Below are 57,202 nucleotides of genomic sequence, written 5' to 3' on the forward strand. Positions count from 1 at the left end.
TTTAGAGCGTCAAGGTTGCACGGGCGTGATCGCATCCGGCAAACCGCGCCGTTTCGCTGGCGAAACCACCGGGAAAAACCCCAGCAAATCCAATATGTACAAACTCGAAAGACGCAAGAAAACGAACAGTTGTATATGCCGATAAAGCATTCGAAGGTCAAAGACGGCCGGGCAGATAGGGCAGGGGAGGCGGAAATCGTCGAGCAAATGCAGGAAAATGAAGCAAATCAGCCCTCAGCACGGCCACAGAACGAAATTCGCCCTGTAAGGCAGCCCGGCAGGTGAGTACCCGCATCTGGATCGTGGTTAAGAGAAGATTATCAGTCCATGATGCAGAAGTTATGTCCATAATAAATGCTTGGTAGTGAAAGAAACATAATAAAAACAATGTATACTAGCCCACCGATCATGCTTGCGTATCGCTTTTAACGGGGGAAACGGCGTCGCTGTGGCGTAGCGTTGACTGAACTAATGAAATCGGATGACCGAGATGGGGCCGTTAGCAGGCGTTGAAAGCTGCCCTTCGTTCATGGGCGAGGGCAAGGATGTCGACCATATCAGGATCGACGCCCGAGCGGCGAAGCATCTGGTCCTGCAACCGCCGAGAGGCAGGCGGCAATTCCACAAGCAGCGCACCATTCAGCCCTCCAAAACGTAGGTTGCGATCACCGTTCAGATCAACACGTGCCTATACCCGGCGATCGGTTCGCTCACTGCCGTACCCAAGGGCATGACTGAGAGCCTCACGCCCGGCTCCTGAAAGCCAGGACCGGAAAGAGAGAATCTCTGGATAGATCTTACGCACGAAGTTTAGATCCACATGATCTGCCAGTGGCCCATCTTCCAGGCTCGCGGAGATCGGTGCAAATCCGGGATTGGCGGCAAGATCGTCCTCGGAAAAGCGCGCATAGGCGATCGGACGGCCGACGACTTCGGAAAAAACGGTTTCGAGCTCGCGGCCCGTAACAGTATCACCTGCGATCCTGAACGTCTTGCCGCCGAAGCGCGTCCTGTTGGCGAAGATCGCTGCGACTACATTACCAATGTCTTCTATGGCGATAAGCTGGACCGACTGGTCCGGTCTGACGAAGAAGTTGAACCGACCCTTTTCCAACCCGAAGCCGGGTCTCGCCAGCATTTCCATAAAGATCACGGGCCTCACGATGGTAGCCGTGACAGGCAGTGTTCGAATATGCGCTTCGACGCGCCCCTTGGCATCGAAGCGCGCCACGCCAGTCGGTTCGTTCCCGACGCTGGCGCCCGAAGAATAGACCAGGTGCGCGACGCCGCTTTGGGACGCCAAATCTGCGATTTCACTCCCGACGCGCACTTCATCTTCAATGGCCAGGTTCCCCGGCAGCACACTGAAGACGCCGTAAGCATCTTTCATTGCTGCACGCATCACGTCGATGTCTGTGAATAATCCCTGCACGAGTTCGGCGCCTTCGTCGCGAAGCGCGATCGATTTTGCCGAGCTGAGATCGCGTACCATCGCGCGCACTGGCCAACCGGCCTTCAACAGTGCGGAAGCAACCGCTCCGCCTTGTTGGCCTGTTGCACCGAAGACCAGGATTGGACGTTTGTCATTTGTCATTTGAGAACCCTCGTGTTGAGTGAGGGCATCCATATATAATGATGGGAATGCTGTGGGAAGACAGCACATTATTCAGCCTCAGGCACAAGGATGATACGCTTGGAAGAACTTATCCATCGCAGGTCTGACGAGGAAGCGAAGAGCGATCCAGATTTCAGGCCGATCCCGTCGAACGGTATCTGCACGCGGCTCGGCGACAAATGGACTGTTCAAGTCATCTGGCGTCTGTCACTGGCGAGCGGGCATCGGCTTCGCTTTTCGGCACTCAAGATCGAGATCGACGGGATTACCCAGCGCATGCTGACGCTGACGCTTCGAAATCTGGAAAGGGACGGTCTGGTGGTGCGGCATTACTTTCCCGAGGTGCCGCCACGGGTCGAATATGAACTGACTGAGATGGGCGCTGGCGTTTTGCGTGCCCTTGAAGGAATCAACTCTTGGATTAGGAACAACTTGTCTCACATCGAGGTATGTCGTCGCGAATACGACGGGGCTGAACCTTGAGCCGATCGGTGATTTGAGAACTGTCCCGCTGCCAGAGCGCCACCACTGGGTCTTGCAACAACTACACTGTTGATTTCTGCTTCGAATTGACCCACCCGGGGTGCGGACGAAAACTTGGACGACCAAGGCGGGCACTTGGAGCGAGATTTCCAACGAGTCATGAATATGCATCATCTACCCGTCATTGTGGCAATTCAACTAATGCCATCAATGACCGCTTTGGGGCCGGTAACGGACTGGTAGTTCTTGGCAGGCGCACTGTCGATAGCAGACATTCGGGGTGTGACGTGCCGGTGGCCCACGTGGAGCCACAAGCGGGATACGGCGTATAGTGGCTGGTCGCCGATACTGGACCGGAAGCAGACCAGCCGCGAAAGCGATCGGTCAAGATAAGTCCAGAACTCTTGGTGTCGCAAGAGTTCTTAAAGCACCTGATTTGTAATCAGGGAGTCGCGGGTTCGAACCCTGCCGGGGCACCACCTAAGTCATCCGCTCCAGTGATCATTTGGTCATTGAAGCCAATTGCATTTTTCCGGGTTGGTTTACGATGTTGCACTGATTTATAAACGTCGTCCCCGCGTCGTTCTGCCTCGTGTTTCTGCAGAGATCGCGGATTGGATATCTGTAAACTTACATATTACGAATCCAACGACTGACACCGGAATCGTAATAAAAGCAAATGTCTGTCTCAGTGAGGGGGCTTCAGTGGATTATCAGTCCTATTCTATCCGTAAGATGCTGGATGCGGTCACCAGCGGCGAAATCAGAATACCTGCGTTCCAGCGTGGTTTTGTTTGGGAGATGGACCGGGTAGCCCATCTGCTCGACAGCATCTACAAGGGGTATCCATTCGGCTCCCTTCTCTTTTGGCGTACCAAGCAGCAATTAGCTGCTGAGCGTAGTCTGGGCACCTTTACCTTGCCTGACCCGCAGGCGGAGTATCCGATCGACTATGTGCTGGATGGGCAGCAGCGTCTGACATCTATCTTCACTGTGTTTCAGACCGAACTAAAGCCCGAGCTCAATCCTGAATGGACGGACATCTATTTCGACCTGTATGCAGGCGACAACCCTCAAGACAGTGCTTTTGTAGCACTGGAGAAAGTCGAGGATGGAGAGCGTCATCGGTATTTCCCTATGCGCGTCTTGTTTGATTCCGTTGGCTACCGAGCCAACACCGATCATTTGGACAAAACAAAGATCGCGGCCATCGATAAGCTGCAGGAGAAGTTCAAAGAGGTCACAATTCCGGTTCAAGTCCTGAAGAGTGAGGACCGCTCTATCGTCGCGATTGTATTCGAGAGGATCAATCATCTGGGGGTCGCGCTAGATACGCTGCAACTTCTGTCTGCGTGGACTTGGAGCGAGGACTTTGACCTTTTGGATAAGTTCCGCGACCTCCGGGACGAGTTGTCAGACTTCGGGTTCGCCGGCGTTGGAGACGACTCCGATCTTATTCTGAGTTGCGTTGCGGGGATTTTGGCGAAAGAGCCAGGCCCCGAAACCCTACTAAACCTAAACGGATCAGACGTCCGTGCGCAATTCCCTCGTGTCGAACAAGGCATTCGCGGCGCGATTGACTTTCTCAGAACTCAGCTGAAGGTAGTGCACTTAAAGCTCCTACCCTACCCGTCGATGCTTGTACCGCTGGCCGCGTTCTTTGCTGAGCCCGAGGGAAAGGATGTCGTCTATAATGCTGCAACCTATCAACGTTTGAGACGGTGGTTTTGGCGAACTTGCTTTTCTGCCAGATATTCCAGCCAAACGCGCAAGACGACTATCCATGATATCGAGCAGGCAGAGCTTTTGAAAAATGGCCAATCAAATACCTTTGGCGATATCGATTTGAAAATCGACGAAACATTCTTCAGGAATTCGTTTCGCGTTGGCGCCGCCGCCACAAAAACTTTCGTCTTGTTACTATCTAACAACTCGCCAAAAAGTCTGTTGTCCGGCAAAGAAATTGATCTAGACCGAGTGCTGCAGAGCTACAATCGGTCTGAATTTCATCACACTTATCCCCGAGCATTTTTGCGGGACAATGGATATGACGAAGCATCTATAAACATGCTGGCAAACTTCTGTTTCCTGAGTGCTGCGGAGAACAGAAACATTGGGAGAAAACGGCCCTCTGTTTACCTGAAGGATTTTGGGGGGGCGGAGCATAACATCGACGAGACACTCGCGTCAGCTTTCTGTAAAGCAGAGGAGTTCAACGATGACTATGACGCTTTCTTGAAGGGTCGGATGGCGCGGCTTGTGGCCTTCGCCGAAAAACTAGCAGCCTAATGTTGAGGTGGCGGGCGGCGTTTCCTCGATAGTGCCAACTCGACACCCTCCGAATGATCGCTTCCTGCTCCAAAACCTCGGCATTTCAGGCCTAGGCTCGAATTATCCGTTCTTGTCCTTCTTCCGGATCGGTGGATCGAGCCACTATGTTTCCCAGGACCAATCTTTGGTCCAGCCAGTAGCCCGCGTCAGCGTCGCTCAAATTGCTTGACCGGTAGGATCCCAATGTTCGGCTGGACTACGTCCAAGAATGGGCTGTGTTGCGCTGGTCGATGCGGCAATTTACACGTCCGCTTTTGGGAACTTCAGGATTGGGCTTGAATGACCTGAATGGCGGCGCTTAGCGGACGAAGGCCGAGGTCTGAAGTTTTCCAGATCGGAGCAGATATTGAAGGGCGTAAGCCACCGAGCGGGCATCGTCCAACGCATCATGCCCCTGTAAATCTGGGTGCTCGACTCCGTAGTAATCGGCCAATTTGTTGCTGGGCGTTCGTGCCAAGTCTTCTACAGGCATCCCAGCGGCAAGCAAAAGCTTGACGGCGTTGTCGAACCGGGTCGCGGGAATAGGTGGTTGAATGCCCTCGATGTAACAACTGATTGCAAGCATATTCAGTTCGTCTTTCCCCCATGACCAAAACGTTGCGCCATGGGAGAAGCGCTCAAGATCATCTAGCGCCGTTCGCAATGGCTTGCCCTCTCTGCTGATCCGTTCCTCGGTGATGCCTGTTAGCTCAGTGAAATAGGGGTCGAGCGCGTAACGATCACCGTGCCTGTCATGGGGCTCAACGTAAATTTTGAATGTCTCCAGAATTGGAAACTCATCTTCGAGCCCGATTTTCACCGCGCCGATTTGGGCAATCACTGGGTCGGGGTCGATAGCTGCGCACCAGAAACGGCTTTGGGAGCCTCGGATGCAAAGGAACTCGCAATCGAAGATAATAGCTGTTTTCATGCGCTTCTCCTCGCAAGATTATCCGTAGCAAGACTACTTGAGTTCGATGGGATGGCAATGACCGGTGTTGGCGCAAAGCAGTCGTTGTTCGTTTGACTGCCTTTATTCGTGTTTTTGCCAAGAGGCACGATACAACGGGTTTTTGATCGGGATTGTAGACTTTCGGGCTACAATGAAAATGTCTCAAACTCGCCTGTTTTCGGTTTTTTCAAAGGAAAATTTCCAAGGCGTCTGCAGAGCTATCAACTGATCTTTTTCTGTTAATTTTTGATATTGTACAACCGCGCGCCCCGCCAAACTTCAGATGGTCGAGCGCTACCCCTTTAAGAATGTCCGCCTCTTTCAGGCGGCGATCCTTTCGGCTGATTTCGGCGGATCTGGAATGCCGAAGCCGACGCTACGGATTCGGAACTCGTAGATGGCTGTTGATCCAGCCAAATGCCGCCCGTGCGTCGTTGAAGAGGCTGGCGAGATCAGAGTACGGTTGCGTACGGTGATCGAAAAAACGATCCCTACGACGCCCTGCACGGCCTCCTACTTCGAAGCAGTTGTAGCACCGACATCACGGGCAAGATTGCGGACAGTGTCTGGACCCGTCGAATTGGCAAGCGCGACCTCATGGCCGGCCACCAAGCTTTCGCACCAACCCGGCGTCAATATTTCCGGCGCCGATGATCCCGATCTTCAGGGATGTCGTTTCGCCAAACGTATCTGCTCCTGAAATGCGCTCACAACGCCTACCTTATCAGGATGTTGTCGATGTCGATGTCGGCAGCCCCAGCTGCTTTCGCAGGCTCTTGTCAAATGCGAATGCGGGGACGAAACGGCGCAGAAAACTGACCTGGCGTGCCTTTTTTCCGGCCGCATAGCGCCTCTTCGGAGCGGGATCTGTCGCAGCCGCCAAAATGGTCTTGGCTACTACTTCGCACGCGTCGCCTTTTTCCATCGATTTCCGAACGGTTATAGTCATACCAGCCCGCGCAGAGTTATAGATATCAAGCAACTGATCGGGGGCGGCGAGATTGGCCTCGAATGACGTACGGGTATAGGCAGGCTCCACTAACGAAACGCGAATGCCGAACGAGCGTAATTCGTGATCGAGCGATTCGGAATAACCCTCGATGGCATGTTTGGTCGATGAGTAAAGCGCGAAATACGGAGCAGGGATGAACCCCTGTACCGAACTCAAATTAACGATTCTGCCCTTTCTCTGGCGTCGCATTGCCGGCAACACCGCGTTGGTCACGCGGAAAACGCCGAAGACGTTCACGTCGAACAGGGCCTGGGCCTGGGCTATTGAGGATTCCTCCGCGCCACCAAGCAGACCCATGCCAGCATTATTGACAAGCAGATCAATGCGCCCGGCCTCGGCCAGCACGTCATCCACCAGTTTCGCCACGGATGCATCGTCGGCCACGTCGCAAGTCAGCATGGTAACGCCGTCGCTCCTCTGGGCGACAGCACGACGGCTGGTTCCGAACACACGAAAGCCCGCGTTCTGTAGGGCCGCGGCAGTTGCCTGCCCGATGCCGGTGGATGCCCCCGTCACGAGGGCGACGCCAAGATTGGTCTTGTTCATGGAAATTACTTCTTTCTTTATGCTGGATTGCGTTTCAAAATGTCGGTTGGCTTGCCGGCCGTGGTCAGGTGTTGGGAAAAACAGGAATGGTGAAAGACAGTCTTCAATCACCGGTTCGTCCGGTGCTCGCGCCGGTCAGTTCGTTCGCCCATCTGCATCGCTTGCAATGCGCCTGACTTCGCCAGTGGCTGCGTCGAGGATGCCTTGCGACAAATTCTCGTCCTGCATGATGCGTGATAGCGTGACGGCGCCCACCATCAGAGACAGTATCGCCATTGCCTTGCCGCTGGGATTGGAGCTCTTGGCATGGTTCATCAGCTCATCCAGCACCTCAAAGTGAGCGCAGATACCATCCTCAAATGGACGCCTGACCTCTTCGCTTTGCCGCGCCGCGTCGGCTCCCAACGCCACCAATGGGCAGCCGTCTGCCGTTTCCCCACGATGATCCGGGGAGAGGTAGAACTCCATCACTGCTTCGAGGGGATTGGAGCTTGTTGCTACAGCAGTCGACCATCTCCGTGTGGCGCTTTCCATCGCGCGCCTTGACGCAAGTGCGGCGAGGTCGTCCTTGGACGAGAACTGCTTATAGAACCCGCCTTGCGTTAGGCCAGCACCCTTCATCAGATCCTTCAGGCCGATACCATCGAAGCCATGCTCTCGAAAGAGACGGCTCGCAACATTGATTACAGTTTCCCGATTTTCTTCGGCCTGTGCGCGGCTCACTCTCATGTCAATCTCCGATTAGATTTCATTTGACATCTATAACATAAATAGATTTAGATCGCAATCTAATTTGTGCAGATCGCTCGTCAAGTAGAGAATGTTAAATGAAACGCAAATACGTCCTGACTTTTGTGGGTTTGCTGGGAGTGGCGGCCGCCGCCGGCTTTTACCTGGTTTCCGAAACCGCTGAATGGAAAGCCGAAGCCACAGATCCGAGGACGGTTACGCCGCTCGTAAGTGTGGCCGAGGCGAAAAAGGCTGGAACGGCCGAACGGTCGTTTACCGGAAATGTCGCTTCCCGTGTACAGAGCAATCTCGGGTTCCGGGTTCCGGGTAAGATCGTCCAGCGAATGGTCGATGTGGGTCAGCAGGTGAGACAAGGCCAGGTCCTGATGCGCATCGATGAAACCGACCTCCAACTCGCGCTTACAGCGAAGCGCAATACGGTCATTGCAGCACAGGCTGTCCTGATCCAGGTACAGGCAGATGAGAAACGCTATGCGGCGCTGGTGAAGAATGGATTGGCTGCCACCCCACAGCGTTATGAACAGGCGAAAGCGGCCCTCGACACGGCCTCGGCCCAGCTGGCCGCGGCTGAGGCTGACACGAAGGTCGCAGAAAATGCAGCCACCTATACGGTTCTTCTTGCAGATTCGGATGGAACAGTCGTCGCAACGCTTGGAGACCCCGGACAGGTCGTGGCAGCGGGCCAGACGGTTGTACAACTTGCAAAGGCAGGTCCTCGTGAAGCCGTTGTCTGGCTGCCTGAGACTTTGCGGCCCGACATAGGATCCGAAGCGCAGGCCAGTGTCTATGGTGACAGCGGGCTCAGCGGAAAAGCCAGGTTGAGACAGATATCCGATTCAGCGGACCCACAAACCCGAACCTACGAGGCTCGTTATGTCCTCGACGGCGATGCGGCCTCGGCGCCGCTTGGTTCGACTGTCACAATTAGAATCATGGATACGGATCGGAGGTCGGAAGTCGCTATACCCGTCGGCGCTATCCTGGATGACGGCAGCCGCACAGGCGTATGGGTGATCGATGGACAGTCCTCTGCCGTGAAATTCACACCGATTGAAGTGAAACGGATCGGCGAAGAAACCGCGTTTGTCACCGGCATAGATGTTGGCCAGCGAGTCGTCGCACTCGGCGCTCATCTCCTTGAGAATGGTGCTACCGTCAGGGTCGCCTCGCAGCAAGAGGTGACAAAGTGATGAACTTCAATCTTTCCGCCATCGCGGTTCGCGAACGCGCCGTTACCTTATTCTTTATCGTTCTGTTGGCGGCTGCAGGCGTATACGCCTTCGTCAAGCTGGGACGTGCCGAGGATCCTTCCTTCACCATCAAGACCCTGACGGTCACTTCAGTCTGGCCAGGTGCCACTGCGCGTGAAATGCAGGATCTTGTCGCTGAGCCCCTTGAGAAGCGCATTCAGGAACTCTCATGGTATGATCGTGTCGAAACGACAACGCGCCCTGGCTACGCCTTCCTCACCGTGACCTTGAAAGATAGCATGCCGCCCGCCGCCGTCGAAGACGAGTTCTATCAGGCTCGCAAGAAGCTTAGCGATGAAGCCCGAAATCTTCCTCCAGGCGTCATTGGTCCCTTCGTCAACGATGAATATTCCGATGTGAGCTTCGGTCTTTATGCACTGAAGGCAAAGGGGATGCCGATGCGCGACCTCGTGCGACAGGCGGAGGTCATCCGTCAGGATCTCCTGTATGTTCCGGGTGTGAAGAAAATCAACATCCTCGGAGAACGCCCCGAACAGATCTTCGTCGAGTTCTCCTACGCCAAGCTGGCGACGCTTGGAATATCGGCGCAGGATATCGCCGCAGCATTGCAAAGACAGAACACGGTTACACCTGCGGGCTCGATCGACACGCGTGGGCCACAGGTCTTCATCCGTTTCGACGGAGCCTATAACAACGTGCAGGCAATTGCCGACACGCCGATCGCCGCGGCTGGACGCACTCTAAAACTTTCCGACTTGGCGGATATTCGACGCGGGTATGAATATCCGGCGACCTACATCATCCGCCATGAGGGCGAGCCCACAATCATGCTTGGTGCCGTGATGCAACAGGGCTGGAATGGTCTTGAGCTCGGCAAGGCGCTTGAAGCGCGATCCACCGCAATCACGCAGACACTGCCGCTGGGCATGACGCTCACCAAAGTCAGCGATCAGGCTGTTAACATCGACGAGGCGGTTGGCGAATTCATGCTCAAGTTCGCAATGGCGCTTGGCGTCGTACTATTCGTGAGCCTGATTGCCCTCGGCTGGCGCGTCGGCATCGTTGTTGCGCTTGCTGTACCACTGACGCTCGCCGTCGTCTTCCTCATCATGCTGGAAACCGGCCGATTCTTCGATCGTATCACGCTCGGCGCGTTAATCCTTGCGCTTGGCCTTCTCGTGGACGACGCCATCATTGCCATTGAGGTGATGGTGGTGAAGATGGAGGAGGGCATGGACCGCATCAAGGCGGCCGCTTTTGCCTGGAGCCATACCGCAGCGCCGATGCTGTCCGGCACCCTCGTCACAATCATCGGGCTGATGCCCGTGGGCTTCGCAAGATCGACTGCCGGTGAATACGCCGGAAACATCTTCTGGGTCGTGGGCTTTGCGCTGATCGTTTCGTGGTTTGTCGCAGTCATCTTTACCCCTTACCTTGGCGTTAAGATGTTACCTGATATCAAACCGGTCGAAGGTGGACATCACGCCATCTATGATACGCCGAACTACCGTCGCCTTCGCTCCCTCATCGAGTTCGCGGTTCGGCATAAATTCATGACGTGTGCAGTGGTTGGCATCGCGATGGCTGTCTCAGTCGTCGGGATGGGAGGCGTAAAACAGCAGTTCTTTCCGACATCGGATCGGCCTGAAGTGCTGGTCGAAGTTCGCATGCCCGAAGGCACAAGCATCGAAACCACGACAGCCGCAGTGGAGAAAGTCGAGGACTGGCTGCAAGCTCAGCCGGAAGCAAAAATCGTCACCAGCTATGTAGGGCAGGGTGCGCCCCGCTTCTTCTTTGCCATGGCACCCGAATTGCCCGACCCTGCCTTCGCCAAGGTCGTTGTGCTCACCCCCGACGCGCACGCACGCGAGGCTTTGAAGCACCGCCTGCGAGCCGCCGTTTCGGACGGGCTTGTTCCTGAGGCATCTGTGCGCGTAACACAGCTTGTCTTTGGCCCCTACACGCCGTTTCCGGTCGAGTTTCGGATCATGGGACCGGATCCGGATGAACTTTACAAAATCTCCGAGCAGGCTCTTGCTATCATGAAAAGTGTTCCAGATGTCCGACAGCCCAACCGGGATTGGGGCAACCGAACTCCGGTCCTGCGGTTTGTCCCCGACCAGGATCGGCTCAATCTGATCGGTCTCTCACCCTCCGAGGCAGCCCAGCAGACGCAGCTGCTGCTCAGCGGCATCCCAGTTACCCAAGTGCGCGACAACATCCGCAATGTTCCTGTTGTCGCGCGTAGCGCAGGTGACAACCGGCTTGATCCTTCAAGGCTGGGCGATTTCTCGCTCATGAGCAGGGATGGCCATCAGGTCCCCCTTGATCAGATCGGCCATTCCGAGATCCGGTTTGAGGAGCCGATCCTGAAACGCCGCGACCGCACGCCGGTGATTACGGTACGCTCTGACATCAACGAGGCGACACAACCCCCGGAGGTCTCACAGCAGGTCATGAAGGCCCTTCAGCCACTGATCGCATCGCTTCCTGTCGGGTACCACATCGAAATGGGCGGTAACATCGAGGAATCCCTCAAAGCCAATGTCGCACTCGTCAAGATATTCCCGGCCATGATTGCAGCGATGTTGATCGTCATCATCCTCCAGGTTCGCAGCCTGTCAACGATGACGATGGTCATGTTGACTGCGCCACTCGGACTTGCCGGGGTGGTCCCGACGTTGCTTCTCTTCAATCAGCCTTTCGGCTTTAACGCCATTCTCGGGTTGATAGGATTGGCAGGTATCCTCATGCGCAACACGTTGATCTTGACAGAACAAATCAAGGAAAATCAAGCTGCCGGTCTCGATGACTATCACGCCGTTATTGAAGCGACGGTGCAGCGGACGCGCCCTGTCATCCTGACTGCACTGGCTGCCATTCTCGCCTTCATACCCTTAACTCATTCGGTGTTCTGGGGATCGATGGCCTATACGTTGATTGGCGGAACGGCGGCGGGTACCGTGATGATCCTGCTCTTCCTTCCAGCTCTGTACGCGGTGTGGTTCCGGATCAAGCCAACTAAAGATGACCACCACGGAAAAGCGAAAGAACTGGCGCAACTGACGGCACTGGCTGCTGAGTAGGGTACTTCGTATGCAAAAGATCTCTCCGGTTTTTAAGTGGTTTTCTCATGCCTGCCGGTGTGCGCAAGAGAAACGGAGCTCCAGCAAAATCGGAGGGGTCTAGGAAGTACCCGATCAATGATGGGATCATTGTGTGCTTGTGGTACCTCGTCATCGTTCAACGTGGCGATTGTATCATGCAAATGGCCTGTCCGGCGTGATCAAACTGGGATCAGGCATTGGGTTGCCCGGGCATTTACCCGAAAAGTTGGTTCCTCACCACCATGGCAGAAAACGCTATTTGCGTTCGCGAAAAGTGCTCGATATGATTTGATGAGGGTACTTTGGAGGCTAAATCGTGCGCGTCACTAATGTCGAGAGATGTAAAAATCGTCCAATTGGTCCCGATAGTTGACGAAACCTTTTTTCACGGCGATTTTCCGAAATCGTAGCATTTTGACGTGCCGGGTGCCGGAGTTTTCTCGCCGCCAGAATTAATTTACAAGTAATTTCAATTGGTTATATGGCGTTTGAACGGCGGGATGGGAAGAATTGCGGTTCCACTCCGTTCAAGGCGTGCATTTGAAGTGAGATTTCCAATGAGCCATGGATATGCATCATCTACCCGTCATTGCGGCAACTGAACTAATGCCATCAATGACGGAGATGGGCCGGAAGGAGAATGTCCGCTGCTGTCACGAGAGCCATGGAAGCGGACATCATGCTTTGAAATAGCGACCTACCTGCTAGCGAGACGGTCGTTACGCAACATTGACCACAACCTTCCCCTTGGCGCGTCCGGTCTCGACATAGGCCAACGCGTCCACCGTCTGCGCAAAGGGGAACACCTTGTCGACGACCGGACGGATGACGCCGGCGTCGATCAGCTTGGCGATCTGATCCAGTTGCTGACCTTCCGCATGCATGAACAGGAAGGAATAGTCGACACCTCGGCTCTTAGCTTTTTTCAGAGTTCCCCGGCTCAGCATCCGCATCACAAAGCGCAGGAAGAAATTCAGCCGCAGGGATTTGGCGAAGGCAACGTCCGGCGGACCGGAGATCGAGATCAGTTTTCCACCGGGCTTCAGCACGTTCAGTGACTTTGCGAGCGCCTTGGCATCCTGGCTGTTCAGTACCAGGTCGTAACCGGACAGCACCTGTTCGAAATCCTGCGTCTTGTAGTCGATGACCACATCCGCGCCGAGGCTTTTGACCAGTTCGGCATTCGCGGCACTCGTCGTGGTCGCCACGGTGGCGCCGAGATGCTTGGCGAGCTGGATGGCAAAGGTGCCGACACCGCCGGAACCAGCCTGAATGAACACTTTCTGGCCGGGCTTGACCTTGCCCTCCTCGACCAGTGCCTGCCAGGCGGTCAGTCCGACGAGCGGGATCGAGGCGGCTTGCTCCATCGAGAGGCTTTTCGGTTTCAGCGCAAGGTCTGCGGCATCAACCGCAATCATCTCTGCAAAGGTGCCAGCCCTATGATCGCGCGGACGGCCATAGACCTCGTCGCCTGCCTTGAATTGGCGCACATTGGCGCCAACGCGGATGACCGTTCCGGCCAGATCGTGACCCAGAATGAAAGGCGGGCGATAGGGCAGAAACAGCTTGAATTCGCCGTCGCGAACCTTGGAATCGAGAAGGTTGATCGCGGTCGCCTCGATGCGAACCAGAACATCATTGGCACCGATCTGCGGATCCGGCACGTCCGCCAGACGCAGCGAGCCCTTCTTCTTGTATTTGTCGACGACGAAGGCTTTCACGGGTTTTCTCCAGTGTGAAACGATGATCAGCTCAGGCAGCTAGGAAAGCCAGGGCTTTCGGTACGATCTCGGCATGGTATTGGAAGATCCCGCCATGGCCGGCATCCTCGTAGATCACCAGGTCGGCATTCGGAATGCGCCGGGCCAAATCCCGGCTGTGGGATGTGGGCACCATGATGTCACTATCGCCATTGACCACAAGAACAGGAATGCGGATGCGCCCAAGATCCTGCGGTGCCTGACGCCCCCAGGCTTTGATCGCTGAAAGCTGACGCAGGAAGGCACGGGGTGTCGAGCCTTTGTCGCGATCCAGCTTACGCTCTTTCAACCGCACTAGAAAGTCCTTGGCTGCGCGACGACCATTGGCGCTCGAGGTGAAGAACAGTTAAGTCTTCGGGTCGCGCAGCGTCAGCAGGCCCTTGATGATCAATGGCCAGGATACCGCCCCCACCCTCGTAATGCCCGCTCCACCCGCCGGGCCAGTGCCAGTCAAGATCAGCTTGCGCACCAGATTAGGGGCTTTCAGCGTGACATCCTGTGCCACGAAGCCGCCCAACGAGAAACCCATCAGATCAACCGTGGCAAAGCCCAGAGCGGTGATCATGCTGATCACGTCGCGGGCCATCCCGTCGACGATCCGCGGGTCGAAGTTGTCGAGCACTGCACCCCAGTAGTTCAGCAGCACTAATGGAATACCGCCGCGCGGACCCAGCTCCCGATAGGCAAGTCGTGTTTTCCCTGCGGTGATGAAGCGGTTGGGGGTGTCTGTGTAGCGGTCTGCGGCGGCTGCCGCCCTGAAAGCGTCTGTCATAATGGTCCTGCTCGCCGCGCGATCGCGGCCCATGGTTTTTGGCCTGTGATCTCAGGCGATGTTGAATTGCTTGCGCAAGATCCGGTCGAACAGCGCGCGCGGCAGGAAACGCCGGGCAAACGAGGTTTGCCGCGCAGACTTACCGGAGGGATAGCGCAGCTGCGGCACCCTCGCCTGCGCTGCCGCAACGATTGTAACCGCAACATCGTCCGTCGTGTCGCCGGCCGCCATGGCCGCATTGAATGCAGCCTGGTATCTGGCGAATGTCTCGCGATAGGCCGCAACGGGACGATCGCCTTGTGGTGAGTTGGCTTCGATGGAGGTCTTGGTGGCCCAAGGCTCGATGACGGCTACCCTGATGCCGAACGGCCGCACCTCATGGTCCAAGGATTCAGAATACCCCTCGATCGCGTGCTTGCTCGCGGTGTAGTAGGCGCCGAAGGGGCCGGGAATGAACCCCACAACCGAGCCGATATTCAGGATCCGTCCACAGGCCTGCTGACGCATGATCGGGAGGATCTCGTTCGTCACCCGAACGACGCCTAGGAAGTTGGTTTCGAACAGCGCACGAACCTGCTCGATCGAGCTTTCCTCGGCTGCCCCGGACACGGCGTAGCCAGCATTGTTGACCAGTAGGTCGATGCGGCCGAGTTCTGCATGTGCCAGCGCCACGGCGGCAGCAACGGAAGCGTCTGAGGTCACGTCGCAAGCGATGATCCGGATGCTGTCGCGGACCTCGCCGGGTGCCGCCTTGCGGCTGGTGCCAATCACCCGGTAACCCGCCCGGCTGAGCGCCAATGCCGCCGCCTTGCCGATACCGCTGGATGCCCCCGTCACGAATACAGTCTTCTGTCCTTTTGGTGCAAAGGTCGCCATAGCTTTCTTCTCGATCTGGCGCGCGACATCTGGCAGCGCAGCCTTGGGAGTTGTTAGAGATTGATCATGATCGGCATTACAGGGGGCCGCACCAAAGTACGGCCTCCAATGGCTCAACTGCCGGAAGCCTCGGTGAAGCGGGGATAATCGGTATAGCCCGCAGCGCCGCCGCCATAGAGCGTGGCCGGATTGATCTCAGCCAAGGGCGCACCGTTTTGCAACCGTTCCACGAGATCCGGATTGGCGATGAACGGGCGTCCGAAGGCGATCAGATCCGCCTTGCCATCGGCCAGATACGACGTCGCGAGGGCGAGATCATAGCCATTGTTGGCAATATAGGTTTTGCTGAAACGGCGGCGCAGCGAACCGTAATCGAAGGGTACTATGTCGCGCGGCCCGCCAGTCGAGCCTTCGACGACGTGAATGTAGGCGATACCGAGAGCATCGAGCTGGTCGACGATATAGTCGAACTGCGCCTGGGGATCACTGCAGGAAATGCCATTTGCAGGCGAGACCGGCGAAATCCGGATTCCTGTGCGTTCAGCGCCGATTTCCTGCGCCACCGCAGCGGTGACCTCGAGCATCAGACGCGCGCGGTTTTCCACGGAGCCGCCATAGGCGTCGGTTCGGACATTGGCGCCGTCCTTAGCGAACTGCTCGAGCAGATAGCCGTTAGCGCCGTGAACTTCCACCCCATCGAAACCAGCCTCGATCGCATTGGCTGCGGCCTGACGGAAGTCGTTGACGATCCCGGCGAGTTCCTCGATCTCCAGGGCGCGGGGTTCGGAAACATCGACGAAAGCGTTGTTGACAAAGGTCTTGGTCGCGGCGCGAATTGCCGACGGCGCGACCGGTTGACCGCCGTTGGGCTGCAGGTCGACATGGCTGATGCGACCGACATGCCAGAGTTGCAGGACGATGCGTCCGCCCTTTTTGTGAACGGCGGCAGTCACCTTGCGCCAGCCGTCGATCTGCGCCTGTGTGTAGATGCCGGGCGTGTCCTGATAGCCCTGACCCTGCTGTGAAATCTGGGTGGCCTCGGAAATGATCAGTCCGGCCGAAGCGCGCTGCGCATAATATTCGGTGGTCAGGTGGCCGGATACGAAGTCCGCACCGGCGCGATTGCGTGTGAGCGGCGCCATGACGATCCGGTTCGAAAGGGTGATGGCACCGAGGGTGTAGGGTTCGAAAATCGTGTTGTTGGTCATGATATACCTGTGGTGTTTCCTCTACAGCGGCGTTGTCTCGCCGACTGGGTGATGCTCAGGCGAGCGTACGATACCGTTCGGCGGGGAGCGCGTTGACTAGGTTGCCGAGCATGGCTTTGCGCGCGCCATCGAAGGCGTCCCACTGCCCGACGTCGTAAAGCGGCGGGATGGTCACCGGTTCGCGATGGTCGAACCCGACCAGGGCCGCATCCACCAGATCGCCCACTTCCATGACATTGCTCATGGCATTGACGTCGGCGCCGACATGATCCCAAATCTCGGTGCGGGTCGTGGCAGGAAGCACTGCCTGGATGTAGACGCCCTTCGGTCCAAGTTCGTGCGCAAGCCCCTGGGAAAGGAACAGCACGAAAGCCTTCGTCGCGCCGTAAACCGTCATGCCGAATTCCGGCGCCAAGCCAACGACCGAACCGATATTAACGATCGCACCCTCGCCGGCCTTGGCAAGACGCGGAGCAATGGCGCTGGCAAGCCGGACGAGCGCAGTCGCGTTAAGCGCAACGAGCTTGGTCATGTCGTCGACGCTCTGCTCGACGAAGGTTCCACCGATCGCCGTTCCGGCATTGTTGACGAGAATGCCGATGCGCGCATCGTCTCGCAGTCTGGTCTCGACCTTGGCAAGATCCGTCGCCTGGGTGAGATCGGCCTGGAGGATATCGATTGTCACGCCGGTTTCCTGACGCAGACGGCTCGCAAGTGCCTCCATGCGCACCACGTCTCGGGCGACCAGTACGAGGTCGTGTCCGCGTCGTGCAAACCGCTCGGCATAGGTTGCGCCAATGCCCGTGGAGGCGCCGGTGATCAAGACTGCAGGAATTTGGCTCATCGCATTGCTCTTTTCTGTAATTGATCCTATATTCATGACAATCATCATGATTACCATTAAATATGATGGCCATCATGTAAATGTCAAGCGTGCTACTGGAGAATTTTGAAAATGAAGGTCAGCCGAGAACAGATGGCCGAGAACCGTCGCCGCATCCTGGACGTCGCCAGCCGGTTGTTTAAGGACAAGGGGTTCGATGCGGTCAGCGTCGCAGAAGTGATGAAAGCGGCTGGCCTGACCCATGGCGGATTCTATGGCCATTTCGGTTCAAAGGACGATCTGGTCGCCCAGACACTCGCGCATTCGCTCGCCGCAGACAGTTTTGGAGGCAGCGAGTTCAGCGATTTCGTCCGCTCCTATCTGGCGCCTCGTCACCGTGACAATCCGGCCAATGGCTGCCCCACTGCTGGCTTGGCCGCAGCAATTCGTCACCAGACGCCTGCAGCGCGCGCAGCCATGACAGATGGTCTTCGTGCACAGATCATCCGGATCGAGAAGGCCCTCCCGGAGCAAGGTGCAGCCGACAAGCGCCGTGCAGCAATCGGAAGCTGGGCGGCAATGGTCGGAGCAGTCATTCTCGCCAGGGCGGTCGACGATCTTAAATTGTCCGGTGAGGTTCTTGAGCAGACTCGCGCCTGGATCGATGCCCGTGTCGAATAGACCGCGGGGATCAGAAAGTGCGCATTCAGAGCACCTGATCCGGTAGGGGGCGATGGCCCACTTCAATGAGGAAAGGTCTACACTGAGGCATCGGGTCCATTGTCGCCCCTATGTCAGACCATCTAGGCGATCGCAGAACTCAACCGAGAGAAACAATGTATTTGGGACCCAGGACATAAACGTCCGCTTCGGGGAAACGAGCCAACCCGACGTGATGGCTGAGATCGGACGCGAAGCAGCCGTTTGTTTGGCTCCCTTTTGGTGTAGGACAAAGGATCTACGTTGATTGTAGACCTCTAGACTACAATCAAAACGCCCGAAACTTCCCTATTATCGGCGTTTACAAAGGAACGCCTCAATGCGCCATATTTAGAAAAACTCATATTATACATGGGTTGTTATCAGCAGAATCCCTTTACCTGCTTATCGGCAGGATGAACAAGTCGCCCCTGAAAGAATGTAGCCAGGACCTTTGTGCCGGCAATTTCTTCAGGGGACACCTCGGTCAGATCGCGATCGAGCACAATCAGATCGGCAGAAAGGCCAACGGCCAATTGGCCGGTTTTCTCGCCAAGCCGCATGGCCAGGGCAGGGCTTCTGGTGAAAAGCGGAAGAGCCTGGTGAAGGCTGATGGCCTGATCCGGTGCGTGGACACCGGGAAATTTTCCGGTGGGGTCGCGGCGTGTGAGCAAGCCGGAAAGTGCGAGCCACGGATTGATATCCGCAAAGATTGTCAGCCAGTCCGAGCCTACGGCGACGTCTGTACCGGCTTCGAGCAGGCTGCGCACCGGCCAGGTCGAGGCGTAACGCTGATCGCCGACGATCCTTTTATGGGTGAGACTTGCACTGCTGGGAAACCACAAGGGCGGGTTGAGGTCGGCAAGGATATTCAGCTTCGACAGACGCGCGATATCGTCAGGCCGAATGAACTGGCCATGCGCGATGTGATGCTGCGGACCGTGGGGGCCATTTGTTCGTCGAACCGCTTCGACCGCGTCGATAACCGTGAGAATAGCACGGTCTCCTATGGCATGTACCTTGACACTAAGCCCCAGCCTGTCGAAGCGCGCAATTTCCTCTTCCAGCTCCTCGGGTGAAAGAGCCATGGCACCGCGATGATCCGGCAGGACATCGGGATCATCGGACGGGTAAGGGTCGATCATGGCTGCCGTACGCAGGGAGGGAACACCGTCAAGAAAAATCTTGGCTGCGCCGGCGATCATATGTTCCCCGCAAATGTTCCGGTGTTCGGCCAGAAGGCGTTCGGCCGCCGCCGAATCATAGCCTGGACACGTACTGCTCAGCGCGAGCGTAAACCCGGCCCAGCACGTCAGGCGGCCCTGATCGTCCAGGGCACGAAATGTGTTCAGCATGTCTATCGTGCTGCTGGCATCGCAAAAGCCGGTCATTCCCACACTGTTGAACAATGCAACAGCCTTTCCGGCGACATCGATCGTCTGCTGCGGGGTAAGGGCTGGAATTTTGTCCTGCACGAGCCATGCTGCCGTTTCGTGGAGCAGGCCGGTTGCCTGGCCGCCCGCCCTGACGATCTCGCCGTCCGGTGGGTTGGGGGTATCTGCGACGATACCGGCGCGGGCCAAGGCCACCGAATTGGCAAAGATGCCGTGTCCGCTGACATGTTCAAGGACGACAGGCCGTCCATTGCTGACGGCATCGAGCATGTGTAAACCTTCGACGCCGAGGCGCTGCATGTCCACCAGTGCTGATGGACCGAACGCACTGCCGGCAATCCATTCGCGTTCGCCTGCATCGAGGGCGGCAAGCCGGATATGTTCAAGCACGGCCGCAAAATCGTCGGTCGGCTCAAGCGGGGTGCTGTACAGTTTGACGATCATGCCCGGCAGCGCATGGAGATGAAAATCAATGAGACCGGGCATTGCAAAACGGCCTTGCAGGTCAAACACTTCGGTTGTTTCATCGATCAAGGACTGCATGTCGTGCAGTCGGCCGAGCGCAAGTATTTTGCCGTCCCGCCCGAAGGCGATGGCGTCAACAACGCTGGCGGCCGTATCGAGCGTATGAATTATGCCGTTATACAATATCCGTCCGGCCGTCATGCTTCTATTCTCCTTCGCGGGATCATGATTGGCCGTTGTCCCGTGCGAGGAGGAAATCGGCACAACGTTCAGCGATCATGATGCAAGGGGCATTGGTGTTGCCGCTGACAAGGGTTGGCATGACCGAGGCATCGGAAATGCGCAGGCGCGGCACGCCAATGACCCTCAACCTGTTGTCCACGACCGACAGCGGGTCATTCCCCATCTTGCAGGTGCCAGCCGGATGATAGACCGTCTTGGCCATAGAGCGGGCGTGTTGCACCAGTTGCGTATCGCTTTCCGCCCCTGGCCCAGGTAAAAATTCGCGGAAACCCAGGGCACGCATGGAGGGCGCTGCCAGAATGCGGCGGCCCAGCCGGATGCCCCGCACGAGCGTGTCGACATCGTCCTGATGCGTCAGGTTGTTGCCGATAAAGACAATCGGGTCCTGCGGATCAGGGCTGCGCAGCGAAACCTTGCCACGCGATAGCGGACGCAGGATGCAGGGATTGATCGACACACCGTGTCCTTCCATCTGTCCGCGCATTGCGTCGCCGACAAGCGCTGGTGTGACATGGAACTGGATGTCGGGTCTGCCTTTGCCGGACGTATCGACAAAGCCGCCGGTTTCCACGACATTCGATGTCAACAGGCCGGATCGGGTGACGATGTATTGCAGGCCATTTGCGATGGCGCGAAAGCCCCGGTCCTGTCCTTTGAGCGAGATGGGACGGTCGGTCACGCCATATACGGACGCAGTAATGTGATCCTGGAAGTTTTCGCCCACACCCGGAAGGTCGCGCATCACGGTTATGCCATGCTGCAGCAACTCCGCGCCAGGGCCGATGCCCGAGAGCATCAGCAGTTTGGGTGTGGCCAGTGCACCCGCGCTCAGGACAACTTCCTCCTTGGCGCGCGCACTGTCCAAGGCGCCGCCGCGCGTGCGGTAGCGAATGCCAACAGCCGCGCCATTTTCAAGAATGAGGCCATGCGCTTCACTTTCCGTGCGGATGGTCAGCAAAGGCGATTTCAGGACTGCCTTCAGAAAAGTCGCGGCTGTGGAGGCGCGCTTCTGGTTGTACGTTGTTGTCTGATAGAAACCGATACCCTCCTGCGTCACGCCGTTGAAATCGGCGGTGTAGGGCAAGCCCGCTTCCTGTGCTGCGCGCACGAAAGCCGAGCTGATGGGATGGCGATGGCGCGGTTCGGATACTTTCAACTCGCCGCCTGTGCCATGGAATGCATCTGAAAACGTTTCATTGTCTTCCGAGCGGCGGAAGACCGGCAAAACCTCGCTGTAACCCCAGCCTGTGCAGCCCAGATCGCGCCACGTATCGTAGTCTTCCGCCTGCCCGCGAATATAGATCATCGCGTTGACGGAGGAGCCGCCGCCAAGCGTGCGCCCTTGCGGGACCGTGAGCACCCGGCCATTGGCGCCGGGCTCCGGTTCGGTCTGGTACATCCATGTTCGTTTCGTGCCGAGAACGCGAACGAAAGTAGCGGGAATATGGACGAATGGCGTGTTGTCGCGCGCCCCGGCTTCAAGCAGCAGCACGCTCTTGCCGGCCGTCACCAGCCGGTTCGCCAGAACACAACCCGACGATCCTGCGCCAACGACAATATAGTCATAGGATTGCACCGGGATTCCTCCTCCCCGCTAAATTTGACTTGCTTAGGCTCCGATATGGCTGATGAATTTCACGGTCATGAACGCATCGAGGCTTTCCGCGCCGCCCTCGCTGCCGTAGCCGCTCTCCTTGATGCCGCCGAAGGGTGTTTCTGCCGCTGCAATGCCGAAATGGTTGATCGACACCATGCCCGCCTGCAGCTCATCCGAGAACCGGTTGGCGGTCGCAAGCGAGCGGGTGAAGGCAAAAGCCGCGAGGCCGAAGTCAAGCCGGTTGCTGCGCGCGATTGCCTCGTCGACGGATGCGACCTTCGCCAATGCGGCGATGGGACCGAAAGGCTCGTCATTCATGATGCGCGCGCTTTCGGGGACATTCGACAATACCGTCGGCTCGAAAAAGAAGCCGGCATTACCGGCCCGGCGCCCGCCGCAATCCAGATGTGCGCCTGCGGCAATCGCATCCTCGACAAAGCCGTCCATGGCGTCGAGCCGGCGCGGATTGGCCAGCGGGCCCATCTGCGTCGCCGCGTCAAGCCCATCGCCGATCTTCAGGTGTTGAGTTGCTGCGACAAAGGCCGTGCGAAACGCGTCGTACACGGGCGCTTCAATATAGAAGCGGGTTGGCGATGCGCACACCTGCCCGGCATTGCGGAATTTGAGCATGACGCCAAGACGGACGGCAGCCTCGATATCCGCGTCTTCGGCGACGATGAAGGGTGCATGTCCGCCCAGTTCCATTGTCGCGCGTTTGACGCCAGCAGCAGCCAATGCGCCCAGATGCTTGCCGACGGGCACCGAGCCGGTAAAGGAAATCTTGCGGATGACCGGCGATGCGATCAGATACTCGGATACTTCCGCGGGAACGCCGAAGACGATGTTGATGACACCATCGGGCACGCCAGCATCCTGAAATGCACGGGCGAGCTCAATACAGGCCGACGGGGTTTCCTCGGGCGGTTTGGCGATGATCGAACATCCGGCGGCCAGGGCTGCAGAGATTTTGCGCACCAGCTGGTTGACGGGGAAATTCCAGGGTGAAAAAGCGGCAACCGGGCCGACTGGCTCCCTGATCACCATCTGGCGCGCGCCGGGGATGCGGGAGGGAATGACGCGGCCATAGGTGCGGCGCCCTTCTTCCGCATGCCATTCGACATGTTCCGGTGCGGCGTTGGCTTCACCGCGGGCTTCGGCCAGCGGCTTGCCCTGTTCACGAACCATGTGGTGCGCAATCGCATCGGCCCGCTCGCGCAGAAGCGCGGCAGCGCGTTGCATGATCTTGGCCCGTTCCAGCGCTGTCATCTTGCGCCATGTTTGAAAACCTTTGGCGGCAGCCGCGAGGGCGTCATCGAGATCGGCCTTTTCACAGAAGGGCAAGCGGGCGATTGTCTGACCGGTTGCAGGATTCCTGACGTCGCCCGCCCGGGTTCCGGAGGGCGCACGCCAGGTGCCGTCAATCAGGAGTGGTTTATCCAGCATGAAGTTTTCTTTCCTCGTTTTCATTGGGAACGGGCCGGGGCAGGGCGGCTACGGTTGCCGCATATTCGAGTGCTATCCGCTTCACGATGTCTGCAGCGGGTAGAATGTCCGAAACCAGGCCAGCGCTCTGGCCTGCCTCAAGCTTGCCCATTTGCGTGTCGCCGCCGAAGGCCGCAGCTTTCAGGGAGGCGGTTTGGAAAAATTCGCGTCGTATATTTTCTGCCGTGCCATGGCGTTCGATTTCCGCCATGCGATCGGCAAAGACATTGCGAAGCACACGGATCATGCCGAGGTCGCGGCCCACGACAACCGTATCGCCGATGCGCGCCTGCAGCAGACAGTCCTTGTAGGCGTCATGAAGCCGGGCTTCGCGCGACGCCATGAAACGTGTGCCGAACTGTGCCGCGCCCGCGCCGAGCGACAGGGCCGCTGCCAGCCCCTGGCCATCGGTAAAACCGCCGCTGAGCACAAGCGGCATGTGCGGAACAGCCTTGGCGATCGCGCGCCCAAGCACCAATGTCGAAACCAGATCCGGCGGCGGATGACCCCCAGCCTCGCCGCCCACGGCGATCAGTCCGTCAACACCGGCATCGGCTGCCTTGCGGGCGTGGTCCTCGCCAGCAACGACGTGGAGGCATATCGTGCCAAGTGGTTTGAAACGATGCAGATATTTTCCCGGGCCACCCTGCGATGCAATGAGGACCGGGACCCGCTTTTCAACAAGCAGATCGATTATTTCATCGGCACCTTTGCGGTAGAGCGGCAAATTGACGGCGAAAGGCCGGGCAGTGCCCGCCCGCACCTCGTCGATTGCTGCGGCCAGATCGTCGCGATACATCGGCCCGGCGGCAATGACGCCAAGCCCGCCCGCCTGCGAGACGGCAAGTGGAAGTGCTGCGTTGGAGGAAGCCCACGACATGCCGGCCTGAATGATTGGCAGGTCAATACCAAGAAGCCGGGTGACGGATGTTTCTATGCGCATGGGGACCACCTCACAGGCCGAGAAGCGTGCGAGCATGTTCCGCAAGCTGCTTCTTCTGGATCTTGGCGCTGGCGGTCATGCCGATGGTCTCGAAGCCGTCCACGATCCATATGTGGCGCGGCACCTTGAAACCCGCCATTTCGCCCTTTGACCATTGCATGATCTCGTCAGCGGTTGCAGTCACCCCATCATTGAGAATGATGAAAGCGGCGGTTACCTCGACGAGGCGCTCGTCGGGAACGCCGACAACGGCGGCCTGCCGGATGGCGGGATTGCGATGCAGCACGTTTTCGACATCGGCGGGAGAGACATTTTCTCCGCCGACACGCACGATATCCTTGACGCGGCCAAGAAAGGTCAGGCGGCCCGCATCATCGCATTGCCCAAGATCGCCGGTCGAAAGCCACCCGTCCGCGTCGAGCGCGGCAGCGGTTTCCTCCGGCTTGTTGAAATAGCCTTGCATGACATTCCAGCCATGCACCAGAATTTCACCCGGTTGACCTGCCGGAGCCTCGCCTCCATCCGCCGTGCGAATGCGGACGCTGACACCGGACTGTATGCGCATGGCGGCGCTGACCCGGATTTCCGCCGCTTCCCAGAAACAGGACTGCGCCACATTGGGCGATGCTTCGGAAAGGCCGTAACCAACCACGCATTCGCGCGCGCCGAGCTCATCAATGACGCGGCGAACGATGGTTGGCGATGCGGCAAGCCATGCGCCGCGCAGGACAAGTTTTCGCGCGGGCAGGTCCGGATGATTGAGGAGCATCAAGGCCATGGTGTCATTGCCGGAAAAATGCGTGCATTTTTCGACCTCCATCAGCCGGAGGGCTTCGCCGGGTTCAAAACGGTCCATGCTCACCAATGTTGCCATCTGCTGCAGGGCTGAAAGAATCGACAATGTTGTACCCGCCACGTGGAAAAAGGGCCGGGCGCTGTGAAAGCGGTCGGCAGGGCGCAGCCCCATCCGCAGGCCAGAAAAATAGGCATTCGCCAACATGTTGCGATGAGTCAGCAAGACGCCCTTGGGAAAGGAGGTCGTGCCGGAGGTGTACTGTATGAGCAGCGGATCATCCGGTTCTGCAACCGGCAGTTCGAAATTTGAACCATTATTACCGGATTGAATCATTTCCTCCCAGCCGATGGCGCAGGCTGGAATGTCTGTCCCGATGACGATAATCTTGCCAAGGAAGGGCAAGGCAGCATCGGGCAGTGCTTTGTCGATCCCGGGACAGATTTGCCGCAGGAGGGCAATGAAATCGACCTTCAGGAAACGGTCGCAGGTAATAAGCATTTTGACCTGCGACTGACCCAGCGCATAAGCCATTTCTGAAGCGACAAAACGGGTGTTGACGGGAACCGTCACCGCGCCGATCGAACCGAGCGCCAAAAATGTCGCCACCCAGCGCACCGAATTGCCAAGACACAGGCCGACATGGTCTCCCTTGCGCACACCTTGAGCATGCATCCCCTTGCGAATGATTGCCACGTCCTTGGCAAGCCGGTCATAGGTGATACGGCCGTCACTAGCGACTATCGCTTCCACATCGGGAGCGCTGGCCGCCGCACGGGCAAGGGCGGAAGCGACGGTCAATGGACAGATTGCCTTAAGATCGATATCACCCCTGCTCATCGGCAGTCCTTTCCATACCCATCCGGTCGTTGAATTTTTGAATGCCGTTGCGCCATCCGCCATCGGCAAGACACCGTTCTATGGCCGCCATCTCGATGCGGATGCCATTGCCGAGATCGGTTTCATGACCGAGGTCGACTGCCTGCTTGGTGAGGGACATGGCAAGCGCGGGCGCGGCTGCTATGCCTGCCGCGATTTCCTGTCCCGTTGCAGCCAGCTGATCGGGTGGAACGATGCGGGCAACCAACCCTCGCTCATAGGCTTCATCGACCGGCATGGTGCGTCCGGTGAACAGAAGTTCTTTGGCGCGCATCTTGCCGATAACGCGTTGCAGGCGCTGGGTCGCGCCGACGGTCCCCCATTGCGGTTCGGGAAAGCGGAATGTGGTCAGTTCCGATGCGATGACGAAATCACAGCTCATCAGGATTTCGCCGCCGGAGCCGACAACGGGTCCTTGCGTTAGGGCGACGACAGGCTTGCGGCAGCGGGCGATCGCGTCATAGGCGGCGAAGGAAGCGCGCCTGCGGGCAATCATCCAGGTTTCATCCTTGTCGGCGCGCTCTTTCAGATCGGCGCCAGCGCAAAAGACCGGACCGTTGGCCGAAAGCAGGATGACGAGCGTCGCATTGTCGGCATCCAGCTGTTCGAAGACCGAGCGCAGTTTGAGGCACATCGGCAAGTTCAAGGCATTGCGCGCCGACGGCCGATTGAGGATGACGTGGGCTATCGGACCGTCGTGATGGCAGGTGATCGGTGCTGTGGTGTCCATTGTCAGATCACTCCATCCTCTTTGAGCTTGGTAATGGCCTCGTCGCTGAACCCGAGTTCACCGGACAAAATATCAAACGTGTCCCCTCCGAGCGGCGGCGGGCAACCGATCTGCGGATCATCGAACCCTGCAAAGCGGATCGGTGTGCGCAGAGCGGGAAAGCGCCCGGCGGTCGGGTGATCAAACGCACCTACGACCTGTCGGTCGGTCATATGGGCGTCATTGAGAATTTCGCGTACCGTATTGACTTCCCCGGCAGGTATGCCGCCCGCCCGCAGCTCTTGCGCCAGCGCACTGCGCTCCCGTACGGCAATGGCGCCGCGCATGGATACCATCACTTGCTCACGTGCGGCGACGCGGCCATTATTGGTTGCAAGCGTGGCATCGGCAGCAAGCGCATCAAGACCGAGAATGGTGCATAATGCGGGCCAGTGCTGGTCACTCCCGCTGATATGCAGCCAATCGCCGTCACGGCATTGAAAGGCTGCCGAAGGCACGCGGCCGGGATGTTCCGTGCCTGCACGGGTTATGTCCTCGTCCAGCGCGAAAAGGCGGGCAGCGGCAAGCGCCAGCAGGCTTGCCTGCACATCCATCATCGCCAGATCGATATGACATCCCTTGCCACTCTTCCCGCGTCCGACCAGACCGGTCAATATGGCAATGGCGATCCACAAGCCCGATGACATGTCGGCTATGGGTATGCCCGCCTTTGCCGGGGGCGTATCGGGATGACCCGTCAGGTGCATCACGCCGGACAGGGCCTGAAAGATGGTGTCGTAGCCGTGGCGATGACGATAGGGGCCGGTCTGGCCGAACCCGCTGTTGGAGACATAGATCAAACCCGGATTGCTCGCCGAAAGCGTGCCATAGCCGAGATTGAAATTGTCCATATCGCCTGGCAGGAAGTTTTCAACAACCACGTCCGATTGCGCCGCCAGCTTTGCGGCGATTTCCTGGCCCTCGCGGGATTTCAGATTGAGCGTCAGCGAGCGCTTGCCACGATTGAAGGCGAAGAAATAGGCGCTCTCACCCTCGGGCAGACGTGGTTCGAAGGAGCGCGATTCATCCCCATTTCCCGGCCGCTCCACCTTGGTGACATCAGCACCCAGTTCAGCCAGGATCTGGGTTGCCATCGGGCCGGCGAGAACGCGGGAGAAATCGAGAATGCGAACCCCTTCAAGCGGCTTCACGACTGTGTCCCCCTGAAGCCGCGCATACGGGCATTGACCGCGCGGCCCGCTGCCATCGCCTGGTCATAGGGAAGATCGGCCACGGTGTAATAGAGAGTTTTGACGGCGGCCATGGCCTGCGGATTGGCGCTGGCCCATTGTTGCGCAATCCCGAGAGCGGTTTCAAGAACGGCTTCCGGATCTACCACGCGGTTGGCAAGACCCAATTGCAAGGCTTCTTCAGCGCCGATCAGGCGGCCAAGACTGACCATTTCAAAGGCGGCCTTGCGCCCGAGCGAACGCTGGAGGCCCGTCATGACAAGAGCCGGGACGATCGAGTGTTTGAGTTCGGGGTAACCGAATTTGAGATTGGCACCGGCGACCATCATATCCGCGCCGATGGCAAGGCCTGCACCCCCGCCGACAGCCGCTCCGCACACAGCTGACACCACGGGCTTCGACAGGCCCTGCATCATGGCCTGCGTGCGGCAGGTCAGGTCGGCACGCTTGTCGACAAGGTCCTGATTTGCCGGGGTCAGGGTGCTGAATTCGGAAAGATCGGCGCCGGCACAGAAGCCGCGCTGGTTTCCTGCAAGGACGATGGCACGAATGGCATCGTCGTGGTCTGCGGCCATCAGGGCATCGTGCAGAGCCTGTGTCAATGCCGTGTTGAGGGCATTCAATTTATCCGGGCGGTTGAGCGTGATGATGCGGACTACGCCGCGATCCTCGACAAGCAAGACGGCTGATTGGGTGGTTTGCTGCATCGTGTGATCCTATGCTGCGAGATGGCCGAAGCCGGCACGGGCGACGCGGCTTTGCAATTCCCGGCCCAGCACTTTTTCGCACAGCTGCGAGGCATGGCTGAGGCGGGTAAGGTCAAGGCCGGTATGGATGCCCTCGGCTTCGAAAAGGTTGACGAGGTCCTCGGTGGCGACATTGCCGGTATAGCCCTGTCCGTACCGGATTTGCGCGGGATGGCCGCCAACACCGCCAAACGCACTGTCAAACCAGCGGCAGCCCGCGTCAAAGGCGGCCACGCAATTTGCAATCCCGCTGCCGCGGCTGTCATGAAAATGCGCGATCGGTATGATTTCAGGCATTTCATCGGCGACGCGCCGGAAGAGCCGCTTTACGTGTGACGGCGTTGCATGTCCGGTCGTGTCGCAGACAGAAACATGGGTAACGCCAAGCGCGGCGAAACGTCCGATATCGGTGAGGACGCCGGTTTCGTCGACCTTGCCTTCAAACGGGCAGCCGAAAGCCATGGATAGGACGCCGACAAGGCGAAAGCGTCCATCGGACAATTTCACCATATCGGCAATGTTCTGCCATTGCTGATCCCGCGTCGTGCCGAGATTGCGCTGCGTGTGGCTCTCCGTCGCCGATACGAGAAGGCTCAGTTCGTCGGCGCCATATCCGGCCTCTGTATCCGCAATGGCGCGCTCGATGGCGCGCCTATTGGGACAGGTGGCCTTATAGTGACTGCTTTGCCGGCGCGTGATCCCCGCCAGGACAGCGGGGGCATCGGCAAACGAGGGGATGCGAACGGGGTTGCTGTAACTGGTCGCTTCTATGCGCTCAAAGCCTACGGCGCTGAAGGCATTGATCAGTTCAATCTTTATGTCGGTCGGGACCGTCACCGTTTCGTGTTGCAGGCCGTCCCGAGCGAAGCATTCGCAGATGACTACCGTTCGCTCCATCCGATTCACTCCATCCTTATTTGGTTGAGTAAGTGAACCATGTAGTTCATAATGTCAACTAAATTTCGCGCAGGTCCAGTCACTCCTCGTCAAGCTGCTGCAAGTCGGCCTGTGACGCTGTCTGCTTCAGGTGGTGGTAATACTGCGTGCTGCTGCGCGTTACGCGTTGCAGGAGTTCGATCAGTATATGGCGTTCGGCCTGGCTGAGCGTGGAGAGCATGTGCTCGTTACGTTCAAACGAATCGTCCAGAATCTGTTCCGACAGATCGAGGCCCTCGGCACTTAGGCACAGCAGGATGCTGCGGCCGTCGCCTGGGTTGGCGGTCTTCTCGATATAGCCGCGCTCGATCATTGCGGAGACGGTGCGGCTCATCTGGCTTTTGAGAAGACCGCTATGCTTGGCAAGCTCTTGCAGCGGAACTTTTCCGAGATATTTCAGCACTGCAAGGGCGCGCCATTCGCGTGCAGTAATGCCATATTTGGGGCGTATCGACAGGGCGGCAATCCGCGTGGAAAGGCCGGCAAGACGCTGAAGCTCAAAGGAGAAGAGATCGCGGATATCGCCATCCGGGCTCGGGCCCGCATGCACTGTGCCAGATGCGGACTCATGCGCGGCGCTCCCCGCAAGGGAAGGAATGGAGCGCTGACCCTCTGCCGCCATTCTGTCGGACCTCACATCCCAGTGCGTTTGGGTGGTTTGCGGCTGTTTCATTTAGTCTCCATGAAATGCATTGGATTTTCATGTCAAAAAATTAGTTGACAATGTAAACTAGATAGTTAATTTCATCAACTAGATTGCCACGATACGAAACATTTGTCGACAGTGTCGATGATCCTGCAGGGGAAGCAGGGCGACGTGAGAAGCAGTCAGCTCAAACGGGAGAACGAGCAATGCAAAACAGGCATGTTACATTATCAGCTTTGTTGGTTGGTGCCGCTGCCGTGGCAATGACATCAGGATCTTTTGCCGCGAACGAAACCGTGACCATCGCTGGTTTTGGCGGCAATCTGCAAAAGGATCTTCGCGCCACCTTGTGGCAGCCCGCCGCCGACAAGGCCGGGCTTTCCATCGCGGAAGAAACCCATGACGGGCTGGCGGCCGTGCGTGTGCAAGTTCAGTCGGGTTCGCCAACCTGGGATCTGGTCCATCTGGGGTCCGATGACTGCGCGGTCGGTGGCAAGGAAGGTCTGTTTGAGCCCCTGGATTACAAGGTCATCAGCACCGACGGCTTTGACAAGCGGGGATATGGCGAGCACTGGATCGCCACCAATTCCTATTCGGTTGTTCTGGCGTGGCGCACCGATGTTTACAAGGACAAGGCGCCACAAAGCTGGAAGGATTTGTGGGACACGGAAAAATTTCCGGGCCGTCGCGCATTGAGCACCTATCCACAGGAAATGCTGGAGGTGGCGCTGATGGCTGATGGCGTGGCGAAGGACGAGCTTTATCCCTTGGACAGCAAGCGCGCCTTCCGCTCGCTGGATAAAATCAAAAGCAAAGTCGCGGTATGGTGGTCGTCGGGTGCGCAGTCTTCCCAGCTGATCAAGGATGGCGAGGTCGACATGATGGCGATCTGGGGCAGCCGCGTTGCCAGTGTGATTGCCGATGGAGCGCCCGTTTCCTACACTTATCAGGATGCCATTCTGGGTTATGGCTGCCTTGCCATTCTCAAGGGAGCGCCGCATGCCAAGGCGGCGCAGGCATTGGTTGCGGGTGTGGTTTCGCCCGAAATCCAGGCTCGCATTCCGGAAATGATGCCCTACTACGGTCCAACCAACAGTCTCGCCTTCAAGGTCGGAAAATTCTCGCCGGAGGTGCTGGCACGGTCCAACATGTCCCCCGAGAATGTCAAGAAGCAGGTGTTTCTTGATGCAAACTGGTGGCGTGATAACACCAATCTGGTCCGTGAAGACTATAGTCTCTTGATGGCAAACTGACGAACAAATGACTTCGGGAGGGCATCATGGGTGCAGGTAAGGTTTCCATTCGCCATGTTCACAAGGCCTATGGTGCCTTCAAGGCACTTGATGGAATTTCACTGGATATTCAACCGGGGGAGTTCCTCACCCTTCTGGGTCCGTCAGGTTCTGGCAAAACCACTTTGCTCAATGTGATAGCCGGTTTTGAGCGGCCGGATAGCGGCAGTCTGATGGTGGACGAGGTGGAGTTCATTACCCGGCCGCCGCACAAGCGTGATCTCGGCATGGTGTTCCAAAACTATGCCCTGTTCCCCCACATGGATGTTTTCGACAATGTCGCCTATCCGCTCAAATTGCGAGGGATAGACCGGGCATCGATCCGCCGCCGTGTTACGGGTGCATTGGAAACCGTCCATATGGACAAGCTGGCGGCGCGGCGTATCGGGGAACTGTCAGGCGGCCAGCGTCAACGTGTGGCCTTGGCGCGCGCCATCGTGTTCGAACCCAAGATACTGCTCATGGATGAGCCGCTCTCGGCCCTGGACAAGAACCTGCGCGAACATATGCAGATGGAACTGAAGCGCCTGCACAACCGTCTCGGGATGACGACAGTTTATGTGACGCATGACCAGCAGGAAGCGCTGACCATGTCCGATCGCATTGCCGTGCTTGACCGGGGCAGGGTCATCCAGCTCGATACGCCGCAGAACATCTATGATCATCCCAACTGCAAATTTGTGGCCGGCTTCATGGGCGAAACGCGCTTCCTGCCGGTCGAACGGCGTGAGAGCAGCTATCATCTGGACGACAGGTCCTTGCGCCTTGCTTCAGAACCGCCGCATTGCGACGCCAATGGCTGGCTGATCGTACGCCCGGAGCGGTTGCGCTGGGCCGGTGACGCGCAACGCGACAACCGGATCGCCGGCAAGGTCATGGACATCGTCTATCGCGGCGACAGTCATCTCGTATCGGTCAGCCTGGCCGGGGACCACGAAATCTCCATCCGGCACACGGGGTCGGAAGGAAAGGAACTGCCCGTGCCGGGACAGGATCTCGAGCTGTGGCTGACCCCGGAAGCCAGCGTCGTTGTCGGAGACGCGATCCAATGACGGTCATGGTGCAAGAGGTGAAACCGGCCATTCTCAACAATTCGCTGCTCCAGCGCTCCCGAAGCCTGCAGGGCATCTCCTTCGTCGGGCTTTCCCTGCCCGCTGCGGTGCTGGTGGCGGCGGTCCTGATCATTCCGTTTAGCTGGCTGGCCTGGCTTTCCCTGTTCGATGCCGCCGGGAACCTCTCGGCGGAGAACTATGTGCGGCTGCTGCGCCCCGCTTATATCGAAAGTTTTCTCACCACATTCAAGGTTGCCGGACTGGTCACTGCCATCTGCGTCCTGCTTGGCTATCCCGTTGCCTATCTCCTGTCGCAACTGCCGCAGCGTGCAGCCCAGCTATTGATGGTCTTCGTCATACTGCCGTTCTGGACGTCGGTTCTGGTGCGCACCTATGCCTGGCTCGTCCTGCTTCAGCGGCAGGGCATCATCAATCAATGGCTGCTGTCGAGCGGTCTTATCAGCGAGCCCCTGCCGCTGGTGCATAACATGACGGGAACCGTGATCGGGATGGTGCATGTGATGCTGCCGTTCCTTATCCTGCCGCTTTACGCCGCGATGAAGGCCATTGACCCGGTTCTGCTGCGTGCCGCCGCCAATTGCGGCGCATCACCGGCGCAGGCGTTCCGGCAGGTCTTTCTGCCCTTGTCCTTGTCCGGTCTTTCCGCTGGCATTGCCCTGACCTTCGTCCTCTGCCTTGGCTTTTATCTGACGCCCGCCCTGCTTGGCGGCGGCCGCGTCGCCATGTGGTCGACCCAGATCGCCGACATGGTGGCCAAATTTGCCAATTGGGGAGCGGCGAGCGCTTTGAGCGTGGTGCTGCTGGTCGTGACAGGGGGGATTCTCTGGGGCGTGAACCGTTTCATGCGCGTGCCGGACGCATGGGGAGGGAAGCGCTGATGCTGCGTCGTCCCGCCACCTCAACACAGATCACGCACCTCCAGCGGTTGTGGCTCTATGGTCTCGTCGGATTGGTCATCGCCTTTCTCATCATTCCATGCCTGATCGTCGTTCCCATGTCATTTTCGGATTCGCAATATCTGGAATTCCCGCCGCGGGTCTGGAGCCTCCGCTGGTACGAGGCCTATTTCTTCTCGTCGGAGTGGCGCCAGTCGACATGGGTGTCGCTGAAGGTCGGCGCCGCGACAACCATTCTGGCAACCATTCTTGGCACGCTTGCCAGCTACGGACTGCACAAGTCCGGGAATCTGTTCAAACCCGTCATCCGCAGCATGCTGATGCTGCCCATGATGGTACCGCTGATCTTCGTGGCCATCGGTGTTTTCTTCGTTTACGCCCGGCTTGGCCTCAACAACACGATCACCGGCCTTGTGCTGGCGCACACGACGCTGGCCATTCCTTTCGTCATGATTGCCGTCGGGAATGGGCTTTCCGGCTTTGACATGAATTTGGAGCGCGCCGCCCGCGGACTTGGAGCCTCGCCGGTCCGCGCCTTTGTGACCGTAACGCTGCCACAGATCCGTATTTCCGTTCTGTCAGGCATGCTGTTCGCCTTTGTGACCTCCTTCGACGAGGTGGTGGTCTCCATCTTCGTGTCGAGCGGCGCAAACTCCACCCTGACCAAACGAATGTTCGCCAATATACGCGATCAGGTCGATCCGACGGTCGCGGCAATCTCATCCATACTCGTCGTTCTATCGATTGTGATCCTCGTCGCCGGCCAACTCATCCAGCGGCGCGGCCGTTCCAGCCCTTCGCCCGACTAAACATTCGCAAGATGCGCTTGAGCAAAAAGGAAAGAAAACGTGACCTATAACTCGCTTCGAATGCGCGACATCAGCACGCATATCCATCCGCAAACAAATCTGGCGCTGCATGAGACGCTGGGGCCGACGATCATGATGCGCGGGGAGGGTGCCTATGTGTATGATGACGACGGCAGGCAATATCTGGAGGGCATGTCGGGCCTGTGGTGCGCGGCACTGGGCATGAGCGAGAAACGGCTCGCCGATGTTGCGACAAGGCAGCTCAATACATTGCCCTACTACCAGAATTTCGCCCATCGTTCGACGGAGCCTGCCATTGAGCTGGCCGAGCGCCTTCTCAAGGTCGCGCCGGTGCCGATGTCAAAGGTTTTGTTCCAGAGCTCTGGTTCGGAAGCGAACGATACGGCCATCAAGCTCGTGTGGTACTATTTCCATGCCAAGGGCCAGACACAGAAGCGCAAGATCATCGCGCGTCATCGCGGCTATCATGGGACGTCAATTGCGTCGGCAAGCTTGACCGGGCTTCCGCACCTGCATCGGGATTTCAACCTGCCGCTGGAGGGCTTCCTCCATGTCACCTGTCCGCATTTCTACCGGGAAGGTCTGCCCGGGGAGACGGAAGAGGCATTTTCAACCCGGCTTGCAGAAGAGCTGGATCAGCTGATCCTTGCCGAAGGACCGGAAACGGTCGGCGCCTTTTTCGCCGAGCCAGTGATGGGGACCGGCGGGGTGATCGTGCCGCCCGCCGGCTATTTCGAGAAAATCCAGGCGGTTTTGCGCAAGCACGACGTCCTTCTGGTTGCAGATGAAGTCATCACCGGCTTTGGTCGCACCGGAAACTGGTGGGGAAGCCAGACCTATGACATGAAACCCGATATCGTGACCTGTGCCAAGGCGCTGACCGCAGCCTATATGCCCCTGTCGGCATTGCTGATATCCGAGCGGGTCTATCAGGGGATGCGGGCACAAAGCGAGAAGATCGGCGTCTTCGGCCACGGCTACACCTATGGTGCGCATCCCGTTGCCTGTGCTGTCGGGGTCGAGGCGCTGCGCATCTATGAAGAGGACGGGATCATCGACAATGTCCCGGCCCTGGCCGCTCGGATGCAGGCGGCGATGGCGCCATTGGCCGATCACCCGCTGATCGGCGAAGTACGCGGTGTGGGGCTGATGTGGGCCGTCGAACTCGTGCGCGACAAACAGAGCAAAGAGGCCTTTGCACCGGACATGCAGTTCGGTCTGGGTGTGCAGAACCGGGCGTTCGAAAGAGGGCTTGTCTGCCGCTCGCTGGGTACCGGCATCGCTTTGGCACCGCCACTGATCTGCACGGAGGAGCAGATCGACGAAATCGTTGCCCGCTTCACGCAGGCGCTGGACGCATCGCTGGATGCCTACAGCGCTTCGGGTGGAACAAGCCGCGGCTGACATGTTTGTCCCGGGCAGCTTCATGTCCGGCGATGTTGCGACGTCTTGATTGTCATAAAACAGGGGAGGGAAAGAGCATGCGTGTTCGAAAGCTGTCTTTATGCCTGGTCTTCATGGTTGGCGCCGGTTTTCCAGCCGCTGCCAGGCAGGTGGAGATCGTCAAAAAGGACGATACCGAAATTGAAACCATCGTAGACGGAAGCGGCCCGGCAATTGTCATCCTGCCGTCGACGGGGCGTGACGGCTATGAAGATTACGATGCGGCGGCGGAGCACTTGGCCAAAGCGGGGTTTAAAGTGCTGCGGCCGCAGCCAAGGGGCGTGGGGCAATCCAAGGGCCCGATGGAAGGCGTGAGCCTCTACGATTTTGCCCAGGACACGGCCAATGTCATTGATGCCCTGGGCGATGGCCGGGCCGTTGTGGTTGGCCATGCCTATGGCCATTTCATCTCCCGCATGGTCGCCACCCGGTATCCCGAACGGGTTCGGGGCGTGACGATTGCCGCGGGCGCTGCCAGCGATACCGCAGAAAGAAATCCGCTGGTCTGGTGGGCGCCGGATTATGCCTCCACACTTTCTCTGTCCGATGACATGCGGCTGGCGGCCTTGAAAGGTGCCTTCTTTGCCAAGGGGCACGATGCCACGCGGTGGCTTCAGGGCTGGTATCCTCAAGTCATCAGGATGCAATCCGAAAACCCGGTTCCGAGAGCGGTCTGGTGGGCTGCCGGCACCGCGCCGATTCTTGAACTTATCCCCGAGGAAGATCCGTTCAAACCGCGCGACCGCTGGGGTGAATTGCGGCAGCAGTTCGGTGACCGGGTGACGACCGTCACCATTGCCAACGCGTCGCATGCGTTGTTTCCAGAACAGCCGGCTGCCGTCGCCGAAGCCATCGCGACCTGGGCAAAGCGATTGCCGAAGTGATGGAGTGGCGTATCCGGACAAATGACCGGCCGCAGTTGAACCATGCAAAAATACGGGTGTTATGAATGTTGGCTATCTATGATCCCCGGCAAGAATTGCACCAGCCGTTGACGCGGTTGGCTGGAGGCGTCTTCCGTCCGAATCTTGAGCAGGCGGACCGCGTCGTGTCATTCCAGAATGCACTGCGCCGGATGTCCATTGCGACCATGGTACCGGCCGATGCGGGTCATGAAGTCCTGCATAGCGTGCACGATGCCGGGTATCTCGATTTTCTTGCCAATGGCTATGCCGAGTGGCGGGCTATGCCGGACACCGGTCCGGAGTTGCGCGTCAGCGCGCATCCCAATGTCTACATGAACCGCTTGCCGCGCAATTTCTATGGACGCGCCGGTTATTACCAGGCCGACGCCGGCTGTGTGATCGTCGAAGGGACGTGGCCGGCTTGCCGTGCGAGCGCCATGACGGCGATTGAAGCGACGAAACGCGTTCTTGGCGGCGCGCGGGCGGCCTATGCGCTCTGCCGGCCGCCCGGACATCACGCCTATGCCGACAAGGCCGGCGGTTTTTGCTATCTCAACAATACGGCGCTCGCGGCGCAGGTCGCACGCGGCAGCGTGAACCGCGTTGCAATCATCGATATTGATGTCCATCACGGCAACGGCACGCAGGCAATCTTTTATGAACGTCCAGATGTCCTGCATATCTCGGTGCACGGGGATCCCGCCGATCTCTATCCGTTCTATGCCGGCTATGCCGATGAGTGCGGGCGGGGCGCCGGCGAAGGTGCGAATTTGAACCTGCCTGTGCCGCTGCTGAGTGACAGTGCCGTTTATTGCGCCGCCGTGGATCGCGGAATCGGCGTGATCCGCCAATACGCCCCAGAGATGCTGGTTGTCGCGCTTGGTCTCGACGCATCGACCGACGACCCGTTTGCCTGCATGCGCGTGGATCGCGCCGGCTTTGCGCGCATGGGGGAGGCAATTGGTTCCATGCGCCTGCCAACGGTGATTGTGCAGGAGGGGGGATATCAGTCACCCGAGCTTGAGCATAATTTCGAAGCCTTCCTGACCGGTTTTCTGCACCGCCATAGCTGAGCTCAAACAGGCGCACGGATGACCGGATAACAGAGTGATACCACTGGCGAAAGGACTTGACACAATGCCTTCGAATTCTTCTGATGTCATGAGCCTGGAACGGCTGGCCCGGTTTGGCGAGGATTGGCGGCGTCATGACCTTGATGCCTGCATGCGCTATTTCACCGACGATGCTGTGTATGCCGCGTCAACCGGATCTGGTCCGGGCACGATCTTTGCCGGAAGGCAGGCTATCCAAGACGAACTGGCGCGCATTTTCCAGTCGCTGGAGGCTGGATCGTTCAAGCCTGGAGCTTGCTGCATCGCCGGCAATCGCGGTTTTGCGCTGTGGGCTCTTGATCGGCGCATGCCGGATGGATCAATCGTATCCTTTGAGGGCATTGATGTGTTTGCGTTTCGTGGAAACTTCCTTACGCTAAAAGATTCCTATCGAAAGGCATTTGCATGAGGCCTCTTCCAATCAGTTGACTCATGTTTGATTACCCCATGTCCGAAAGTCGTGGCGGTTCTACGTTAACTTGTTCTGCTCTATAAAGCCGATATTGCGATCCAAGGTTTTATTCAATCTCAGTTGAAGCAGTAAAATTTCAGGCACTCCTTCGACAGGTGTCCTGAATGCCAACTGAAAAGAAACTTACTCAATTTGCAAAATGGCTTCTGCTGAGAGGACAAACGATCGTTTTCTGATGATTTACGGTCATGTACGCAAGGCCATTTTAGATAGGTGTTCTGACGGTAATGGCATCTTTGGATGCGGTCGATGGTGAGACATGGCGCACTGGTTGACGAGATGGGGCAGCGTCTCCAATTTCTCTTGCTGTCGAGGTGTCTGCAATGCTAGAAGCTAGCTGTCGCACCACTGGCGATCGTAAGCGTTAACGTCACTCAACGCGCAAGCCCGAGACCGACTCTGTCGGCTCTCTGCAATTGCGCTTAGGTGATGGTTTGACGTTCAATCCAGCAACCACCGTTCAAACGGTGCTGGTAATAAGTAGGTCCGAGGGCCTCAAGGGCAGGGATGGCTCATCCTCTCGCCGCCACACATCGTCATATCTCAACGCATTGCATAGAACCGCCGATTGGCCCGGGTTCATCCACCTTACGGAGCGTGCAATGATAAACTTTACCTCACCCGCAATATCCTCCCTGATCAACCGGCTCTTTGCGGACGCCGATGCTATCGAGGAGGCCTATGATCGGCAGATGGCAGATGTCCCGCCCGAAGTCCGCAACGCGGATCGGGCCGACTATCGGCGTTTCTATGAGCGTCTCAAGGAGCAGCCACTTGCGGTCTCTCGTGAAACCGGTGTCCTTCTCTATATGCTTGCGCGCGCTACCGGCGCCCATACTATCATCGAGTTCGGGACATCTTTCGGGATATCGACCATCCATCTTGCTTCGGCACTGCGAGATAATGGGGGCGGCCGCCTGATCGGTAGCGAGTTTGAGCCTTCGAAGGTCGATCATGCTCGTCAAAATATTGAGGCCGCCGGCCTGTCCGACTTGGTCGAGATTCGGGAAGGTGACGCGCTGGAGACTTTCGCGCGTGATCTGCCAGAACAGATCGACCTCGTGCTTTTGGACGGCGCTAAAAATCTCTATCCTTCCGTGCTGTCCCTTTTAGAGGGACGGTTGCGGCTCGGCGCGCTGATAATTGCCGACAATGCGGACGCAAGCCCGGAATATGTCGCACGGGTCCGGTCTGTTGAACATGGTTATCTCTCAGTGCCTTTCGCTGCAGATGTGGAGTTGTCTCTGCGCCTAAACGCGGCGGGCGCCAATAAGACCAACACCTAATCATTGGCCGGCTACGGTCGCTCGCGAAGTAGGCCGGTCCTGTTCGAAGGTCGTTCAACATCAACAATTGAGTAACAGCGGTGTGCGGATACGTAAGGACACGTATCCGCACGTAAATGGTGAAAGCTATGACTAAGACGAGTTTTACAGTGGTAGCTAGAGTACAGCGATGGCTCAGCACTGTCGTCATCTTGCGGAACACAACCGACAAAAAGAAGCACGTAAATGACCTTCCCGATCATATCTTACGGGATATCGGCTGGCCTGGTTCCTGTTATGAGCGGTTGCTAACGTCAGTGAAGAGGGCGGAGAAAAGCCGCCGTGCAGGCAGTGGTCAGTATGAGAGTGCAAATGCGCCCAATCAACCTGGGCTGCGCGCCCCGCGATCGAGAAAGCGGGTTACCTACCTTGATTTGCAGGACTAGTCCGCGAGAAGTGGGGCGCGATGGCCAGAACGATCTGCATCCGCAAAGCCTGTTGACGCTGATTTTTGGGCAGTAGTTGTTCATCGGAATGAGCCACATCTCCGAACGCTCGGTCGTCAAGATGGCTCATTGGTTCTATTATCGGCGCGCAACAGCTGTAAGTGATTGATCAATGCCCTGAACGCTGGAGACGTCCTGGTCCGGTCCGGATAGTAAAGGCTAAAACCCGGTAAATCCGGAAGCCAGTCGGACAAGACAGAGACGAGTCGCCCAGACTTGATATCCTCGCGAACCTGAACCTCGAATAGGTAGGCGAGCCCCAAGCCGTCGAGAGCCGCGGAGCGTATCGCCTCCCCATCGTTGAACACCAGATGGCCGTTTGTTTTGAACTCGACAGTCTTGCCCTTTTTCGACAACGGCCAGCGATAGAGCCGCGTCGAACTAACGAAGCGATATGCGATGCAGATATGCGCCGGGAGATCATTGGGATGTGTGGGAACCGGGCCGTGTTTTAGAAGATATTCCGGGGAGCCCACGATCGCAACGGGTGCGGAGCGCGTAAGAGGCACTGCAACCATATCCCTATCGACTAGGTTGCCAAACCTGATACCTCCGTCGAATCCTTTGGCTACGACGTCGCTGAACCCCTCGTCGATCGACACCTCAATCGACACGTTCGGATATTTCTCGCGAAATGACGTAAGCGACGGACGCAAAATGGTCTCGTAGGCGACAGGAACCATCGTCAACCGAACGGCACCTGAAACAATCGAACGCATTTCCTGCAGGTTGGCCAGCTCATCGCCGATGTCCCGAAGAGCTGGCACGAGCGTGCCGAGAAGTTGCCTTCCTGCCTCCGTCGGCGCGACGGTGCGTGTCGTCCTGGCAAGCAGGGGTACGCCGACACGTTGCTCAAGCTGGCTTACCGCATAGCTGAGAGACGACTGAGAAATACCAAGCTCGGCTGCGGCAGCCGTAAAACTCTGGTGTCTTGCTACGGTCTCGAAGACAGCAAGGTCACGAAGCACTAGGCGGTCCATTTATCTAACTCATCGATAGAGGTGTGCGAAATACACTATCTAATAGATAAGCTGCCAGTTCGCTATATTCGAGTCACCAAATTGAATTAAGAGGTGTGAGACAATGAAGAAACTGATGCTGACCGCCCTTATTGGGACATCGATGGCTGTCCCCGCCTTTGCAGATGCCACAAATGTTGTGCTGGTCCACGGTGCGACAATGGACGCATCTGGGTGGCGACCGGTTTACGACATCCTGCGGGCGAAGGGCTTGAAAGTGAGCGTCGTCCAGCTGCCGCACACCAGTCTGGCGGATGACATCGCTGCCACCCGGCTCATCCTCAAGCAGCAGAAGGGTCCTACAGTGCTCGTTGGTCACAGCTACGGCGGAGCGGTGATCACGGAGGCAGGAACCGAAGAGGTGGTAAAAGCGCTGGTATACGTGGCCGCCCTGGAGCCCGATGAGGGCGAGAACCTGACCGAGCTTTCCCAGCTGTACCCGATGAAGATCAACATGGAGATGCTGGACGCTCACACCTTCGTTCCCAGCCCGACTACCTATCGCGACACGATCGCCGCGGATCTTCCCGAAGATGTAACTGACTTCATGTCAGCATCCTCGAAGCCGATGACCGTGGAGACGTATCAGGTAAGGTTCCACCAGGCGGCATGGCATGAGAAACCGACATTCGGCATCGTAACGACCGAGGACCGGGTCATTCCTCCAGAGTTGCTCCGTTGGATGTACAAGCGGGCAGGAACCAAAGCTACGGACATCAAGTCGAGCCACATGGTCTACATGTCTCACCCGAAAGAAACCGCGGACGTCATTCTCCAGGCCGTGAAGTCGGTAAACTAGTTGTCTTCACCTCGGTTATAAGATGGACAACCTTCGTGTCGCTTTCAGGGTTGCAAGCGGTTTTCCACGTCATGGTCCGTCAGAGATCGTAGCTCCCCGTGATAGATTTTTTGCGGCTCGGGGTATCCCGTTCGCATCGGAAATATGTGTCTGCTTTCGGGAAGCAGTTCCGTCATGTCTAACGGCCGTAATGCGGGCGCAAAGCCGTCATTCGTTTGGCCGCTTTCATTCCTGTTTTTGACAAATGAAATATTTGACCACAAAATCGAGGCCTCGTGAACGGAGCTACATTGCCACTCACCATTTTCCTCGAACCGATGCTGCGCCTCGGGCAGCAATTCAAACGGGTTAAGATAGGCGTATCCGCTGAAGCCGGTTTTCGCGATAACCGCCTCCAGTCCTTGTTTTACGAGATACTCATGCCAGGGACAGCGGCAAGATCAGTAAGTTTGTCCAGCCAGCGTTGCATTTGACCCTCTGCGGTGATGTCTCATCGCCGCACTGTAGAGTGCAAAAGCGTCTCATCAAGCGACTGGAAAACGCTACGCTGCAGTAATCTTTTGCCTGAGCTTGATTATCCTAAATCACAGATCGAAGTGCCAGACCTTCGAAACGATTTGCCATTTGCCGTCGATCTGTACCAGCGTGAGATCGTCGACAAATTTTTTGGGCAGGTAGACGTCCTTGACCCGAACATGCGCGGTTGTTGGACTGCCAACAGACACGGATATGATCTCATCTTGGCGATGATCGCCCTTCTCTTTAGGAGATGGGCGGTTCGCAACGATATCCATGTATGCGTCGACTGTCAGTTGAATTAGGTTTCCTTCAGTCGCCGAATATAGGTGTGCCTGAGGATGGAAGACGGAGCGAAACCTTTGGATGTCTCCCAGAAATAGTGCGTCCAAGTATATCTGAGCCGCTTCGCGGACGGCTTTTGTTACTGCATTAGTCGTGTCCATCTTCAGTCCTCCTCTAGGCGGCACCACGCTCGAACTCGGCGTCGGCAAGATCGAGGCCGTGATCCAGTGCAGAGATTAGTGTCTCCAGTTCGTCGTCCGAAATGATGAACGAAGGGGCGAGGAACAGCGAAGTCTGTTCGCCGCTGGTGCCAATGACTGCGCCGGCCTCCATTGCGCGGGCGGCAACACGCGACGCAATCGGCGCGTCGGTCGTATCGGCATACCATTTGCGCCAATCAGGACCGTGCAACTCAATTGTCCAGTGCAGCCCAAAGCCGTCAACGCGGGCAACGCTCGGGTGCTTGCGAGCGACCTCGATGAGCCGTTGTTGCATCCGGGTCTCCAACGTCTTGACGCGGCGAATGATTTGCCCATCTGCCATTACAGATAAGTAGGCGCGTACGGCGGCTACCGCGCTTGGATGTGCGCGAAAGGTGCTGTAGGTCTGCCAGCTCTTGCCCTTCATCTGCTCTACAATGTCTTTCGACATCACAACGGCGCCAGCTGGGGCTGATCCGCCAGCCAGACATTTGCCGAGCGTCACGATGTCAGGACGGGTTTCACCACCTTGAAACGCGAACCAGCGACCACTGCGACCCAGGCCCGTTACAACTTCATCGGCGATCCACAGAGACCCAGCTTTTCGGGCGGCGTTGGCAACATAATCCTGGTATTCGGAATCGTAATAGATGCCGCCCTGTGTGTAATCTATGATCGTTGCCGCGACAGAAGACAGTGTCTCCTGTGTACCTGCCATTCGTTCAACCAGAGGCCGATTGTCGGGGAGGCCGCCATATTTGGCATTGGCAGGAGCCGGAAGGATCCGGACCGGGACCTGTGGTGGAACTGGCTTGCTGCCACCGCCTTGAATGGCGAGGCCCCCATGCCAGTGCGGCTGCACCGTCATCTGGCGTGCCAGACCAGCCATACCGTGATACGCCCGCTCGCGCGTCGCGAGTTCCGTGCGACCCGTAAGAGCCTGGGAGAAGGTCAGTGCCAAATCGTTGGCCTCACTGCCACTGAGGAAAAAACGGACGGCCCCAACCCAGCTTTTCTCTTCGCCGAAGGCGATATCGATCAGATCCTCGGCAGCGGCCTCACGTTCAGCCCAGAACCAACCTTCGTTGATGACCGGGTTCGAAGCTGCCTTCTTCATTGCCTCCACCATAACGGGATGCTTGTGGCCGAGCGGGCCGCCGGTATTGCTTCCGTCGATCAGTCGGCGACCGTCCGCGAGAACGAAATAGACACCTTCTCCGTCGATCACTTTGATGAGCGGGTCCTTGCCCGCATTGAGTCCAGTTTGCAGAAGTCTGCTCATACGAGCCTCCTTGGATTTGAGCGTTTGATTGGGCTTTTCGGGGAATGCTGGCGCGATGCGACTAGTGGCTGTGTTCGTACACTTGCCGAAGAAATTCTTTCGTGCGCGGATGCTTCGGCCTGGCAAAGAATGAAACCGGGGCGTCTTCTTCCAAGATCACCCCACCATCCATAAAGATCACTCGATCTGCCACCGTCCTTGCAAACCCCATTTCGTGAGTAACGACGATCATCGTCATGCCTTCTCGGGCCAGATCGATCATGACATCGAGGACTTCCTTGACCATCTCGGGATCCAGGGCGGACGTAGGCTCATCGAACAGCATCACCTTCGGCTGCATGCAAAGCGCACGCGCGATTGCGACACGCTGCTGCTGTCCGCCCGACAACTGTCCCGGATAGGCATGAGCCTTGTTCGCAATCTTAACACGTTCCAAGAGGCTCATGGCCTGAGCCCGTACCACCTCGTGAGTGATGCCGCGAACGATCCGCGGCGCCAGCATTAGATTCTGCAGCACCGTTAGATGCGGAAACAGATTGAACTGTTGGAAGACCATTCCAACCTCTCCTTTGAGATCGGCGATGTTTTCACAGTTGGGATGCAACTCGTGACCATTCACCAGAATCTGCCCGCTGGTCCTCGTTTCCAAGCCGTTGATACACCTGATCAGAGTGCTTTTTCCCGATCCAGAGGGGCCGCAGAGCACCACCCGCTCGCCGGCACCGACGGCGATGCTTACGCCCTTGAGCACTTGCACCGACCCGTAGGATTTATGGATATTTTCAAGGCTGATCATTGTTGGGCTTGAGGTCATTTTTTTCCCCGATGAGATAGTTCTTGTTGCGTGCTGCGAACGAATTCTTCGGCACATCGAGTCCCGGACCACCGACGACATTTGGGCCTGAATGGCGCAATGAACCGCCCTGTCAAAAACCTCAGAAAGGATGCGGATATGCTCTTAACTGATAATGGCGCAGTCATAACCGCTGACCCATCACAGGCCGGCTCGTAATCGATGTTGATGGCATCGGTGAACATTGAACTTCCCTTATCCCAACTGACAGTGCGTGGACGGGAACAGCTAACGATCGCGAGACGTCCTTGTCTATCCGATCTTTTAGGCTTTTACATCGTAAAAAGAGATGTATCTCACTAGCGTCGTTTCTTCTTGATGGCGCTTTCGAGGGGCTGTATCGGTTGCGAGTACTGTGCTGATTTCAGCATCTTAGCTTCTCGCACCCTGTTCAGGAAATTTCGTACAAGAAGATTCTCTTCTGCATTGTTTTTATGAAGCAGGTAAAAAGGCGAATAATAATCGATGCTTTCTGTAGTTCTGACCCTCGTCAGTGACCGCAGCGTTTCCCCGTAGTGCACTGGGAGGTAGCCAATGAAACGACCCGACTGAATCAGAAGCGCTTGGGATTCCATCTCCTCCACGATTGCACCGGGACTGATATGCCCAACTCGCTCGAGATCGTATCGGTGCAGATAGCGGCGCGCGACAAAAACATAGTGTTTCAACTCGGCGATCTCGACGGCCTCATGGCCCGCTAGCGGATGATCGTTCGAACAAAAGATCGCGTGCTGCTCGTTGAAGAGAGGGATGTAGGCGATACCTGCCGTTTTTCTGGTAAAGGCACCGCCAATAGTTACGTCACGTGACCCCTCGATAAGTAACCGCTCCATATCCCCAGGTGAGTCCCTGAAGATTTCGATCACGGTCTTCTTAGCTCGGTCGTTGAACTCACCGATGATTGCTGACAAGTCCCATGTCCGGTTCGTAATCATTGCGTCCACAATGCCTAACCGCAATACTCCCTTGAGTTCACCCGAGATCGAGGCGGCGGCGTTCTGAAATCTGTCAGCCGCTGAGAACAGGTCCTCACAGGCGTTATAGATCTGCTGCCCGGCCGTTGTGAGCGCAAATCCTGATCGACCTCGGTAACAGACGCGAAATCCCAGCCTTTTTTCAAGATCGGCCAGTTGCGTAGAAAGCGTCGATTGAGACACGTTCAAAGTGAGCTGCGCCCCTACGATGCCATCTGCCTCGACAATCGCGCGAAATGTACGAAGTAACTTGAGATCAAAGTCGTGAACACGCATTCCATATCCTCCTCCGTAAACATCGAAGAATGTTACATCGACTGATCCGATGCAACATGCCTCAATCGCTATTTTTCTAACGCAAGAAATTCTCCATGGATCCTACGTTGATGGGCGATCTGGCTTTTTACTCTCGCTTGGCGCGCCCATGCCGACTGAAAACGAGGATTTGGAGAAGCTCTCATGACAACTTTCAACCAACCGCTTGGTGGCAATGAAATGCCGCGCTTCGCGGGTATCACGACGATGATGAGGTTACCTCACGCGCCGGACGCGAAGGGATTGGACGCCTGTTTTGTCGGCGTTCCCATGGATATTGGCACGTCGAACCGTAGCGGCGCACGCTTTGGGCCTCGTCAGGTTCGTGCTGAATCGGTGATGATCCGCCCCTACAATATGGGAACTGGAGCCGCCCCATTCGACAGCCTCCAGGTCGCCGATATCGGAGACGTCCCGACAAACCCGTATGACTTGAAAAAGTCTGTACGCATTATCTCAGAATTCTTCGACGGTATCTTGAAGTTCGACTGCAAGCCGCTGGCAATTGGCGGAGACCACACCCTTACATATCCGATCCTGCAAGCGATGGCCCGCAAGTACGGCCCAGTGGGGCTCATCCATATCGATGCACACGCCGACATCAATGACCATCAGTTTGGCGAAGCCATCGCGCATGGAACACCGTTCCGGCGCGCTGTCGAGGAAGGTCTCCTGGACTGCAAGCGCGTCGTTCAGATAGGGCTAAGAGGGTCCGGTTATGCCGCTGAAGATTTTGACTGGCCGCGGGGGCAGGGATTCCGCGTCGTTCCAGCGGAAGATTGCTGGCATAGGTCGCTTGTCCCTCTCATGGCTGAAGTCCGTCAACAGATGGGCGAAGGTCCTGTCTATGTAAGTTATGACATCGACAGTCTTGATCCTGGTATTGCCCCCGGTACAGGAACGCCGGAGATCGGTGGACTCACCACCATCCAGGCCCTTGAAATCATTCGGGGATGCCAAGGGTTGAACATAATCGGTGCGGATCTCGTTGAAGTGTCGCCTCCTTTCGACACGACGGGAACAACAGCGATTACCGCTGCCAACCTCCTGTTTGAACTGCTTTGTGTGCTACCCGGAGTAATCAGGCGATAGAACAGGAGCTGGCGCGCTGGGCGCGCCAGCCTTGCCCGAACCTACATCCGCATACGCTGGCAAAGCACCATTTCTCCACAACTGACTGCCCGATCGTTATGCACACGACGACAGGTTCTCTCAGCGGCGTTCTCACGCAGCTGAACTGTTACGGCGCCAGAAACCGATCGAGCACGTTCCTGGTGATCTGCATCACGATCTGGTCATCACGGACTAGTCCCATTATCCAATCCGAACTTCCGGCATGGAAGACCTGCCCCTTTCCGCTCTGGAAGTGAACGATCGCTCCACATCCCCGTTTTGTTTTCTCAATGCTTACAGGGTCTGCCGACCCGGTCAGAACCATAGCCACATATTCTGCGTCTTCCCGCCCTAGAAATGTGTGACCAGGCCTGATCATTTCTCCCTCCTCGATGGTCGATGATAGGCCCAACGCCAGTATTTCCATACCGGCCGGCGCTACTTCACCTGGAGCAACGAATGGCAGGCCGCCGCGGATTTCATAGCCGATCCCATCGACCTCATAGCCAAATATGCCGCTTTGGCCGCCGATGACGTCGCCATAATACAAGCCGGTTTGCGCGAAAGCCCAGTGATCTGGACGATACAGGGGAAACCCTTTGGCACCACGGGGTGAGCACCCAGACCAACTCGCGTACATGCCTTGGGTAGCGTTAAGGCCGAATGTTGAGGCGCCGGGCCGCCCTATCTCGCCAGCTTCCCAGGACTCCGTCACAAGATGCCTTGGCCCCGTCTTCATCAATGGGTCTCGCTCACGAGCTGTATATTTGTAGCAGACTTGCGTATTCCCATCGTTTTCTAAGCGGATCTGCCACATGAAATTTCCAGCAAACCGCGCGATACGTCCGCCGTGTTCGACATAAGCATCGATCGCGTCGCGCATTTCCCAAGACCAATATTCATCATGGCCAATAGTTGCCACACATCGGTAACCGGACAGAATAGTTGGATCGTCGTGCAGATCTGTCTGAGATATTACGTCAACCTGATAGCCCGCTTCCTCAGCCCAAATCACAAATCGTCGTTCGAAACTTGCCCATCCTGCTGAGACATATTTTTTGCTGTATCCATTACAATAGGCCCACTCCATGTGTGGATATTCCGGTTCTTCCAGGATCCCGGGCTGATCCAGCAGAACTGCGCGTGGAGCCTCATCGGGAATGCTGACGAAACCACGGGCGTAAGGTCGCTGGACGCTAAGACGCGGCGAGAAATCATTTCCTTGAGGCCCGAACAAGCCCTGATAATGATTGGAACCGCCCCAATCATTATAGGCCGTCCATGTGGCCGTTGCCGCTACCAGAAGCAACCTGTCGTTGATCCCGCGCGTTAGCGTTTGACGATCCGGGCCGATGATGACGACATGCTCACTCTCGGCGACAACACCATCACCGCTGGATTCAACGAAAGCCTTGATAACAAATCCGCCGGAACGCCATTTTTCTGTATCGTGTACGATCACCGAAACCGGCCAGTCGCAGCCGATCTCTGAACAATTGGCGTTTGTGGCAGACCAGATGCCTGAAATGCCCTCACGGCGAAAAACCTCCTGACGATGCGCGCCGTCCCGGTATATTTCGAGCGAATAGCGTTGTGCGTTAGTGTTGACCGAAATTCGAATAGGCTCGCCTCGTCGGTATGAAATGCGATCTGCGTATAGCCATATCCGAATCGGACCCCCTGGATCGGTGGGGGCCCTTTCTGCGTAATTTCCCTGCACAGCCTCGCGGCGCCATTCGGTACCAGAGGATTGGGCATGAGACGAGCTGCTCATTGCGCGAGAACCCTTGGTCACTTGTCGTTTCCGATTCGGAAAGGAAAGTATTGGGCCCAAAGCGCGTCAAACTCACCGTTTGACCACATCAAGTCGACGGCCTTCTGTACCTCCGAATGCAAAGGCTCATTGTCCTTCTTGACGACTATCCCAGCCCCATCTCCAATGGATGGGTCCGAAATTTTTGCCTCTGAAATCTTGCAGCAATCCTTTCCCTCGCCTTGTACCCATGTATAGAGAGTCGGTGTGTCGCCCATCACGGCATCAATGCGACCTGCGCTAAGATCGGCGTAGGCTTCAATCTGCGAAGGATAAAATTTCAACGTCGACCCTGAAAAATTTTTCTCGAGATAGGAAGCATGGACGGTTGCTGTTTGGGCCCCCACTGATTTTCCTGCGAACGCAGCCGGTGACAGGTCAGACCCATCGCTATTCTTCGGCACCAGGAAGCTCGCGCTGTTGTTGTAGTACTTGATCATGTCCACCGCCTTCTTGCGCTCGTCTGTGATCGAGTGCGATGCAATAACCATATCGTAACGACCATTCTGGACAGCAGGGATGAGACCTTCGAAGTCCTGTGCTGTCCATTGGCACTTTGCGCCGAGCTTGGCGCAGATTGCGTTGCCGATTTCGATGTCGAGACCGGTCACCTTGCCTGCGTTGTCGACAACACTGAAGGGCGGATAAAGGCCGTCGGTACCAATCTTGAGTATACGCTGCTCAGCCATTGCGGATGTGATACTGAACGATAGCAGTGCCGTTGCGAGCAGCACTTTGTAATCATTTACCGGTTTCATTTGATTCTCCCATTTTAACTACTGCTTGTTTTCTGAGCCGGCTTAGGCCACACCCTAATTGCCGCCCTCTAGTGTTCATTCAGTTCATGTGCCGATCCCATTGCCATCGGCCTCGGATTCAGCACCGAAGTGGTCACCATCGAAAAAATGATTGCTCCAAAAACCTGAAGGCGAGCCTGATGGCGGAGACGATACAAATGTAGATTAATGCTGCCCAAATATAGATACTAATATCGAAAGTACGTGAGTATATAACCTTGACAACTCCAAGTAATTCATAAAGCGTCACTGCCATCGTAATGGAACTAGCCTTGATCAGAAGAACGATCTCGTTTCCATAACCCGGTAGGGCTCGCCTTATGGCTTGTGGCATGATTACCTTTCGGAGCGTGGCGACCCAACCAAGCCCAAGGGCAGTCGCGGCTTCCCATTGCCCCTCGGGCAGTGCGTCGATCGCTCCCTTTACCAACGCGGCGGTATAGGCTGCTGAATTGAGGGCAAATGCGAGAACGCTGCAGAAGAAGGCGTCGCGGAAAAGCCACCAGACGCCGAGACCCTCCAATACGGATCGAAACTGGCCACTCCCATAGTAGAGTAGGAAAAGTTGAGCCACGAGCGGTGAACCGCGAAAGAAGGTGACATAGGTGTTGGAAAAGGCCCGCGGTGCCCACGCCTTGGAGCGCAATCCCAAAACCAGCGGAACGGTTATGATTGCGGCACAAGTGGCAGACAACCCTACCAGTGCAAGCGTTAGCTTGAAACCATCGTAGAGACGACCTGCGTTTTCTATGACAAGGGAAGTATCCATTGTTATGCCGTCCTCACAAGATGACGGCTTGTTCTCAGATTCAACCGTTCGAGACCAAACTCCGATATCTTTGTCAGGACGATGTAACCCAGGCAGGCGAATAGATAGAGAACAAAGTATCTGTGCGTTGCGGCAACAGCCAAGTTCACTTGTCTCATGAAATCGGAGACGGATATCAGCGAGACAAGAGCGGTATCTTTCAGGAGGATAATCCAAAGATTACCGAGTCCAGGAAGAGCGAGCCGAAATGCTTGGGGCAATATGACATTCCGGAGGGATGCGATGCCCGGAAGCCCGAGGGACAATGCTGCTTCGTACTGGCCTCGCCCAATGCCCGCCAGAGCACCCAACCATATTTCGCTTGAGTAGGCGGCGAACACAAGACTGAGAGCGAACGAGCCTGCCCCAACACCCGGAACGGTCCACGCCGTCTGAACATCGAGTTGCGACATCAAAAGCTGAATGAGTTGAGAGCAACCATGGTATATTGCAAAGATAGTCAGCAATTCCGGGATCGCTTGGAATGCACTCGCGTAGCCGATCGATGCAATCCTGAGGAGGCGTGATTTGCTCCGCCTACCCAACGCGATCATGAGGCCCAAAAACAGACCCAGCGGTAAGGCAAGGATTGCCACTTCTAGAGTGACGACCAGACCACTCAGGAACGACCAGCCCCACCCACCAGCACCGAAACCTAATAACTCCATGCAGCATACCTCCTGACACCTAACCACATGAGTTGGATTAGTGAGGACAGTCTTCAGGAAGATAAACCCGCAATATGGTGCGCATACATCGCGAATATAGATGTATCCATCAACTCGCGGCGGCCCGTGTGGGCGAGCAGTGCCCATAGACCTTTACAAAGCCTATGCGGTGAGAAGGTCGCGACCACCAGAAACTGTCGCTAAATCGACAATCGACTAGCGCCAAGCGGCTGGGCGGGAAGTCCAAAGTCAGTCCCCGTCTTGAGCCAAAAATCGTGGGGGAACAGGACGATCGGTGACAGATACCTTGACGGTCAGGGAATCACCCTTTTCTGGAGAGCCGTGCAATGGGTCAACCGGAACGCGCTCTACTTTTCCCATTTGAGACTCAGTTATATGCCGATAATCAATGTCGAGGCGGAGTGGGTAGAAGTGGCGAGGCGCCGGGGTAGAGAAGGGCGTTACTGCAGGAGAACCATACCGTGTTACATCGACCAATCCGATGCAATATCCTCCGGGCCGCTATTTGTCTGTTCTTCAGCAGCTGTAAGGTCTTCCAAACCACGGCTTTGGGAGGTTTGCAGTGCACAAAACATTCATTTCGGTTCTGCTTGCGGCATCGCTGGCGAGCGGCATGGCGGCTTCCAAGGAGCGCGCCCGCGACTTGGGCGTTGAATTCGACGGGACGGCGGGCAAGCTCAACGCGATTACCGACGTTGCTGGCGTTGAGGTCGGTCACGTCACCTTGATCGAAGGGGAGGGGCGGACCAGTGTAGGGCAAGGTCCGGTCCGGACAGGCGTGACTGTCGTTCTGCCGAGAGGCCACGCCAGTTCGAAGCCGGTGAATGGCGGCTTCTTCAACCTGAATGGCTATGGGGAAATGACCGGCCAGTCCTACCTGCAGGACCTCGGCCTCGTTTATGGCCCCATTGGCATTTCCAACACCAACGCCATCGGGCAGGTCTATGCCGGCATACAGCGGTGGTCCGCCCAGAAATTCGGCGAGGCTGTGACGCCGGTCGTGGGGGAGACGTGGGACGGCGGGATAAATGACATCCAGGGTTTCCACGTCAAGCCGGAGCACGCGATGGAGGCGATCGACCGCGCCAATGGAGGCCCCGTCGCCGAGGGCAATGTCGGCGGGGGCACCGGCATGCGCTGCTTCGGCTTCAAGGGCGGTATCGGGACAGCGTCGCGGACGATTTCTATCGGCAAAAAGCCCTACATTGTGGGGGTGCTCGTCCAATGCAACACGGGCGCGCGCGAGGTTCTACGTATTTCGGGGGTTCCGGTCGGTCATGAGCTGAACGCAAAGTGGCTACCCTGCTACGCGCCGGGCCAATCAGACGAGAAAAAGAAGCCGGAGTGCCAAGCCGACGGCAGCGGTGGGAAGTCAGTTCCGGACGACGGGTCGATCATCGTCGTTGTGGCAACTGATGTTCCGTTGAGTTCAATAGAGTTGAATCGCGTCGCGCGTCGCGCTTCGCTTGGCCTCGGGCGCCTCGGGTCTTTTTCTGGCAATGGGTCCGGTGACCTGATCGTATCCTTCTCGACGACCTCCGCCGCGAACGATGTGCCCGACGAGCAGCTGAACGAAGGCCCGATGCTGGCCACGGGAAAGCTCGATCCTGTATTCCAAGCAACGGTGGAAGCCACGGAGGAGGCGATCGTCAACGCCCTGGTGGCCGCAGACACGATGACGGGTGCGGACGGCTACACCTTGTTCGGCCTGCCGCACGACGAGCTCAAGCAGCTTATCGGACTGTACGGTAGGCAGCAGGCGAAGTGAGCTGGCCATGCCAAATGCCCGCCAGAGCACCCAACCAGATCTTGCTCGAATACGCACCAAACACGAGATAAAGAGCAAATGTCCCTGCACAGTAACGATCATACTACTCAGGAACGACCAGCCCCGGCCACCGGCACCAAACCCACCAGCTTCAAGTCGGCTGTGCAAGCCGAAGGAACATGAGAGGGGGCGCGACCCCCAGAAGCCGGCGATGACTTGCGGCGTTTACGGCAATGTCATTCGTTTCCTCGCCCGATCACCATCCAAAACGATTTATTTGCTGAAGCATTCGACATCCTCGAAGAAATGCTTCGCGAATGTGCCAGAGAGGCAGTTTGATCCATGACCATTTCCCCGACCCTGATCTCCAAGCTCAAGGATCCGTCCCTCGTCATCGACCAGGCGCTCATCGCCGGTGAGTGGATTTCTAAGAGCGATAGCGGCCAGACCTTCGAGGTCACCAACCCCTCCAATGGCGAGGTGATTGCCACGCTGCCAGATATGAACCGTGCGGAGACGGCCCGCGCCATCGACGCGGCCTACAAGGCCCAAAAGGAGTGGGCCAAAAAGACAGGTAAGGAACGCGCCGTCGTGCTGCGCAAGCTCTACGACCTGATTGTCGCAAATGCAGACGATCTCGCAGCGATCCTGACGATCGAAATGGGCAAACCGCTAGCGGAAGCAAAGGGCGAAGTGCTCTACGGGGCGTCTTATGTCGAGTGGTTCGGCGAGGAGGCCAAGCGAGTTTACGGCGACACCATTCCCGGTCACCAGCAGGACAAGCGCATCATCGTCATCAAGCAGCCGGTGGGAGTCGTTGCGGCAATAACGCCGTGGAATTTCCCCAATGCCATGCTGGCTCGCAAATTTGCACCGGCCGTGGCTGTGGGCTGCGCCATTGTCTCCAAACCTGCGGCCGAAACGCCTCTCTCGGCGCTATCGCTCGCGCTTCTTGCCGAGCGCGCAGGCGTTCCGGCTGGTATTTTCAGCATCATCCTTTCGACGGATTCGTCGTCGGTTGGCAAGGAGTTCACCGAGAACGAGAAGGTCCGCAAGCTTACGTTCACCGGCTCGACCGAGGTCGGGAAGATACTGATGCGCCAAGGCGCCAAGCAGATCATGAAGCTCGGTCTCGAGCTTGGTGGGAATGCGCCCTTCATTGTTTTCGACGACGCCGATCTCGATGCGGCGGTGGAAGGCGCGATGATCTCGAAATATCGGAACAACGGCCAGACCTGCATTTGCGCCAACCGCCTTTATGTCCATTCTGGCGTCTATGACGCCTTTGCCGAAAAACTCTCCGCTAAGGTCGGTCTTATGAAGGTCGGCGATGGCTTCGAGCCTGGTGTGGACGCGGGCCCGCTGATCACGGATACAGCCATGGCGAAGGTCGCCGAGCATATTGCTGATGCGCTCGAAAAAGGCGCCGAGGTTGCGGTTGGCGGCAAGCCGGACGCCAAGGGCGGTCTGTTCTTCCAGCCGACCATCCTGACCGGCGTGACCACGGAGATGAAGGTCGCGCGCGAGGAGACATTCGGTCCGGTGGCGCCGCTATTCAGGTTCGAGTCAGAAGAAGAGGTCATCGAAATGGCCAACAACACCGAATTCGGCCTGGCATCTTACTTCTAGTCAAGAGACATGTCGAAGATCTTCCGTGTGGCAGAGACGCTAGAATATGGCATGGTCGGTATCAATACTGGCCTGATCTCCACTGAAGTCGCCCCGTTTGGCGGCATCAAGCAGTCCGGCCAGGGCCGCGAAGGGTCAAAATACGGGATCGAGGATTATGTCGAGGTAAAGTATCTTTGCCTTAACGTGTGACGCGCTATCGAATGGTGCAGGAAGTCTCTCGGGCCATTGATAAGGCTCATACAGCACAAACAGATTCACACGCACGAGGATCCCAACTCATCTATGCCGCATCGGGCGTAATCCAGATCCATACAGCCTCGGGTCGCTGGCTCGTGCCGCCGTCGATCTCGATATGGATGCCCACGTTAGTTTCTCGTGGCAAACGACAATCAAGCATACGATGAAGCAGCACTCGCCGCCTGACTGCCCCACAAACGCTTATGCTCCCTTCGCAAAGCTTCGTCCGTTACGCTATTAGTGTATTCAAATCGCCGCGGCGGCTATTGGCGCGCCAGACACGCGGAATGAATCCTGAATATCGCGGACTAAGAGCTCGGGTTGTTCAAGCGCGGCGAAATGGCCGCCCTTCGCCATATCTGTCCATCGGCGCACATCGAATACGCGCTCGACCCATGAACGCGGCGGGGTCGGTAATTCCTTCGGGAAATGTGCGAACGACATCGGCACGCGTACGTTTGAGACATCCGGAAACGAAAAAGGCTGCAGCCGATTTTCCTTGTACATGCGAAGGGACGAGTCGATGGTGTTTCCAAACCAGTAAATCGATACATTCGTGAGCAACACATCTGCAGATATCACCGTCTCCAGATTGCCGTCACAGTCGGACCAACTCGCAAACTTTTCGGCCATCCAGCCCAGCAAACCGACCGGGCTATCTGACAAAGAGAACGAGAGCGTCTGCGGCTTGGTCGCCTGCAGCAGTGAATAGGCTCCCTCTATACTCGCAAACTTTGTGGCCCGCTCCAGGAATTGCTGTTCCTCACTTGTAATGGCGGGATAATCCGCCCCCAATGGCGGTCGAAAACTTCCGGGAATGTAATTTAAGTGAATCCCTTCGACGGAGCCCGGATAGAGAGCACCAAGCCAGGCCGATACTCCTGCTCCGATATCGCCACCTTGCGCAAAGTATCGCTCATAACCAAGTTGAAGCATCAGCTTCTGCCAAAGTCCGGCAACCCGCCGGGCATTCAATCCAGGTTGCCTTGGCGGTGCTGAGAAGCCGAAGCCGGGGAGCGAAGGCACCACAACGTCAAATGCATCGCACCGGTCACCTCCGTGTGAGCCCGGGTCCGTCAACAGTGGTATTACTCTTTCGAACTCTACGAAGGAGCCCGGCCAGCCGTGCGTCAATATAAGGGGTCGCGCATTCGGTCCCACGCCCTTTTTGTGAATAAAATGAATGTCTTGTCCATCGATATCGGCGATGAATTGAGGCAGCTTGTTCAATTGCGCCTCCCTCGTGCGCCAATCAAACTCGTCCGACCAATGTGCTGCAAGCTTTTGAACGAGTGCGAGGCTCACGCCATCTTCGTCCCCGTCCTGAAATATCGAACCCGGCCAGCGCGTTTGGCGCACGCGTGTTTTTAGATCCTGGATCTGTTCGTCGGCAATACTGATCTGGAAGGGCTGCATGTAGCGATTCCTCAATAATGTGCTCGGTACTTCCGCATTCCGCTACGTTTCATGCGTACTCGGGCTAGCCTGTCAATGAACAAGCTGGAGCGGTATCACCAGCTTTTTTCGATTTGCCATAGATGCCATCTTTTTTGGTAATCACCTAAGAGATCTGCGTAGTCGGCCGTGGTGATCAACTTGGCATAAGCCAACCGCTCACAATGAGAGTAGGACGCTCTTCTCCTTCTCAAGCACCCGACGGGCTGCCGGCCGCTCAATCAGACGGTCTTTCAGGGCCATGAGATTGGTTAGGTCGCTGATCGGCAGCCCAAGATCGCGTCCCCACGAGAAGAACACCAGAGCGTATGGATCAGCGACAGTGAAATGACTACCCATCATCCACGTACGACCTTCCATGATGCGGTCCATTTCCTGGAGGTGGTCCCAATAGTTCTCCTTGCTTTTCGCCTTTACAGCTGCAAACAGGCCCCGGTCCGAAACCACCTGTTCGGGATGATAGAACTTCGTGAATGTGGGATGGACGCTACCGGAGAGCCAGGCACAGGTCGCAATTGTTGTTGATTTGCATTGAGAGCTGACCCGGGATTGCGGGAAAATATCACTGAGAATTGACCCATGTTTCAATCATCCCCTGTGGTTTCAGCGGGGGCACTGGAGTGATCGACATGGCGTTACTGAGCGT

Annotated in this window: 48 protein-coding genes and 2 pseudogenes; 20 read left to right on the forward strand and 30 right to left on the reverse strand. The window is 57.1% G+C overall.

The window, feature by feature from the left end; genetic code table 11:
• Both J1W56_RS24930 and J1W56_RS24935 read left to right on the forward strand, forming a co-directional pair.
• A partial coding sequence (locus tag J1W56_RS24930; RefSeq protein ID WP_223615981.1) for a hypothetical protein occupies positions 1-285 on the forward strand: 285 nt, incomplete at its 5' end.
• 205 nt (positions 286-490) lie between these two features.
• Positions 491-658, forward strand: coding sequence for a hypothetical protein (locus J1W56_RS24935; RefSeq protein ID WP_223615982.1), 168 nt, complete (start codon positions 491-493; stop codon positions 656-658).
• A 30-nt stretch (positions 659-688) separates the two neighbouring features.
• Here the strand turns inward: J1W56_RS24935 and J1W56_RS24940 are convergent, their stop codons facing one another.
• Positions 689-1,594 (reverse strand): NmrA/HSCARG family protein, encoded by a 906-nt coding sequence (locus J1W56_RS24940; RefSeq protein WP_223615983.1) that lies wholly within the window; start codon positions 1,592-1,594, stop codon positions 689-691.
• A gap of 90 nt (positions 1,595-1,684) precedes the next feature.
• Between J1W56_RS24940 and J1W56_RS24945 the strand changes: the two genes are divergently transcribed.
• Both J1W56_RS24945 and J1W56_RS24950 read left to right on the forward strand, forming a co-directional pair.
• On the forward strand, positions 1,685-2,098 hold the full coding sequence (locus tag J1W56_RS24945) for a winged helix-turn-helix transcriptional regulator (RefSeq protein WP_319025576.1): 414 nt from the start codon (positions 1,685-1,687) through the stop codon (positions 2,096-2,098).
• Positions 2,099-2,803: 705 nt separating this feature from the next.
• Positions 2,804-4,387 carry a GmrSD restriction endonuclease domain-containing protein gene (locus tag J1W56_RS24950; RefSeq protein WP_223615984.1) on the forward strand — a complete coding sequence of 528 codons (1,584 nt, stop codon included), beginning with the start codon at positions 2,804-2,806 and terminating at the stop codon, positions 4,385-4,387.
• Positions 4,388-4,727: 340 nt separating this feature from the next.
• Here J1W56_RS24950 and J1W56_RS24955 read toward each other — a convergent pair whose 3' ends face one another.
• From J1W56_RS24955 to J1W56_RS24965, 3 genes are all read right to left on the reverse strand, one after another.
• Positions 4,728-5,339, reverse strand: a complete 612-nt coding sequence (locus tag J1W56_RS24955; protein WP_223615985.1) for a 3'-5' exonuclease — start codon at positions 5,337-5,339, stop codon at positions 4,728-4,730.
• Positions 5,340-6,084: 745 nt separating this feature from the next.
• Positions 6,085-6,918, reverse strand: coding sequence for an oxidoreductase (locus J1W56_RS24960; RefSeq protein ID WP_223615986.1), 834 nt, complete (start codon positions 6,916-6,918; stop codon positions 6,085-6,087).
• Between the two features lie 135 nt (positions 6,919-7,053).
• Positions 7,054-7,647: a TetR/AcrR family transcriptional regulator gene (locus J1W56_RS24965; protein ID WP_223615987.1), complete on the reverse strand. Its 594-nt coding sequence runs from the start codon at positions 7,645-7,647 to the stop codon at positions 7,054-7,056.
• A 98-nt stretch (positions 7,648-7,745) separates the two neighbouring features.
• On the opposite strand from J1W56_RS24965, the gene J1W56_RS24970 reads away from it, so the two are divergent.
• Positions 7,746-8,858: an efflux RND transporter periplasmic adaptor subunit gene (locus J1W56_RS24970; RefSeq protein WP_223615988.1), complete on the forward strand. Its 1,113-nt coding sequence runs from the start codon at positions 7,746-7,748 to the stop codon at positions 8,856-8,858.
• On the forward strand, positions 8,858-11,965 hold the full coding sequence (locus J1W56_RS24975) for an efflux RND transporter permease subunit (RefSeq protein WP_223615989.1): 3,108 nt from the start codon (positions 8,858-8,860) through the stop codon (positions 11,963-11,965). Before J1W56_RS24970 ends, J1W56_RS24975 begins: the two co-directional genes overlap by 1 nt.
• 740 nt (positions 11,966-12,705) lie before the next feature.
• On the opposite strand, the gene J1W56_RS24980 is transcribed toward J1W56_RS24975, so the two are convergent.
• From J1W56_RS24980 to J1W56_RS25000, 5 genes and pseudogenes are all read right to left on the reverse strand, one after another.
• Positions 12,706-13,707, reverse strand: coding sequence for an NADP-dependent oxidoreductase (locus tag J1W56_RS24980; RefSeq protein WP_223615990.1), 1,002 nt, complete (start codon positions 13,705-13,707; stop codon positions 12,706-12,708).
• A gap of 31 nt (positions 13,708-13,738) precedes the next feature.
• Positions 13,739-14,518: pseudogene (locus J1W56_RS24985) on the reverse strand (alpha/beta fold hydrolase).
• Between the two features lie 51 nt (positions 14,519-14,569).
• On the reverse strand, positions 14,570-15,394 hold the full coding sequence (locus J1W56_RS24990) for an oxidoreductase (protein WP_223615991.1): 825 nt from the start codon (positions 15,392-15,394) through the stop codon (positions 14,570-14,572).
• Positions 15,395-15,507: 113 nt separating this feature from the next.
• Positions 15,508-16,602 (reverse strand): alkene reductase, encoded by a 1,095-nt coding sequence (locus tag J1W56_RS24995; protein ID WP_223615992.1) that lies wholly within the window; start codon positions 16,600-16,602, stop codon positions 15,508-15,510.
• A gap of 55 nt (positions 16,603-16,657) precedes the next feature.
• On the reverse strand, positions 16,658-17,446 hold the full coding sequence (locus J1W56_RS25000) for an SDR family NAD(P)-dependent oxidoreductase (RefSeq protein ID WP_223615993.1): 789 nt from the start codon (positions 17,444-17,446) through the stop codon (positions 16,658-16,660).
• 111 nt (positions 17,447-17,557) lie between these two features.
• On the opposite strand from J1W56_RS25000, the gene J1W56_RS25005 reads away from it, so the two are divergent.
• Complete coding sequence (locus J1W56_RS25005; RefSeq protein WP_223615994.1) at positions 17,558-18,106, forward strand: TetR/AcrR family transcriptional regulator; 549 nt, start codon at positions 17,558-17,560, stop codon at positions 18,104-18,106.
• 401 nt (positions 18,107-18,507) lie between these two features.
• Here J1W56_RS25005 and J1W56_RS25010 read toward each other — a convergent pair whose 3' ends face one another.
• The 10 genes from J1W56_RS25010 to J1W56_RS25055 form a co-directional block, all read right to left on the reverse strand.
• Positions 18,508-20,184 (reverse strand): amidohydrolase, encoded by a 1,677-nt coding sequence (locus J1W56_RS25010; RefSeq protein ID WP_223615995.1) that lies wholly within the window; start codon positions 20,182-20,184, stop codon positions 18,508-18,510.
• A gap of 22 nt (positions 20,185-20,206) precedes the next feature.
• Positions 20,207-21,802, reverse strand: a complete 1,596-nt coding sequence (locus tag J1W56_RS26110; RefSeq protein ID WP_223615996.1) for a GMC family oxidoreductase — start codon at positions 21,800-21,802, stop codon at positions 20,207-20,209.
• Positions 21,803-21,835: 33 nt separating this feature from the next.
• Positions 21,836-23,266: an NAD-dependent succinate-semialdehyde dehydrogenase gene (locus J1W56_RS25020; protein ID WP_223615997.1), complete on the reverse strand. Its 1,431-nt coding sequence runs from the start codon at positions 23,264-23,266 to the stop codon at positions 21,836-21,838.
• On the reverse strand, positions 23,256-24,248 hold the full coding sequence (locus J1W56_RS25025) for an NAD(P)H-dependent flavin oxidoreductase (RefSeq protein WP_223615998.1): 993 nt from the start codon (positions 24,246-24,248) through the stop codon (positions 23,256-23,258). Before J1W56_RS25025 ends, J1W56_RS25020 begins: the two co-directional genes overlap by 11 nt.
• Before the next feature lie 10 nt (positions 24,249-24,258).
• Complete coding sequence (locus tag J1W56_RS25030) at positions 24,259-25,881, reverse strand: AMP-binding protein (RefSeq protein WP_223615999.1); 1,623 nt, start codon at positions 25,879-25,881, stop codon at positions 24,259-24,261.
• Entirely contained in the window at positions 25,868-26,650 is a 783-nt protein-coding gene (locus J1W56_RS25035; RefSeq protein ID WP_223616000.1) for an enoyl-CoA hydratase/isomerase family protein, read from the reverse strand. Before J1W56_RS25035 ends, J1W56_RS25030 begins: the two co-directional genes overlap by 14 nt.
• Before the next feature lie 2 nt (positions 26,651-26,652).
• Positions 26,653-27,840: a CaiB/BaiF CoA transferase family protein gene (locus J1W56_RS25040; protein ID WP_223616001.1), complete on the reverse strand. Its 1,188-nt coding sequence runs from the start codon at positions 27,838-27,840 to the stop codon at positions 26,653-26,655.
• Entirely contained in the window at positions 27,837-28,586 is a 750-nt protein-coding gene (locus J1W56_RS25045) for an enoyl-CoA hydratase/isomerase family protein (RefSeq protein ID WP_223616002.1), read from the reverse strand. The genes J1W56_RS25040 and J1W56_RS25045 overlap by 4 nt, the downstream gene beginning before the upstream one ends.
• 9 nt (positions 28,587-28,595) lie before the next feature.
• Positions 28,596-29,522 (reverse strand): hydroxymethylglutaryl-CoA lyase, encoded by a 927-nt coding sequence (locus J1W56_RS25050; protein ID WP_223616003.1) that lies wholly within the window; start codon positions 29,520-29,522, stop codon positions 28,596-28,598.
• Positions 29,523-29,601: 79 nt separating this feature from the next.
• A complete protein-coding gene (locus tag J1W56_RS25055; RefSeq protein WP_223616004.1) occupies positions 29,602-30,234 on the reverse strand; it encodes a MarR family winged helix-turn-helix transcriptional regulator in 633 nt (210 codons plus the stop codon).
• Between the two features lie 236 nt (positions 30,235-30,470).
• Between J1W56_RS25055 and J1W56_RS25060 the strand changes: the two genes are divergently transcribed.
• From J1W56_RS25060 to J1W56_RS25100, 9 genes are all read left to right on the forward strand, one after another.
• A complete protein-coding gene (locus J1W56_RS25060; protein ID WP_223616026.1) occupies positions 30,471-31,460 on the forward strand; it encodes an ABC transporter substrate-binding protein in 990 nt (329 codons plus the stop codon).
• A gap of 26 nt (positions 31,461-31,486) precedes the next feature.
• Entirely contained in the window at positions 31,487-32,551 is a 1,065-nt protein-coding gene (locus tag J1W56_RS25065; protein WP_223616005.1) for an ABC transporter ATP-binding protein, read from the forward strand.
• On the forward strand, positions 32,548-33,450 hold the full coding sequence (locus J1W56_RS25070) for an ABC transporter permease (protein WP_223616006.1): 903 nt from the start codon (positions 32,548-32,550) through the stop codon (positions 33,448-33,450). The genes J1W56_RS25065 and J1W56_RS25070 overlap by 4 nt, the downstream gene beginning before the upstream one ends.
• Positions 33,450-34,277, forward strand: a complete 828-nt coding sequence (locus J1W56_RS25075) for an ABC transporter permease (RefSeq protein ID WP_223616007.1) — start codon at positions 33,450-33,452, stop codon at positions 34,275-34,277. The genes J1W56_RS25070 and J1W56_RS25075 overlap by 1 nt, the downstream gene beginning before the upstream one ends.
• A 39-nt stretch (positions 34,278-34,316) precedes the next feature.
• Positions 34,317-35,702: an aspartate aminotransferase family protein gene (locus J1W56_RS25080; RefSeq protein ID WP_223616008.1), complete on the forward strand. Its 1,386-nt coding sequence runs from the start codon at positions 34,317-34,319 to the stop codon at positions 35,700-35,702.
• 77 nt (positions 35,703-35,779) lie between these two features.
• Positions 35,780-36,625, forward strand: coding sequence for an alpha/beta fold hydrolase (locus tag J1W56_RS25085; RefSeq protein WP_223616009.1), 846 nt, complete (start codon positions 35,780-35,782; stop codon positions 36,623-36,625).
• Between the two features lie 65 nt (positions 36,626-36,690).
• Positions 36,691-37,719, forward strand: coding sequence for a histone deacetylase family protein (locus J1W56_RS25090; RefSeq protein ID WP_223616010.1), 1,029 nt, complete (start codon positions 36,691-36,693; stop codon positions 37,717-37,719).
• Between the two features lie 34 nt (positions 37,720-37,753).
• Positions 37,754-38,167, forward strand: coding sequence for a nuclear transport factor 2 family protein (locus J1W56_RS25095; RefSeq protein ID WP_223616011.1), 414 nt, complete (start codon positions 37,754-37,756; stop codon positions 38,165-38,167).
• Between the two features lie 665 nt (positions 38,168-38,832).
• Positions 38,833-39,516, forward strand: coding sequence for an O-methyltransferase (locus tag J1W56_RS25100; RefSeq protein WP_223616012.1), 684 nt, complete (start codon positions 38,833-38,835; stop codon positions 39,514-39,516).
• Positions 39,517-40,057: 541 nt separating this feature from the next.
• Here the strand turns inward: J1W56_RS25100 and J1W56_RS25105 are convergent.
• Complete coding sequence (locus J1W56_RS25105) at positions 40,058-40,981, reverse strand: LysR family transcriptional regulator (protein WP_223616013.1); 924 nt, start codon at positions 40,979-40,981, stop codon at positions 40,058-40,060.
• Positions 40,982-41,084: 103 nt separating this feature from the next.
• Here J1W56_RS25105 and J1W56_RS25110 point away from each other — a divergent pair, with 103 nt between their 5' ends.
• Positions 41,085-41,819: an alpha/beta fold hydrolase gene (locus J1W56_RS25110; RefSeq protein ID WP_223616014.1), complete on the forward strand. Its 735-nt coding sequence runs from the start codon at positions 41,085-41,087 to the stop codon at positions 41,817-41,819.
• A 584-nt stretch (positions 41,820-42,403) separates the two neighbouring features.
• On the opposite strand, the gene J1W56_RS25115 is transcribed toward J1W56_RS25110, so the two are convergent.
• The 4 genes from J1W56_RS25115 to J1W56_RS25130 all read right to left on the reverse strand — a co-directional run bounded on the left by J1W56_RS25115 (position 42,404) and on the right by J1W56_RS25130 (position 46,205).
• The gene (locus tag J1W56_RS25115) at positions 42,404-42,781 is read right to left on the reverse strand and encodes a nuclear transport factor 2 family protein (RefSeq protein WP_223616015.1); all 378 of its coding nucleotides are present in this window, start codon (positions 42,779-42,781) and stop codon (positions 42,404-42,406) included.
• 13 nt (positions 42,782-42,794) lie between these two features.
• On the reverse strand, positions 42,795-44,102 hold the full coding sequence (locus J1W56_RS25120) for a class-III pyridoxal-phosphate-dependent aminotransferase (RefSeq protein WP_223616016.1): 1,308 nt from the start codon (positions 44,100-44,102) through the stop codon (positions 42,795-42,797).
• Positions 44,103-44,163: 61 nt separating this feature from the next.
• Positions 44,164-44,916, reverse strand: coding sequence for an amino acid ABC transporter ATP-binding protein (locus J1W56_RS25125; protein ID WP_319025577.1), 753 nt, complete (start codon positions 44,914-44,916; stop codon positions 44,164-44,166).
• Positions 44,917-45,254: 338 nt separating this feature from the next.
• The gene (locus tag J1W56_RS25130) at positions 45,255-46,205 is read right to left on the reverse strand and encodes a LysR family transcriptional regulator (protein ID WP_223616017.1); all 951 of its coding nucleotides are present in this window, start codon (positions 46,203-46,205) and stop codon (positions 45,255-45,257) included.
• 183 nt (positions 46,206-46,388) lie between these two features.
• Here J1W56_RS25130 and speB point away from each other — a divergent pair, with 183 nt between their 5' ends.
• Positions 46,389-47,336: an agmatinase gene (gene speB, locus J1W56_RS25135; RefSeq protein WP_223616018.1), complete on the forward strand. Its 948-nt coding sequence runs from the start codon at positions 46,389-46,391 to the stop codon at positions 47,334-47,336.
• Positions 47,337-47,484: 148 nt separating this feature from the next.
• Here the strand turns inward: speB and J1W56_RS25140 are convergent, their stop codons facing one another.
• From J1W56_RS25140 to J1W56_RS25155, 4 genes are all read right to left on the reverse strand, one after another.
• Positions 47,485-49,152 (reverse strand): N,N-dimethylformamidase beta subunit family domain-containing protein, encoded by a 1,668-nt coding sequence (locus J1W56_RS25140; protein ID WP_319025578.1) that lies wholly within the window; start codon positions 49,150-49,152, stop codon positions 47,485-47,487.
• Entirely contained in the window at positions 49,149-49,928 is a 780-nt protein-coding gene (locus tag J1W56_RS25145) for a transporter substrate-binding domain-containing protein (protein WP_223616019.1), read from the reverse strand. The genes J1W56_RS25140 and J1W56_RS25145 overlap by 4 nt, the downstream gene beginning before the upstream one ends.
• A gap of 133 nt (positions 49,929-50,061) precedes the next feature.
• On the reverse strand, positions 50,062-50,736 hold the full coding sequence (locus tag J1W56_RS25150; RefSeq protein WP_223616020.1) for an ABC transporter permease: 675 nt from the start codon (positions 50,734-50,736) through the stop codon (positions 50,062-50,064).
• A 2-nt stretch (positions 50,737-50,738) separates the two neighbouring features.
• The gene (locus J1W56_RS25155; RefSeq protein ID WP_223616021.1) at positions 50,739-51,443 is read right to left on the reverse strand and encodes an ABC transporter permease; all 705 of its coding nucleotides are present in this window, start codon (positions 51,441-51,443) and stop codon (positions 50,739-50,741) included.
• Between the two features lie 583 nt (positions 51,444-52,026).
• Here J1W56_RS25155 and J1W56_RS25160 point away from each other — a divergent pair.
• Together J1W56_RS25160 and J1W56_RS25165 are read left to right on the forward strand one after the other, a co-directional pair.
• Complete coding sequence (locus J1W56_RS25160; RefSeq protein ID WP_223616022.1) at positions 52,027-53,232, forward strand: DmpA family aminopeptidase; 1,206 nt, start codon at positions 52,027-52,029, stop codon at positions 53,230-53,232.
• 342 nt (positions 53,233-53,574) lie between these two features.
• Positions 53,575-55,053, forward strand: a pseudogene (locus J1W56_RS25165) (NAD-dependent succinate-semialdehyde dehydrogenase).
• A gap of 294 nt (positions 55,054-55,347) precedes the next feature.
• Here the strand turns inward: J1W56_RS25165 and J1W56_RS25170 are convergent.
• Positions 55,348-56,517: an epoxide hydrolase family protein gene (locus tag J1W56_RS25170; protein ID WP_223616023.1), complete on the reverse strand. Its 1,170-nt coding sequence runs from the start codon at positions 56,515-56,517 to the stop codon at positions 55,348-55,350.
• 198 nt (positions 56,518-56,715) lie between these two features.
• Positions 56,716-57,144, reverse strand: a complete 429-nt coding sequence (locus J1W56_RS25175; protein ID WP_223616024.1) for a glutathione binding-like protein — start codon at positions 57,142-57,144, stop codon at positions 56,716-56,718.
• Positions 57,145-57,202 lie beyond the last annotated feature (58 nt).

Source organism: Phyllobacterium calauticae, assembly GCF_019991125.1.
GTDB lineage: Bacteria > Pseudomonadota > Alphaproteobacteria > Rhizobiales > Rhizobiaceae > Phyllobacterium > Phyllobacterium calauticae.

Coding starts and splice junctions, on each gene's coding strand:
- J1W56_RS24935 (WP_223615982.1), top strand. CDS start 491: ATGGGGCCGTTAGCAGGCGTTGAAAGCTGCCCTTCGTTCATGGGCGAG.
- J1W56_RS24940 (WP_223615983.1), bottom strand. CDS start 1,594: ATGACAAATGACAAACGTCCAATCCTGGTCTTCGGTGCAACAGGCCAA.
- J1W56_RS24945 (WP_319025576.1), top strand. CDS start 1,685: ATGATACGCTTGGAAGAACTTATCCATCGCAGGTCTGACGAGGAAGCG.
- J1W56_RS24955 (WP_223615985.1), bottom strand. CDS start 5,339: ATGAAAACAGCTATTATCTTCGATTGCGAGTTCCTTTGCATCCGAGGC.
- J1W56_RS24960 (WP_223615986.1), bottom strand. CDS start 6,918: ATGAACAAGACCAATCTTGGCGTCGCCCTCGTGACGGGGGCATCCACC.
- J1W56_RS24965 (WP_223615987.1), bottom strand. CDS start 7,647: ATGAGAGTGAGCCGCGCACAGGCCGAAGAAAATCGGGAAACTGTAATC.
- J1W56_RS24970 (WP_223615988.1), top strand. CDS start 7,746: ATGAAACGCAAATACGTCCTGACTTTTGTGGGTTTGCTGGGAGTGGCG.
- J1W56_RS24975 (WP_223615989.1), top strand. CDS start 8,858: ATGAACTTCAATCTTTCCGCCATCGCGGTTCGCGAACGCGCCGTTACC.
- J1W56_RS24990 (WP_223615991.1), bottom strand. CDS start 15,394: ATGGCGACCTTTGCACCAAAAGGACAGAAGACTGTATTCGTGACGGGG.
- J1W56_RS24995 (WP_223615992.1), bottom strand. CDS start 16,602: ATGACCAACAACACGATTTTCGAACCCTACACCCTCGGTGCCATCACC.
- J1W56_RS25000 (WP_223615993.1), bottom strand. CDS start 17,446: ATGAGCCAAATTCCTGCAGTCTTGATCACCGGCGCCTCCACGGGCATT.
- J1W56_RS25005 (WP_223615994.1), top strand. CDS start 17,558: ATGAAGGTCAGCCGAGAACAGATGGCCGAGAACCGTCGCCGCATCCTG.
- J1W56_RS25010 (WP_223615995.1), bottom strand. CDS start 20,184: ATGACGGCCGGACGGATATTGTATAACGGCATAATTCATACGCTCGAT.
- J1W56_RS25020 (WP_223615997.1), bottom strand. CDS start 23,266: ATGCTGGATAAACCACTCCTGATTGACGGCACCTGGCGTGCGCCCTCC.
- J1W56_RS25025 (WP_223615998.1), bottom strand. CDS start 24,248: ATGCGCATAGAAACATCCGTCACCCGGCTTCTTGGTATTGACCTGCCA.
- J1W56_RS25030 (WP_223615999.1), bottom strand. CDS start 25,881: ATGAGCAGGGGTGATATCGATCTTAAGGCAATCTGTCCATTGACCGTC.
- J1W56_RS25035 (WP_223616000.1), bottom strand. CDS start 26,650: ATGGACACCACAGCACCGATCACCTGCCATCACGACGGTCCGATAGCC.
- J1W56_RS25045 (WP_223616002.1), bottom strand. CDS start 28,586: ATGCAGCAAACCACCCAATCAGCCGTCTTGCTTGTCGAGGATCGCGGC.
- J1W56_RS25050 (WP_223616003.1), bottom strand. CDS start 29,522: ATGGAGCGAACGGTAGTCATCTGCGAATGCTTCGCTCGGGACGGCCTG.
- J1W56_RS25055 (WP_223616004.1), bottom strand. CDS start 30,234: ATGAAACAGCCGCAAACCACCCAAACGCACTGGGATGTGAGGTCCGAC.
- J1W56_RS25060 (WP_223616026.1), top strand. CDS start 30,471: ATGACATCAGGATCTTTTGCCGCGAACGAAACCGTGACCATCGCTGGT.
- J1W56_RS25065 (WP_223616005.1), top strand. CDS start 31,487: ATGGGTGCAGGTAAGGTTTCCATTCGCCATGTTCACAAGGCCTATGGT.
- J1W56_RS25070 (WP_223616006.1), top strand. CDS start 32,548: ATGACGGTCATGGTGCAAGAGGTGAAACCGGCCATTCTCAACAATTCG.
- J1W56_RS25075 (WP_223616007.1), top strand. CDS start 33,450: ATGCTGCGTCGTCCCGCCACCTCAACACAGATCACGCACCTCCAGCGG.
- J1W56_RS25085 (WP_223616009.1), top strand. CDS start 35,780: ATGCGTGTTCGAAAGCTGTCTTTATGCCTGGTCTTCATGGTTGGCGCC.
- J1W56_RS25090 (WP_223616010.1), top strand. CDS start 36,691: ATGTTGGCTATCTATGATCCCCGGCAAGAATTGCACCAGCCGTTGACG.
- J1W56_RS25100 (WP_223616012.1), top strand. CDS start 38,833: ATGATAAACTTTACCTCACCCGCAATATCCTCCCTGATCAACCGGCTC.
- J1W56_RS25105 (WP_223616013.1), bottom strand. CDS start 40,981: ATGGACCGCCTAGTGCTTCGTGACCTTGCTGTCTTCGAGACCGTAGCA.
- J1W56_RS25110 (WP_223616014.1), top strand. CDS start 41,085: ATGAAGAAACTGATGCTGACCGCCCTTATTGGGACATCGATGGCTGTC.
- J1W56_RS25115 (WP_223616015.1), bottom strand. CDS start 42,781: ATGGACACGACTAATGCAGTAACAAAAGCCGTCCGCGAAGCGGCTCAG.
- J1W56_RS25120 (WP_223616016.1), bottom strand. CDS start 44,102: ATGAGCAGACTTCTGCAAACTGGACTCAATGCGGGCAAGGACCCGCTC.
- J1W56_RS25125 (WP_319025577.1), bottom strand. CDS start 44,916: ATGACCTCAAGCCCAACAATGATCAGCCTTGAAAATATCCATAAATCC.
- J1W56_RS25130 (WP_223616017.1), bottom strand. CDS start 46,205: ATGCGTGTTCACGACTTTGATCTCAAGTTACTTCGTACATTTCGCGCG.
- speB (WP_223616018.1), top strand. CDS start 46,389: ATGACAACTTTCAACCAACCGCTTGGTGGCAATGAAATGCCGCGCTTC.
- J1W56_RS25145 (WP_223616019.1), bottom strand. CDS start 49,928: ATGAAACCGGTAAATGATTACAAAGTGCTGCTCGCAACGGCACTGCTA.
- J1W56_RS25150 (WP_223616020.1), bottom strand. CDS start 50,736: ATGGATACTTCCCTTGTCATAGAAAACGCAGGTCGTCTCTACGATGGT.
- J1W56_RS25155 (WP_223616021.1), bottom strand. CDS start 51,443: ATGGAGTTATTAGGTTTCGGTGCTGGTGGGTGGGGCTGGTCGTTCCTG.
- J1W56_RS25170 (WP_223616023.1), bottom strand. CDS start 56,517: ATGCAGCCCTTCCAGATCAGTATTGCCGACGAACAGATCCAGGATCTA.